The following is a 57671-nucleotide window of genomic DNA, read 5'->3' on the forward strand; positions in this document are numbered from 1 at the left end:
AACGACAGTTTTGAGTACCCTACTCCCATGCTGATGACAGCCGTAACAACAATCAGTACAAAACTGGCTAGCAGAATCAAGCGTTGTTTGCGAATGAGAGCTGACAATGTCATGAGAATGCTTTCCCTCCTCTACGCACGACAAATAAGAAGAAAGGCAAACCCAGCATAGCAACTATAGCTGCTACAGGCGTCTCATAAGGTGCGTTAATCGTCCGGCTCAGCATATCAGCAAGCAGCATGAAGATTGCTCCTGCAAAAGCAGAGAAGGTCATGACATGCCGATAATCGGTACCTACGAACCTACGCACGATATGCGGAATCATCAAACCTACAAAGGCCATATTGCCAACAAGCGCAACCGAAGCGCCAGTAAGTACAATAACTAGAACGAACAAAATCGCTTTGATCATCATCAGCTTTTGTCCAAGCCCCATCGCTACCTCATCACTCAGACTCAGTATGCCTACTTGGTTCGAGAGAATCAAAGCTGCCGCAATGCCAATAAGAATGACCGGCGCAATGGCTTGAAGCTGCCACCAGGTTGTTCCGATCAATCCTCCAGCAGTCCACATCGTTACATCCTTGGAAATTTTGAAAAAGATGCTGACGCCATCTGAGATCGCGTACAAAAAAGCTGAAACGGCTGCTCCAGCAAGTATAATTCGCATCGGAGACAATTTTCCTCGCCGAGTCGCGCCAAGAGCCATGACCAGCGCTGCTCCAAGAGCAGCTCCGAGGAAACAAGCAAGCATGATGCCGAAATAGTTCAGCCCCGGTATGAATACAAAAGCCAGCGCGAGCGCCATGTTAGCGCCGGAAGTGAGACCTAGCAAGCCTGGATCTGCAAGTGGATTGCGCGTGACCCCTTGCATAATAGCGCCGGATACAGCGAAAGCAGCACCGATCAATATCGCTGCTATCGCACGAGGCAGCCGGATCTCGCGAAGGACGAGAATATTATCGTCCTTCACGTTGGTCGTGATAGCCAGCCACAGCTCTCGAAATGTCGTATCCGCTGCTCCGAATTTCATGGATAGAAAGAAGCTCAGAACAAGCATGAGTAAGCAGCCTATGAGCTTATATGAAATTAAAACAGATTGTCGTTTACTTTTCATTGGACTCTCTTCTTTATTTTATTTTCCTAGAAAATTTTGAATGAAAAATTCTAATTGATATTCCATGCTAAGCGGGTCATTAAAGTAGAACGCTTTGGCATCCGCTTCAAAAACGTGTTGGTTTTTGACAGCAGCAATATTTTTGTACGTCTCAGTGTCTTGGAACGTATTGTCTTCATCTGCGTTTTTGCTGAAAATGACATAATCCCCACTGTAGTCCTTCAGAACTTCCGTTGAAACTGCGAAAAATCCTTCTGCTTTCGTCGCTTCTTTAACTTTCTCAGGCATGCCTAGCCCGAATTGTTGATAGAGGATTTCAGTTCCGCGGCCGAAATTGTCACCATAAACATAAAGCTGCTTATTGAATGTCTCGATAACCGAAACCGTCGCATCCGCACCGATTTTTGCTTTGATTTCTTCGCCAACTTTTTTCGTACGCGCGTTAAAATCATCGACCCAGTTTTTAGCTTCCTGCTCTTTATTCAACAGCTTGCCAATTTCAATCTGTTGCGTTAAGAAATCTACTTTGCCGTAAGTATAAGTAACTGTAGGAGCGATTTGCTTGAGCTTGTCAATGTTTTTAATATCGGATAGTCCAATAATAAGATCTGGATTCAGCTCGATGATTTTCTCAAGACTTTCATCTGTAACTGCTTCTGTATTCGCTAGCTTTTCTTTAAAGTTTGGGTTATCCTTGGACATTTCATCCACGCCGACAAGCGGCACACCTAACGCCATAACGTTACCTGTTAAGAACCTTGTAATTACAATGACGCGTTGTGGATTGGTCGGAACTTCCACAGGGCCATTTTCTGATTGATAAGTAAAGGTGCCCGAATCTGAGGTTGTTGATGGTGACGCCTCATCTTTCGGTGCATCCGTGGATGATACTTCAGGCGTGCTGCTTGCATTATTGTTTTGATTGCCGCCGCAAGCGCTCAGAATAAGAACTAAAGATAGAACGAACGGAACAAAAAGCTTTTTCATAAGATGACTCTCTCCCTTTTCTTTTGCTATCATGTTTGGGCATTGAAAATAATTATCATTTTCATTACCATAACGTTATTATAGGGATGCATTATGCTCTGATCCATGCCTTTTTGTTGGGAAATTAACTTGGACTATTAGTTGCTTGTGAATAAAGATACAGCGCGTTGAAGCTGCAAACGAATTGAAACGGGATTGTATGGAATCCATTCATCATGGCTGAGCAGATGTACGTTACCTTGCTGTACGGCAGGAAGCTGACTCCAATAATTAGATTTGAATATTACATCAGAATGAGCAGTTGATCCTTTCGCATCAGGAAAAACGATAACTAATATTCGATCCCCAGCATATTGTACAAGCTCCGATATCTTAATCGGAATGGAATGAAATTTATCGCCAAGCTTGTCCATATCCTCCTTGATCCGTGCAGGAGGCTGTAATCCGAGCGATTGATAAACCACACATCCGACATTGCGCGCTCCATAAACGAGCAAATGTTCAGGCTTAATGACGAGAATCGTTACAATTTCTTGCGCGGCTCTGCTTTGCTGCACCAAGGAACGCGCGTGCTGTTCCTCTCTCTGATACTCTGTTAGCCACTGCTCTGCTTTATCTCTTCTCTGTATAACTTGAGCGATAAGACGAAGATGCTCTTTCCAGCCTAATTCCATCCACGATATTTCCACAATAGGCGCGACTGCCCGTAATTGTTCTACATTGAGTCCATACTCATCCAAATGCTGATTTGCCGCAATAATCAGCTCAATGTTGTTTTCGAGCAATAACGATTTCACTTGTTCTGCCGAACAGTCAGCGTTTATAAACATCATGGTTTGAGGCGATTGAAGTCCGGACGTATTCACATATTCACTGCTGTCCGAGATGATTACCGCCGGCTCCAAACCAAGTAAAAGCAGATGACTCGCATAGGGTGTCAGCAATACAGCCACTCTCTGGAAAGTGCCTCGGTTGTACGCCGAAGGTGCTGCCCCTGTTTCCTGTTTAAAACGCCGGCTGAGATAAAATTCATCCTTGTAGCCGACCTTCAGGGCAATTTCCCTGAGCGTGCCCGAACCGCTAATCAATAGCTCCTTGGCACGATGCACACGAAGGCGCGATAAGTAGTCACTAGGCGAGAACCCGGTTAACTGCTTAAAGAGAATGGAGTAGTGGGACCGACTTACACCTGCAATTTCTGCTAATTGCTCACGCGTTATCTTTTCACTAAAGTGGCTCTCTAAGTAAGCAATGCTGCGTTCCATAGATGGTTTTTCGCTTGAAGCAAACTTAGCCTCTTGCCCCTCCAGCAATTGGAGAATAATTTGATGAAACACAATTTGATTTTGTACATGGCGGATTTCATTTCCTGGCAATCGGTGAATATATAGCTCCTCCACAGATGCTGTAATCGCAGGTTCATTAGGAAAAAAATGTACACTAGAATTTGATGCTGCCTCACTCTTTCTCATCATTGTGCCTGATGACTGAGAATTCACCTGCTCTCGGGTATTTATAGCAAGCTTGTACATATGAAGAGGATGCATCATATTTGCACTCAGTACTGCCTCTGTGTTCGCTGGAACGAGGATAACGCTGCCTTCCATCAACTCGTAGAGCTGATCCTTGATCCGAAGGCTGCCTTTGCCGCTAACAATTGCAATCAGCACCGTTAAGCTCTCGTTTATTTCATACATTGGGCGATTCGTTGTACTATAAATCGAATCAATACTCTCAGCCGTATATAATGGAAAGTGGGATTCTGCCCACTCCGAGTCAACATTTTTTTTCACAAATAAAGCCTCCAATAGTAAAAGTGAACACTTGCAGCGTATTCAGACCATACAAATGAGATGATAATGAAAGTCCTGATTATATTGTACAACCATAAGGATAATATCATCTACACTGCGGTTTGGAAACTAGATGCACTTAATTATAAACGCAAAATAACCTCCATTCGTATGGAGGATTTTGGCTGCAAAAGCGCACACTTCAATGATCGCTTTCTAATCACACTTTATGATGCTAATATGAATAATGAAATCAATCATAGTAAGTACATGCTTACATGTACTATATAATACAAAAAATACTGTAAGGTGGAACGAATCGAAATGGACAAGCAGCCCGAGTTATGTAATGTAGATGATGCCCTCAGTATTTTAGTAGGCAAATGGAAGCCCCTCATTTTGTTGCATCTTATGCATTCGGGCACCAACAGATTCAGTGAGTTGAAACGAAATCTACCAGGAATAACGCAGAAAATGTTAACCCAACAGCTGCGTGAGCTCGAAGAAGAGGACATCATCTCTCGAAAAGTATATGCTCAAGTACCGCCAAAAGTAGAATATTCCATAACGGAATACGGCAAGAGCATAGAACCTGTTCTCGATATTATGCACGAATGGGGCACCAAGCACACCTTGTATAAAATGCAAAAAAAGAATCAAACTAGCCTTTAAGTAAAAAAAGATGAACTCTGCAGTTCATCTTTTTACTCTATGGCACAGCGGGACTGCAACGTTTTCAAGCAGCTGTCTTAAAAATCGTACTTTTCTTCTTTCTGTTCACGAATCTTGGTAAATGTGTCGGTCAATACAACGGTATCCTCCACCAAACGCTCAATTCGAAAAATAACATCGTCATTCACAATTTCTTTCCTCTGAAAGTCCTTCTCTTCAATAAACACATAGGTTTGCACGATCTGAGCTTTCATATAAGCTAAAATAGGCTTCAATTGTTGTTCTGCAATTAAATAGTGCTTGGATGACCCAGCTGTAACAAGCATACTCACAATTTTATCGCGAAAAGCATTAACGGGCAGCAAATCAAAAATATTTTTTAAAGTAGCTGGAATGGAAGCTTGAAAGACGGGTGTCCCAATAATAATGGCATCTGCATCCATAATGGTTTTCGTAACGTAGCCCGTATCACCTTCATATTCCAAATAATTGCGACCATCGCTGAATTGAATCGTATAATCGGCCAAATCAATTAACGTCACTTCCGCATCAGGGTATTGCTTTTTGACCGATTCCAAGGTGTAATTTATTGCTGTTCTTGTTTTTGAGCCCACGATTGATCCCGACAAGCCAACGATTTTCATAATGAATCCCTCCTATTATTTCGCTGCTGTATATTTTTTTATTGCGGGTAAAATAACAGTGCCAATGGTTTCAATCATCTCCATGATTTTTTCAAATGATACGCCGCCAAATTCAATTTGAGCGAGAAAACGCTGGTGACCAAACAGCTCATATTGATATAGTATTTTTTCAATAATTTCTTGAGGACTTCCAACCATCAAAGCATTGCGGGTATCGGCACCTTGAGCAAAATGCTGCTTCGGAAAACCGCGTCCGTTAGAAAATTCCATACCTTTGTTAACATGAGGGTAAGCTTCCTTCATCGCTTGCTGTGAGGTTTCCGCTACATAAAACAAGCTAGTGGTTGCAACTGGCAGCGCTGCTGGGTCAAAACCACTTTGTTCAGCAGCTCTTCGGTAGGCGTCAACAGATAATTTGAAGCTTGATGACGGACCCGCTAATGTCGCCAGCATCATTGGCACCCCTGCCATTCCAGCTTTTATCGCACTAGCTGGCGATCCGCCTACTGCACGCCATATCGGTAAAGAGCCGTTTAACGGCCGTGGCAATATTTTTGCATCGTTTAGAGGAGCACGAAATTGTCCATTCCATGTAACCGTCTCCTGATTATTGATTACATTTAGCAGCTCGAATTTCTCTTCATACAGCTCTTCATAATCACGAAGATCATACCCAAGCAATTGAAACAATCCGATTCGTGATGCCCTGCCAGCCACGATTTCTGCTCTTCCACTCGATATCAAATCGATCGTCGCAAAGTCTTCATAAACACGAACGGGATCGGAAGTGCTTATAATCGATGCTGAGCTTGATATTTTAATTTTATCTGTTGCCTGAGCGATAGCGCTAAGAATAACGGCATGGGCTTGGGATACAAAGTATTCCTGATGACTTTCACCAACGCTGAACACATCAAGACCTGCTTGTTCAGATAATTTGGCCGCTTCAATGATTTCTTTAATGCGCTGCTGTGCTGAGATCCGCTCACCCGTATGCGGGTTGGGCAAATGATCCCCTAGAGAGTAAAGCCCAAACTCTATTCCTTTGCTTTGATCAATACGATATTTTTCCACTATATATCAACCTCTCTCTTATCTAATTTAAGTTAATTACTTTTTGTTATGACCCTATTATTACTCTTTTAAATAGGTAATGGAAGTACGTACTTTCGAGGAACAGGGTATCTAAAAGTATACTATTGTGATATTTACACCTTTTTTAGATTTGAAATGATAGCTCTATCGAGTCATCCGATGTTATCCTTCATGACGTTATAATAAATGAGATTTTATTATTACAGGAACGGGGTAACGTTTTATGAGCAATATGCCAGTAGAAAAATTAAACACATCTGAACCCGGGATGAAAAAACGCGCATCAACAGGAATACGCCAAGCCATTTATCAGTCTGTTTGGAGATGGCATTTTTACGCAGGCATTATTTTTGCACCCTTCTTGATCGTTTTAGCATTCAGCGGCTCCGTCTATTTATTCAAACCGCAAATCGAGGGATATTTGTACAAAGATATGCTTACTGTTCGTGAAGTTGGAACAACCAAGATGCCGCCTGAGGGAATTATTGAAAAAACAACAAAAGCTTATCCAGGCACTATAGTATCGTCTATTACGCTCGACGATGATCCTAAATCAAGCTACAAAATGGCGGTAAGCCGGAATGGAACCTCCACAACGATGTACGTGGATCCTTACACTGGCAATGTACTTGGCATGATGAACAGCGACAAAACATTTTCCGCTTTTTTCAAAAAAATGCACAGCGAGCTCGTTATAGGCGGTACCTTTGCCAACTGGCTTGTAGAACTTGCAGCATGCTGGGCGATCATCATGTTATTGACCGGTTTATTCCTTTGGTGGCCACGCAATAAAGCTGCCATATGGGGAACTATTCTTCCAAGGCTCAGTAAACCCGGAAGCCGTATTTTCTGGAGAGATTTGCATGCGGTTCCTGCCTTCTGGATATCCCTCGTTTTGTTAGTCATTATAGCTGGAGGACTGCCATGGTCTGGGATTATGGGGGGACAAATCGATAAGCTGGCTAATTCAACGAACACGAATACGCCTCCCTTCGCGTCCATCTTTGGCGCAAAACCTGAATCCGTTACTGTCGCCAAAGATATTGCCGAGGATTTGCCTTGGGCAGCAGAAAGTTTACCCGTTCCTGCTTCTGTACTAGGGGGTTATGTACCTTTAAGCATAAATGAAATGGAAGCTATTGCTGATCAGCGTCATGTTCTGAAACCCTACACGATTACAATCCCTATAGGAGAAAGCGGTGTTTTTACTGTATCCACATCGCATCCCACACCGGGTAAGGATGCAACGCTTCACATCGATCAATATAGCGGAGCAGTACTGACAGATGTACGCTTTGCAGATTATGGTATTATGGCCAAAGCGATTTCATATGGCATCGCTTTTCATGAAGGCACCCTATTTGGCTTAGCCAATCAGCTGCTTGGATTAATTGCCTGCATGGGACTTATCCTGGTAGCCATAAGCTCTTATGTAATGTGGCGCAAGCGTAAGCCTGAAGGCAAACTTGGCGCTCCAGCCAAACCAAAGAGCAGAAAAATAACGATTGGCGTACTGATCATCATGTTGGCATGCGGCGCTTTAATGCCCTTAGTTGGCTTATCGATTCTTGTAGTTCTTATCCTCGATTTATTCATCCTCCGCAGAATAAAGTCGCTACGGCACTGGTTCTCGGTCTAAGCTTAAGGAGAATGTACTTATGAATGTAACCATCCGCCGTTTGTATAAGTCGGCATTGCCGCTTCTTCTTGTCGTATTGTTATGTAGCTGCACTGCCAAATCTGCTGAAGTTGACGAGAGCGGTCTACCGCCTCATCTAACTGTTAATCTTCTTTTGCCTGAGAACCTCGAAATTGAAAAACCAAACCATTTCTCCGTAGAAGTCCTTAAGAGCGGTAAGCCGATGATAAACGCAGATCAAGCACAATTCATCATCTGGCAGGAAGACGACCAGTCTTCCGCCGTGACCATACAAGCAGAACAATTGTCGCCTGGCGTATATAGTGTCACGCATCCAATTGCCAAGGAAGGCCTTTATGTTGTCCAATCTCGCATTCATTTTGCAAACGATCAGGTTATGCCGGCCAAGCGCTTTGCGATTGGCAAGGATGCGATTGAAAAGCTAGCAATGCTGGAGAGCGCACAACATTCTGGTGAACCTGCACCTGTGGAGAGCGGACATCATCATTAAAGAAGAAATGCAACAAATCCCCCGCCTAAACAGGTCGGGGGATTTGTTTTGTGTATTAGGGAATAATTAAAATCCGTTAAGGCTGCCCGTTAATCCAAACCACTCTGCGAATGCATCCTGAAGTCCTCTCGCGCCTAATTGCTCCCGAATCTGTACAGAAGAACCTTCAAGCTCAATATGACCGCCTCTTAACAGAGCAATTCGGTTAGCAAGCGCCTCTGCCACATGAAGTTGATGTGTTGAAAAAATAACAGTCTGGCCATTCGCTGCGATTTCTTTCACCATACGTACGAAGGTTTCAATCCAGTATGGATCGAGACCATTAGTAGGCTCATCCATCAATACAATGGGCGGCTTGGCCAATAAAGCCTGTGCAAACAATACACGTTGTCGCATTCCTTTCGAGAAGGAGGATACTGATTTTTTCCCAGTATCCGCAAGGCCTACCTCCTCCAGTACTTCCTGTACTCTTAGTTTTGGTACCCCTCGCAGCGATGCCCAAAACGCAAGTGTTTCATAAGCTGTTAATCCAGTACCAAACCGAAAATCATCCGGCATGTAACCTATAAGCTCAGCGTAACGCTTGCGATCATCTTTCCAGCGCAAACCTTGAACAGCAATAATACCGCTGTCAGGCTGTGAAATACCTGCGATCATTCTTAAAATCGTACTTTTGCCTGCGCCATTTCCTCCGCACAAAGCCAAAATTTGACCTCGTTCCACGTTCAAATCAAGCGCATTAATGACGACTTGTTTCTTTATTGATTTCTTGACGCCTTCAAGCTTCACAATAGGATCAGGCACGTGATCGCCTCCTCTCCCAAATGAACTGTGCAGCTGTGATCACGCATCCTATCCATAGAACAGCTGTAAAAGCGAAACCTATACTCCCCGCAGGCTGCTTGATCCATTTGATCCATTCATAATATTCCGGACCTAATATGGCTCCCCCGCCAAGCTTCACTACTGTAAAAAGCCTGGAAAGCTCTGCAGGATTAACAAAAGTGAGTACAGTAACTGCTGGCTTGATAACGGGATATGGCATGAAGCCAAGGACGGAAATAAGCAATGGCGGCCAGCCGATAATAGCAAAAAACCAAATGGCTACACCAATCGTTAAAGCTTGCCAGCGATTTTTCGCGAGTGTACCTATGAGCAGAGCAATGGCAAGAAAAAACAAAGCAATGCTGGCGGAAAAGGATAGCAGCTGCACATATGTCTGCAATCCAAAGCCTGATCCAGCGGCTAAACCAAGAAGACCCGCAGCGCCAAAACCTACAAACACGATAACTAGCAGCACAACTGCAAGCCCTAAGTATTTTCCGAGCATAAATGACCAGGTGCTGATAGGATAAGTCGATAATAACTCCCAGCTTCCGTCCTCCTTCTCTGCGGTCAAAGAAAACGAGCCGAGCAGCAAGGACATCAATGGCAATAAATATAAGACTAGATTAAGCGTTGTTCCGGTAATGCCAGAATAGCCCTGAACATAACCTTGCGCGTTAATTAAGAGCAGGCAGAGCATAAATAATGCAAAAAGACCCATAAAAGAATAGGCCCACGGATTGCGAAACCCTAACTTCAATTCCCTTATTGAAATATAAAGCGTCTGAATCACGACGGGTTACCTTCCGTCTCATGGCCCATGTCCATCTCATCTTTGCTTCCATCGGAATGCATGCTTTCATTGTGCTTCTCCATCTCTTCCATATCCATCATTTCTCGGTTAACTTCCCATTTATGATGAGCAAGCTCATCCGAGCTCAGCAGCTGTCCCTTACCTTGCTCATCGATGTAAGCTTGCGCAGACGCTTTATCCTCAAAGGCAATAACTCCATAAGCCATCGGGGTAATATACTCAGCATCGTAAGCATAATAAGCTTTCTCATATTTAACCCAATCTCCGCTATTATGATCTCTAACAAACTCTGCACCTAATGTTTCGGTTCCGTTCTCAACTTTCCACTTATTCATGCATCCGATGTCATCAAATTTTAAAGACTGACCATCCGTCGTGATGATTTGGGTTGCGTAAGGATCATCCTTTACCGCCATATTGCAGATGACGCATTTATCCGTTTCTTCGTTAATTGCTTGCGGCTTGTATTCCGTGGCTCCACAAGCGCTTGCCAGCATCAAAATAACAAGTAAAAAAATTGTTGCACCTAATCGTCCCGTTTTCATCTTTTTCTTACCCCCATATAAATGATAAAAAACGCCAAAATCAAAAGTCCAGCGCCAACTACCGCAGAATGCAGAAGCGTTTGTGTCGGTAATATAGATTTCAGTTCCCCAGTTGGCCGCATCAACGGAGAAAAGTCTGTTGACCAGAGCTGTCTATCCGACTGATAGAGATCTTCGAGAAAGATCATTCCTGGCGACTGAAAAAACAATTGAAAACCGGGCTTCGCTTTAACAAGACTTTGAAAAAAAGGATTTAATGCATAGGCTATTTCGCTTCTGCCATCGCCATCCGTATCAATGCCTTGGAAGGAATCCCAGTAGTTACCGTCTAGCGCATTGCCAATACTATTTTTTGCTTCTGCGCTTGCCACATTACCTACAAACTGGTTTTTAGTAATCACATTATCTTTAGCATCAAGCAGCTGTATCCCAATAAAATTACCGATTACAGCATTGTCTTCTATTTTGTTTTGCGTGGATTGTTCTACATAAAGCCCGACGCGGTTTCCCTCGACATGATTGCCTATGATTGATGTATCATGTGCGTCAAACAATAAAATGCCTTGGGAATTAACACTTTCACTTTGTTTATTGAATCGGTTTCCAGAAACCTCGACATCGCGAACAGCCATAATCATTGCTCCAGTAATGTTCAGATTGCCGTAATTATTGCGAATGACCGTCCCTTTTGTATACATGCAATGCACACCATAGCGCAGCAGCTCAAAATGATTATTTTCGATTACATTATCATCGCTGTTCTCCATATAAATACCATCGTGCATAGAAGAAATCGTATTCCCATTGAAGTTATTCCCATTCGACTCATACAGATCTATTCCATTTCCTTTGTCAGATAGTTTCAATGGACGATTCTGAGCTACGCCAACCCAATCAATTCTTGTGTTTCGAACTTCACCGTTATTTGCTTTCCTCATCTTGATACCAAAGGAGCCAGTGTGTATTTGCAAACCATCCAGTAAAACGCCATTCGCTTGCACTAAAATAGTAGGGTCTGTCTTAATCGTCTCATCCAAAATGTTAATTCCAGTGATCGAAACGTTATTAGCCTTTATTTGTATGGCTGATTTTTCTGATGTATTTTTAATCGTAACCTCTGCGCCAGACTCTGCTGCCAGTTGTAACGGTTTATCAATAATTATGGGCCCTTCATATGTTCCTGAAGAAAGAAGCAGAGTATCGCCTGCCTGGGCCTCATTAATCAACATCTGCAACGATTTCACCGTTGCTTCAGCCTTTACACTGCTTGCCCCAATCAAAATAGGCAGCATTGCCACAATTAAACCAAACATTAATTTCTGTACAGCTGCTCTCATTGCACCTCTACCTGCTTCTTTTTCGTCACATGGATATCGTCGGTATACAGATGCATGTAGACCTCGTATGTACCCGGCTCTGGAAATGTGTACGTGCCGCTAAATACATTTTGTCCTTCCTTTTTTGCCTCAAAAAACACAGGCTCCTCTTTCACGCGGACTTCAAATGTCATCCCTGAGGATTCGGTAAGCTCAGCTCCCGTGAAATCTGCCATAAGTTCTATCGGCGAGCCTGATACTGGCTTGTCAGGATCTGTCCTCAAGTCCACCTCAATGGCTGCAGGGTCGTTTGTCACTGGAGCCGAAGCAGAGCAAGCTGCTAAGCAAACTAGAATGAAACACAATAACCCCGCTGCTATAATTATTTTTCGCAATGGTTCACCTACTCTCCTAAAAGTACTTCTCTTATTCTAACAACGTATACTTTTAACCAAATGACTCGAAAGAGTCATCTATAGTGCATAAACATCTGTTCACAAAACAAAAAAAGCTGCTACAAAAGTAATTAGTTCTACTTTTGAAACAGCCTCTACATAAGGTTACGGGCATCATTTGTTAAGCAAACAATTCTTTTAATCCTTTTGCGATTTCGTTCATACAATCTTCCGCTTGCGGATATAGCCCTATTTTGTCCATAAAAGCATGGTCTACACCGTTGTATCTGATCATCTTCGTCTTGACACCTGATCTGATTAATTTTCTGGCATAAGCCTCGCCTTCCAATCTCAGATAATCATATTCCGCTTCAATAATAAGGGTTGCTGGCAAACCGCACAAATCGTCTGCTAACAACGGTGATACATAAGGATCGGTTACTTTAGTATTTCCATCCAAATAAATGTTCTCAAGCCCCGTAGAACTGCCTAATGCTCGTATGATTCCCTGAATAAGTTCGTGGTTGTGGTTAACGGTATACTCTTCCAAATTCCATTCAAAATCATCGGTAGCAACGCCGCTCATGCTAACCGTAGGGTAGAGCAACGCCTGATATTTAATCATACCGGTTCCTAAATCCCTATCCATTAGAGAGCACACGGCTGACAAATTCCCGCCTGCACTGTCGCCTGCCACTCCAATTTGTTCCGGGTTGACATTGATTTCAGCTGCATGCTCATATACCCATTTGACCGCATCAAAACAATCGGTAAGTCCGGCAGGATAAGGATTCTCCGGCGCTAAGCGGTAGTCAACGTTCACCACAACAGCCCCTGCTTTTTCTGCCAAACACTTGCACGGGTTTTCAACACTATCTACAGAACCTCCAATAAACCCTCCACCATGGAAAAACACAATTGCAGGCATAGGCCCGCTCTTTTGCGGCGAATAGATACGGATCGGAATCGGACCGTGTTTGCCATCAATCGTTTTATGTTCGGTTTCAATTTCGGTAACGGTAACATCTACGTTTGGCCATCCCATCATAGCTCTGAGTTGACCGATGTTATCCGCAGCGAGTGAACCAAAATCCATCTGGGGTCCGGAAGCCATCGCCTTCAGCATATCCAAAGTAACATTCATCACCCTTGGGTCCAGATCCCCTTCTACATCGGAATCCGGAATTTTTTTAATGACAATATCAAGCCCTTTATGCTTATTGACCTCAACTCGTTGTTCCATCAAAGAAACTAATTTTTTGTACTCTTCATCCATAACCATGATTTTTTCAGCTCCCTTTTCTTGTTTACACATACGAAAACATTTAAATATATAGCGCTTTCATATTCCATTTTACTGCTCAGCTTTGTTCATTCCCTCATAGTGCAGACTCACGCTATGGTCTGTTTAATTTTATCAAGCAGTTCATTCAAACGTTCGTTCCACACGCAAATTTGTAAGCGTTATCAAATCATGATTGAGTCTGATTTCAAAATCAAAATTGTTCCACTCGTCAACTACTCCTCCTTCAAAAAACGTGATTGGATAAGAGCTCTTATGTATGTATAATAATAAGCAAAGTCGACGCAAACAATGCAATTGTTCCTGTATACGGAATTATAAAATTAAAATATAAATCGGAGAATGGGGTTTCAACTCGTGCCGAATACAAATCCGCAGACGCTCTCTTCTGTTAAAAACGCACTACGTTTATTAAAATTGTTTACTGTGCAAACGCCTGATAAAAGACTAACGGAGCTGGCCAAAGAATTAGGTCTAGGTAAAAGCACAACCAGCCGCCTGCTGTCTACCTTGCTGAGCGAAGGTTTTGTTTTTCAAGATCCAGTTTCTCATAAATACAGACTTGGCCAACGCATCGTATCGTTATATCATGTTATGGTTATGTCCTTTGAGGACTTAGCTGAAGCAGCAAGCCCCTTCATTGAGCGTCTCGCGCAAGAAACCTCCGAAGCACTCCGAATAGCTGTATTGGAGGAAAATGAAGTAGCTTATATTTATCAAAGAGAGGGTTTAAGTAAAAAAGACATTGGTTCTTTTGTGGGAGGGAGAAATCCGCTTCATTGCACGAGTTCCGGAAAAATGCTTTTAGCCTTTCAAAATGAGCTTGAAATGAACAAAATGTTGAACCAACCTCTTAGCAAGTTTACTTCAAAAACAATTACTGACCCCTCCCTGTTGAAAGAGGAACTGAAACGAATTCGGAAACAGGATTATTGCGTCGTAATTGGGGAATTCAACGAAAACTTAGTTTCCATTTCATCTCCAATTCGAGACTCGAACGGTCAGGTTATTTCCGCACTTACTTTAATTAGCTCCATACATCGTATGGATGAAAATCGAATTATCTCCTATACGAATAAAGTCTTAAAAACGGCTAAAGAAATTTCACGGCAGTTTGGTTATTTGAAATGAACACAGCATCGCTTTGTATTATTTCGAAGGGTCTTTATGGTTTGAAACGGAATATTTTTCAGAACTCGAATGTACAATATTCAAGTCAATTTTGACTTCATTAATTGGATTTTCTTTTAACAGCAGTTCCCCAGCCGGAGAGCTAGCTTTCCACTGACGGTAATGGTGTCGATATAAATCATGTTCAAGATTTAAGACATCTGTCTTCGTCTCTTTTCCTGTACGGTATAACTCAACAATTTCTTGATCGATTGTTTTTTTCGTCTCGTCAGTTAATTGCTTCATCCCAAGAAAGCTGTTCTTGGTCTGGCTTACGATATAAGCTTTCGCTTTTATCTCAATATTATATTTAGGTTTTCCTTCCGCACTTACAAGCTTCAACTTGGTTTTAGGATTTTCTACAACAATTTGAACGGTTTCCTGCGTATTTTTAGGTACAGATACACCTGCACGAATTGTCCCCTGTTGCATCCAGCGCAGTCCAGACAGTTTTTTTAATGGGATGTAGCTTTGATAAGCTTCGTTTTTGAGAAATATAGCCCCATCAATCATCAGTTTGGGCTCGTTTTTGTTTTTTTCCTTCCATTGCTTGTTGTTTACAGCTAGTACTGGAATACAAGAAGTATAGCCAGGTTCATATATCTCTCCGATTAATCGGTGGAGCTTAATCGGTTTTATAGTAGAGCTTTGAGCATAAATTCCTTCCGGTTCATGGAGAATGGTGCTCAGCGGAGACTGTCCTAGAAAACCACCTGTGCTGAGAATATCCTTTACCGATTCTCTTGTCCCGAATACCCAAGGCGTTAAACGAAATTCATAATATCGAACAATACTATCGTAGATTTCTCCAAATCCTCTTTTGAAAGCCGCTTCACTCACGATAACAGAAGTCAAATGCCCCCAATAAATTCGTTCTTGTGCGGTTTGATATAGAGCAAAGAAGGACTCTTCAAAAGAGCTTCCTACCCCCTCGCCCACCCAAATTTTCGCTGTTTGCTTCTTTCCTTCAGTCGATTTAGCGATCGATTGAAAATCAACAAACTGGATATAACCGTGATATTTTCCATCCTTGTAGTCCACGCCAATTGCCGATGCATAATTCAATTTCTCAATATCCTTAACATCTGAAGCACAGCCTGAGATACATAACGAGAGGACTATCAGAACAAAAGTCAATCGTAAATTACGCATCATTTCTCTCACCTTTTCCTTTTGTTTAACATCGCCGAAGAGAAACGTGACCTTCTGAACGGATCAGCAAGCAACGCAGATAACCAGTCTTTCATTCGCAATGAGGATATCGGCTCTAGATAGGAAAGCCCAAACGAATCGAGCCTGCATAAATAGATCAGAATCAGAAACATGCACAGGAAGAAACCGTAAATGCCAAGCATAGAGGAAATTAACAAAATAAAAAGTCTGAGCAGGCTCACTGTTCCTGACAGCGACTGATTGACCAAACTAAATGTAGCTACCACCGAAATTGCAATAACAACAAGCAATGTGGGTGAAGCAAGCCCAGCCTTTATTAACGAGTCTCCAATAATTAAACCGCCGACAATACCGATGGTTTGTCCAACAGCTTTAGGCAGCCGAACGCCTGCTTCTCTAAGCAATTCAAATTGAAATAACAGCAGCAATGCTTCAAGGAAAGATGGCATAGGAACACCTTCACGAGATATGACTACTGTTGATAATAAGGAGAAAGGGATTTGATCCAGATTTACGGTCGCAATGGCAATCCAGAAGCCAGGTAAAAAAATACTTAGTATGAGCCCTATAATGCGAAGGGCTCTTTGAAACATGACATAAAAATAGGGGAAGTGGACATCCTCAGGTGATTTTAATAACTCAAAAAAGTTGCTCGGTCCGATCAGTACCATTGGTGATCCGTCTACAACAATGATAAATCTCCCCCGCAGAAGTGTTTCGATAACAAAATCAGGACGACCAATATAATCAATTAATGGAAACAGCGAGAAGGTTCGATCCGATAACCATTGCTCCAACTGCCCACTGCTTACCACACTTTCCAAATCAATGTTACTCAATCGTTTACGTGCTTCGGCTATCATTACCGGGTTCGCTTTATGACTAAGATAAAGCAAAGATACTTCGGTTTTGCTAATGTTTCCAATGACGAACTGCTCACTGAACAGCAAACCCGTTTGCATCCGTTTCCGAATGAGTGAGATATTCGTAAACAAATCTTCCGTGAATGCGTCTTTTGGCCCCTTAATTGAAATTTCTGTATTCGATTCCTGCAACGACCGCTGTGGAATCTTAGAAATGTGAACAACCCAAAAGTCCACTGCTCCTTCACAATATATAATCAAGCTGCCGCAAAATAAATGAGACACCATATCTTCAGCTGTCGTTTTTATTGCGAATAAGGGTAATTCGTCCACTTGAGCCTGTACTTCATCCGTACCGCATAACATGGCGTTTATATACTGGCACATGCGGGTGAAATAGATGTTCAACTCCGTTTTATCAACCATTCCTTCACAATAAAATGCCGTCAGCTTATCCTGCATCTCCAGTTGCGGCAATGGGGGAAATTGTACATCTGAGTAATTGGAGAATACATCTATCAATTGGCTCTTCCTTAGGCTTCCACTATGCAGGCTAGTTTCCAGATCAACAAAAAGCTTTGATTCTTCAAGCAGCTGATTCATTGGGCTTCCTCTCTTCGATGTGGCATATAGGTGATCATAAAGAGTATCGCCGTTATGGCTACTCCAAACCACAGTGAATAGGTATAGAAGTAGCGCTGAATGAACGCCTGCATGCTAATATCACTAATCATTAATAACGAAGGTATAGAAATGACAACTGTTATGCAAATCATAATCGTTTTTGAATATTTCTCAGAACCACGTCCCATAAGTTGAGCTAAAAAATAGATGATAAGGGCCGTTCTCACGATACTTCCGGCCATTAATTGAAAAGCTGCAAAAAAGTCTACATGCGAAATATGTCTTCCGATCATCACCAGCCTCCACTGCTCAAAAGCGGGAAACCGAAAATTTTCAGCCTGGATCGGCCCAAAGGAAGCTAAAGATCCTATAGTAGGTCCCATGATCAATCCCACTAATAAGGTAAGCAGCACAAAAACGGTGCTATAATTTAAAGGTTTCTTCAATTTATGCTGTAATAGAAGCAGCACCATGAGGTCTATGCTCCCGCCAAAAACGACCACTATTCCTCTCAGATCTGGACCTATTCCTTCTGTCAAAATGGGTTGCAGCATGCCGTAATCTTTGCTGTTCTTTGTCATAATAGCTACGCCGATTCCCAATATCCAAACGACAGGCAATAATACGGTAGACATATATACGATGGTTTTGAGTCCCCCTCTAGCAGCGCAGTAAGCCAAGAAAATAAAGCTGAGGATAACGATAGCACTCGGTGTTCTCGGGAGGAAATAAATATTGACGTTTTTTGTTGTATCAAAAACAATCATCATGCCGGCTACCAGTAAATATAGAGCGAATCCACCGCCAATGACATTAAAACCGATTTTTCCGATTCGGCCTTCAATCCAGCTTTGAAATGATAAAGTACTCATCGATTTTAAAATCCAATATAAGATCAGGCTCCAAACAATCAATCCAACATAAGCAAGCAGAATACTAATCCAGGCATCGCGTCCCGCTGCTTTTAACAGATGTGGAATGATTAGTACATGATTCGATATTCCGAGCGATAACAACAATAAAAAAATGATTTGAAGTCTAGAAAAGGATACTTCCACTGTTATTCACCTCCATTTTCCGGACAATATTTCATTTGGTATAATTACCCTCGAAGCGCCCAATTATGCATGGAGATGGAGCTTTATCCCATTTCACATCAATAGACCAATAATATGTATGCATGATTTAAATGAAATGTAAAAAAGCATGCTGCATTACGCAGCATGCTTACTCACCTATTATTTCCACCTGAAATAGCGATTAATATCCTGACTTAATTTAGTGTTTTTAATGCCTCTGAAGTAAATGGAATCAGCTCGTCTGTCCGGCCATCCCGGATTTTGGCTGCCCAAGCCGGATCAACCAATAGCGCTCGGCCGATGGCTACCATGTCGAACTCTTCACGCTCGAGCCTTTGAATCAATCCTTCAAGCCCGACGTTAGTGGCACCCTTTCCTTCTTGGAAAAGGCTAATGAAGTCGCCATCAAGGCCAACAGATCCAACGGTAATCGTTGGTTTGCCTGTAAGCTTTTTGACCCATCCGGCAAAATTAAGATCAGAGCCTTCGAATTCAGGCTCCCAGAAACGGCGAGTGGAGCAATGGAATATATCTACGCCTGCCTCAACGAGCGGGGCAAGGAACTGTTCCAGCAGTTCCGGGGTTTCTGCTAATTTTGCTGTGTATTCATTCGATTTCCATTGGGATAATCGCAGTACGATGGGGAATTCTGCTCCGACTGCCAGGCGGCAAGCTTTGACAACCTCTACCGCAAAGGTAGTACGTGCCAGCATGTCCCCGCCATAACGATCCGTGCGCGGATTAGTCTTCTCCCAAAGGAATTGATCAATTAAATATCCATGCGCGCCGTGCAGCTCAATGCCATCGAATCCAATCCGCTTGGCTTCCAGCGCTGAATGTGCGAATGATTGGACGATATCTGCAATTTCTGCTTCCGTATAATCGCCAACATGTCCGCGTGCTCCCATATGCCAAATTTGCGGAATAATCTTACCGCCTGCTTCATGTACTTCAGACACCACGTTTGCCCAGCCATTTAAGGCTGCTTCGCCGTAAAAATGGGGAATGTTCTGCTGATTGGATGCATCCGGGTGATTGATAATGGTTCCTTCAGTCACAATCAGTCCTACACCGTTCTCTGCTCTGTGACGATAGTAGGAAGCTACATTTGCACCTGGCACGCCATTAGGTGAAAATTGACGGGTCATCGGTGCCATGACGATCCGATTAGCTAATTCCAAATTTCCTAATTTGAAAGGTTTAAACAGCGGTTCTACGGTTTGAGTATAGTTCATAATAGCCTCCAAAATTAATTTTATAATGTTGCGTAATATAACAGGCAGTCGCCTGCAGCAATCTGCGCGATTTTAATGTGAATGTTCATCCAAAGGGAATTACCTGCCCACCACCTCCTTAAGGTTGTAGTGTTTGTTTATCATCTGAATTTATTTCATATTCTTGACTCATCGGTCAAAATCTTGGCAAAAAAAATCAAGGCAAAATCATTGCAAAAGATGTATGCAAGACCGCCTCGATTTGTTCACGAGCTGCGCCTGACTTCTCTAAAATTCTAGCGCCAGAAATAGCGTTGTTCAAATAAGCTGCAAGCTCTTTGCTGGAAAAACTGGAGGTGATCAATTGCTGCTGCTGACCGCTGCTCATGATTTTCTCTAGAACCTGTTCGGCTTCGAGGAACATGAGCTCGATTTCGCGAGTGACCTGCTCGTCCTCTTTTCCGAACTCCAGAGACGAATTGACCATTAAGCATCCTCGGCACATGGCTTCATCGTTTAGAAGAGATCTGCGTAATGAGTCGAGCTTCTCCAGTGGAGAAATGTTCTGCTCCTCCAGCTCTTTCAGTAACGAAATGCTCTGTTCGCGATAATGTGCTAAAGCCTTCAGGAACAAGGCTCTCTTGTCATGAAATACACAGTATAAGCTTTGCTTCTTAACTCCCGTCATACGGGTTAGATCCTCATAAGAGGTGGACTTAAACCCTTTGGACCAGAACACTTCCATGGACTGGTGCAAAACACGATCGACATCAAATTCTCTTGGTCTGCTCATGTGATAACCTTACCACGTTCTTGACTGTTCAGTCAAGAACGTGGAAGGATACTTAAAGTCATGCGGTTTTAGGCTGTTGCTCTTTTTGCTTTTTTCATAATGACAAGTCTCCAGCCAGTCAGCATTGCACATACTAAGCAAATGGCCGACGATGTCATGAATACAAGATGCATGCCTGAAAGGAAAATAGCGGGTTGGCCTGGAATCAAATCGGTTACCCGGTATCCGGATTTGCTGCTCATTTCGTGAAACAAGATGGTAGTGGCAAGCGTAATGCCGACAACCATACCCACGTTGCGAACCAGTGAGTTGACACTGCCGGCAGAGCCGAGCTGTGTGCGTGGAACCTTGGACATGATTAAAGAATTGTTTGGCGGTTGAAATAAACCGCTGCCGATGCCGAGCATAGCGATCCAAACGCCCACGAGCACAACAGAGCTGCCGTCATGCAGGCGGGCTAGCCCAAATTGTGCGATGACCATCACGATTAGCCCAGCGAAGGTGAGTGCTTCAGAGCCGATCTTATCCGATAATGCACCACTTATCGGAGAGATGACGACCATGCAGATCGGGAATAACATAAGCAGGAACCCTGCATAGAAGGGGGACAGCTCCAGCATATTCTGCGCATAGAAAGGTGCAATAATGTTAAAGCAGAAGTTAGCAGCAAACACAAGAAAGCCGCAAAGAATACTGAGTGAAAACAAAGAATTTCTAAATAGCGAAAGCTGCAACAGCGGATGAGGACTGCGAAGCTCCACTCCTATAAAAGCGATGAAAGCAGCGCCTGCTACGATCAGTGATAAAATAATCAGGCTGTCTCCATACCCTAATTGCTGACCAAGCAGCAGTCCAGCAAACAGCGCGATAATGAACACGGCGAACAAAAGACTGCCGGGAATATCGATTTTAGATTTTACCTTGATAAAGTCCGAAGGCAATACCTTCCATCCGAGGATAATGGCAATCAGTCCGATCGGAACGTTCACCCAGAAAATATATTCCCAGCCTAAGGTCGAGACAATAATGCCGCCCAAGCTAGGTCCCGCAATACTGCCTAACGAAACGAAGGTACCGATCAACCCAATCGCTTTGCCCCTCTCTGTGGACGGGAAAATATCGGTGACAATGCCCTGACTGTTGGCCATGGTCATCGAAGCCCCAATCGCCTGTATAACCCGTGAAGCGATGAGGAAGGGTAGGGATGAGCTTAGTCCGCAAAGCAGTGATCCAAAAATGAAAACGACCATGCCAATTTTGAAGATTTTTATTTTTCCAGCAATATCCCCCAGCTTTCCAAAGAAAAGTATGGCCGTGCAAATCGACATTAAATAGATGGTCGTCACCCACTCTACCTGCGCTAGAGGCAGATGCAGCTGCTTGACCAGCACAGGCAAAGCAATATTGACAATGCTGCCATCAAGCGTCGCCATAAACGTGAATAAATTTAATACGATCAGGATCATCCAACGTTTTTTCTGGATCGCCTCATCCTCTTGATAAGTTGCACCAATTGTACTCATACCTAGCACCTCATGCCTCTTTATTGATATATAGTTGCGAACGCAACCAAATAATACACCCAGTGTACTACAATGTAGTTGCGCGCGCAACCAATTTCATGTAGTGTTTGAGGAAAGGCTAATCGACGATTTGAAATTTATTTAAAGAGGTGCGCATGATGAAATCGAACCAGGAACCGATCGGCAAGCTGATCTCTCAGCTTCATCGCCAAAATCAAAAAAAGCTCGCTGGTGAGCTTTTGCCCTATGGTATCGGCAGTGGCGGGCAGCCAAGCTTCCTTAAGCTGATTCTGAAACAACCTGGCATAACACAGGATCAAATGACCAATGAGTTGAAATTTGATAAGGCTACAACGGCTCGTTCAGTAAAGCAGCTGGAGGAGTCCGGATATATCGAGCGGAGAGTTGATCCTAAGGACCGCCGCTCTTCCCTGCTCTACCCGACATCGAAGGCACTTAAGTTTGCTCCGGTGCTCCAAGCGATTCTTGCGGAAATAAATAACACGCTTGCCGAAGGATTATCAGCAGAAGAGATAGAACTATTGGTTACTTTGCTCCAAAAGATCAATAAGAATTCTGCGCACTTATAAGCGATTTTGTCAAATATAGAGCGAGAAAATCAGAGATAAGATCTGGAATACAAATGGAATGCAAAAAAAAAGAGCGGGTTATCTTTTCGATAACCTGCTCTTTTCCTTGTTCTTTGGCCCTGTGTCTTAACTTTAAGCATAACCATTATTTTTCTTAATCAATTACAAAAATGCTATTCTGTGCGCCACTCGTCGAGGATCATTTGGGCAACTGCTGCTAAAGTACGAATATCAATTGCTTTTATGCCTAGCACATCCGCTTTCTCAATTTCAGACCAGTTCGGATCTGCTGAGGTTACACCGTAGAATTTCGCAATAATCGATAGATCTCGTATCGTAACCTTCGTTTGTCCCTCGATTAATGTCACGATCTTCGCTGTGAATACTTGAACAGCTTTGTTTAGCAACGTTACAGCTTCATCCACCTGCCACTGGCTGCTGCCAGCATTTTTGGCCGTATTAATAGCTGCTTGAAGCGCCGCTTTTGATCCTGCAGCATACTTTCCAACCTTAGTCCCTTCAATCGCCCTGTCATGTTTCGTCTGTGCTGCTGCAATCGCAGCGTTCAATACGGTTCTGTCCACAGGAATCGATGGAATGACCGAGTCGGCAAACCGTTTCATAGCCGCATTCAAAGCATTAAGCGCACCAGCAACTTCCTCACCTGTCGCATTCGCATCATTCTTGACGGCTGTCGCGCTGTTGATTGCTGCTTGCAATACTGCTTTAGCTCCAATTGGATACTGACCAGGTAAAGTTCCTTCCACCGCAGCTTCATGAGCGGACTCCGCTTGCTGGATTGCTGTATTCAGCGCCGTTTTATCAGCAAGATTCACTTCGATTAATAGCGAAGCTTCGGACACATTCATTATCGTTCCTTTGCCATTCATCGATACTTCGAAATCAGACAACGATGCGGTCGTGTTGCCTGCCTTCGCTTCTGCCTTCACCTTACCGTGAAGGCTGAACAAAGGACCACCGTCGATGCCGCCTTGCTGCTCACCCGTGGTTGCCATAATGATTCGAATCTGGCCAAGCTCTGGTTTAACCGCACTCCCGAATACAGCGAAATTCGGCTTCAACGATTGAATGGCTGACGGATCTAACGCTTGAGATATGCCTTCTTTCACTGTCTGGAATTCAAACTTCTGCGGATCATAATGAAAAATAACATCAAGAGCCGTGAAATTCGAACTTATATTGTCCGTTCCAATTGTCCACTCTGCCAACTGCCCTGCTAAAACCATTGCAGGACCTGACAGTGTGGCCATATCTTTTTCTAAAGCAACTGCGCTTACTTTGACATTCAGTGCAGCTGTTTTTGCTCCATCTTCCGTCTTCGCCGTTATGAGACCTGTTAATGCTTCCGCTCCCTTATTGGTTGCGGTAACGGTTGCTTTGGTTACTGCACTAGCCTCATCATAATGAACATTCGTGACAACGATGTTCTCATGATTAGATACAAAATGCACATTTTTGTTTGTTGCATTCGCCGGAAAGACGGTAGCAGAAATTTCAATGCTTTCACCATCCTTCAATTCGATGGAAGAACGATCGAGCTTTAGTTCAGTAACAGGAATAGTTGCGCTTACTTCGAAACGCTTGATTGCTTGCGTCATACCATTGCCTGCAACCACTGTGTAAGTTCCCGAAGACGCATCTTTTTCTATTAAATAGGATTCACTAAATACACCGCCAGGCAATTCTTTATTGAACAACATTGCTTGATCCGGCCCTAGTACCTTTACCTCCACTTTATCGAGTGTCGTATACCCCGCTATCGTTACGGAGTCCCCAGCTACTCTAGCAGGAATATCCTGTAATGAGACATATTCTGCGTTCAGCGGCATCGTCCAAACGTCGGCAATCGAAGGATCATAATTGCGTCCTTCCTCATCTTCTTGGAACCGAACAGTCACCTTGCCATTCTTTGTTAAAGAGATATCGTCTACAACAAATTGATAGGTTACAATACCTCGGCTATCTTTTTCATTCACGCGGCTGAGCACTTTCGTTCCGTTTACCAATACATAATAATCTTTCATTTGTGCCCGATCATACGTTTCGATTGCCCTAATGATGAAAGGTTTGCCTGGCTCAACGGCCATATCAAATTGGAAATAACCATTTGCGTCTCCATGATTAACATATCTTCTCGTTAATCCCTCCTCAACATTTGCACCGGACTGAGCGGAAAACTTTACATTATGTTTTTGTTCAGAGCCTTGTTCGCCAACGTCTACATGATCGTAAAAGTCTATCGGCGGGTTTTTATATCGCACTTGAATGGCCGTACTGCTCTTGGCTGCTTCAGCTCCATTAAACGAAGCAATCGCATGCAGCTCAGCAGCCGTTTCAACGGCAAGAAGCGGTGATTTCACCTCAAAACTAATATTCTTTTCTTCACCGGCTTCAAGGCTATAGGCTTGGCGTGCAGGGGAAACCGTCCAGTTTAAAGGAGCACTGAGCTCAATAGTTTCTTCAATGGAAAAGCTTCCTTTGTTTTGAATGGTTGTATTAACCGTTGCTGTACCGCTAGGCTCGATTGTTGCTGGTTCAGCCTTTAATGCTTTGATAATAATTGGCGAATCGATCTTTATTGTCGTCTTCAAAGGCACTTCCACTGTTGCATCATTTATTTTGTAGCTTCCGCTGCCAACTATACTCAATAGGCTAGTGGGTTTCTGTTGCTCCGACACTTTCACTAGGAATGCAGCAGCAAACGTTTCACCTGGTTTAATGACAGCTATTTGGTTATCTCCTATCGAAGTGACTTCCCATCCTTCGGGCTTCTGGAGAGTATAACGCACATCATTAATGCTCGCATCGCCATCGTTAGTTGCTTTCACTTCAACTGTAAATGTATTTCCGGGCAGTACGGATAGCTCGGAAGGGCTAATTAACCACTTTATTCCTAGCTTTTCATTACTAATGGCTGACAAAAACGTTGTTGCGTTTGAAACAAGATTTACTAATTTTTTAGCAATAGCGTCGTTTATTGACCCAGCATCTCTTTGTTCTTGCAACCATAGCTGTAAACCGTCTGTTTCAAATAAAGCATGATGAACTTGCTCGATAAAGAGTGCATCATCACCGGCTTTGTACGCCTCAATACTTGCTTCAATTCGGCTTGCAAGCGCCTCGCCTTTACCTGAAAGTGCCTGAGTTTGTTCGCTGCTGAGCTCTCCATTATTGGAATAGCTTATTACTTCATTTTGAAATTTCTCCGCCTCATCAAGTGCACTGCCTAAATCTCCAATAATAGGATCAACTACAAACTGATAATCACCCGAGCCTACAGTGAATACCGCATTGCCTTCCTCCATACCAACAAATTGTACACCTTCCACCGACAATGCAAATTGGCCGCTCTCTGTTACTGCCCACTTGCTGTCAGCAGGGATATAGACCGTAGCCGTTGTGTTTGCTGGAATCGTGACATGCTGGCTAAAAATATCCCCTTCTTTTTTCCAATCGCTTACAATCATGCCGTAAACAGAATTGTACGATCCTTTGGCACTAGTCAAATCTCCGCCAGGTCGAGGTTTAATCAAAATATGCTTATAACCCGGGCTTGCAGGGTCCTGTTGAATGCCGGCAATATTTTGATACATCCAGTCTCCGACTGCTCCATAAGCATAATGGTTAAAGGAGTTCATGCCAATGTCTTGGAAACTGCCATCCGGCTTAATAGAATCCCAGCGCTCCCACATCGTAGTCGCACCATTTTTGATCTGATATCCCCATGAAGGATAAGTGTCATTGTTGAGCAATCGGTAAGCAACATCCAAATGTCCCGTTTCGCTCAATACCGGCAATAAATCTCTCGTCCCAAGAAAACCGGTTGATAAATGCCAGTCGCGCGCTTTAATCAGCTCTACCAAATGATCCGCCGCAGCTTGACGTTTCGATTCGGGAACCAAATCCATGTACAAAGCCAACACGTATCCCGTTTGGCTATTTCCTTTAACTTTTCCATCTTCGCTAACATAGGCTTTAATAAACGCTGCTTTCACTTGCTCATAAAGCTGCTCGTACTTGTCGGCATCCTTTTGACGGCCGATGGCATGCCCCATTTCGGATACCAGTTTTGTACTGTACGCAAAATAAGCGGTAGAAATTAAATCTCCTGGCGTTGGATCATTCACATCCAGCCAATCACCATACATGGACGACGGACGAATTAGCCCAGAGCTATTTTTTCTCATATATTCGATCCAGTGAACCATTTCATCATAATTTTCTTCAATAACACGGATATCTCCGTAACGCTGCCAAATGGTATACGGAACGGTAACGCCAGCATCCCCCCAGCCGGCATTGCCTCTTTCTCCGAGAACATTAGGCGCTACATCGGGAAAAGCACCGTTAATCGATTGTCCATCTCTCAAATCTCTCATCCATTTGCTTCCTATAAACTTTGCCACGTCCATATTAAAAGCAGCAGCTCCAATAAAGACATTGATGTCACCGGTCCAACCCAAACGCTCGTCACGCGCAGGCGTATCGGTAGGAACCTCCAAGAAATTGCCTCGCTGCCCCCAAGTAATATTGCTTTGCAGTTGATTCAACATCGCACTAGAAGTTTCTAACTTGCCGCTAAACGGTGCTGCTGTATGCATGACCATCCCTGTAACGGCATCCATACTCGGCACACCGGGATAACCCGTTACCTCCACATAACGGAAACCATGAAACGTAAACTTCGGCTCATATACTTCATCTCCGCCGCCCTTCAAGGTATAACGGTCCGTTGCTTTTGCCGCACGCAAGTTTGCTGTATAGAAGGTCCCGTCCGGGTTCAACACCTCTGCATGTCGCAGAGTAACCGTTTGACCTGCTTCACCGCTTACTTTTAGCCTTACGGTTCCGACCATGTTCTGCCCTAAATCAAACACATATTTGCCAGGTTCCGGCTCCGTCATCTTAATCGGCTTCATTTCTTCAATTAATTGTACCGTTGGGCCATCCTGGGCGACTAGCTTCCCAGTCACTTCTTCCTCTAATTTCTGAACCGAATCCCAGCTCGATGCATCGAAGGCAGGAGTATCCCATCCGTCTAATTCTTTCGTTGCATCATAGGTCTCTCCCATCAAAATACTAGAAGATACAATTGGTCCTGCTGCCCATTTCCATGATTGATCCGTTCCAATTGTTTCTGTTGAACCGTCTGTGTACTCCAGATTTAATTGCATGAACAAATAATTGCTATCGCCATAAATGTTCGGACCAATAAAACCTACATGTCCTGAATACCATCCCTCAGCCAATATAGCGCCAATGACGTTGTCACCGTTTTGAAGCAAATCAGTTACATCATAAGTCTGGTATTGAATATGCTTCGTGTAATCTGTCCATCCTGGCGTAAATAAATCTCGGCCTATACGTTTGCCGTTAATGCTAGGTTCATATATTCCGAGAGCGCTGGAGTAAAGTCTTGCTTTTGCAATGGACTTCTCTAAAGAGAAACCTTTGCGAATGTAAGGAGGCGAAGCTGTAATTTTTACATTTTTCCCCCATGGCGACTCCCCATAGGACGCGACGATCATCGCAGCTGACCAGCTGCTGTCATCAAAATCCGATTTCTCCCATCCCTCCATCTTTACCTTGGCCGCTTTCAAACCTTGATCCATATTCAATTGAAGAGGTGTTCCTTCCTCGAATACCACTTTCAAGCTGCCAAGAAGACCAGCAGGTCCGCCATCGTTTGACGTTTGGATTGCAATCGTATTAGATCCAGGAATGAGTGCACTTGAGACATCTACAATTTTGCCTTCTTTCCATGAATCGACCGCTTTGATAGAACTGCCCATTCGCTTTCCATTCACATATAACACGAACCCATCATCCGCAGTTAATAAAAATTTCCCTTGTGTTATTGTCCGGTCTAACGGTAATTGAATGGTTTTGCGAAAATAGCGATCTCCTGCAGGAGCATTTGAAGCCGGATTCCCTTCCGGAAACCAAACCCATTTAAGACCTTCTGTTGTCATATTGTTCGCGTCGCTCATGCCGATCCATTCCGCTTGCCAATCCGAATCATGGAGAAGACCCATTTCCCACCAAGCAGGATCACTCCATTCTGAAGCCCTCTCATTGTTCAAGTCCCATACTTTTACTCTCCAAAAGTAACGTTTGCCGGACTCCAAAGGTTTGCCGTCATAAACGACATTTACCGATTGATTCGAATCAACTTTATCGGTATTCCACACATCCGGTTGGTTATCCAGCAATTTCTGTTTGGTGCTAGCTACCTGAATGGCATATGCTGTTTGAAGCTGTCCACGTTTATCGGACTGAAGCTTCCAACTCAACCTCGGCTTCATCACATCAATACCGATCGGATTGTTCGTGTACTCCGTCGTTAAATCGGTTACCGCCATCGTTGCTCCCGTTCCACCCGCTTCGCCATACGCCATACTAGTCATAGGCAAGCATAATGTGAAGCCGATCACCAAAGCTAATAGAAGACTCATGGTTTTCCTCATACTTTTTTCCCTCGACTTTCCTTTGTTATTGTTTATCGTTCTATTTTTGCTTCAGCATTGCAAGGATGACGACTACCGACTCAGCCCGAGTAGCATGCTCATGAGGTGCAAACCGGTTACCATCTCGCCCTTTGATAATTCCTGTCTCCACAGCTGCAGCTACGTAACCAGTCGCCCAAACAGGAATTTCTAACGCATCCGCAAACTGCAGCTTCGTTTTTTGGTCTGCTTTTAGATCAAGAGCCCTCATGACGACAGCAACCATTTCTGTCCGATTAATTAACTGGTCTGCGCGGAAGCTTCCGTCATCATAACCTTTTAATAGACCTGCCTTAACCGCTGTTGCGATATACGGTTTCGCCCACGCAGCAATTCTATCGCTATCGTTGAAGGCAAGTTTACTGTCTGCTCCAAGTTCTAGATGAAGCGCCCGAACCATCATAGCAGAGAACTCCGCACGCGTTACTGCGCGGTTAGGAAGGAATGTTCCATCGGCATACCCCGTAACAAAACCGAGCTCTGCCGCTTCCCTAATCGCACTCTCAGCCCAATGTCCTTTAATATCTTTCCAATCCACAGTAATAGATTTTCCAGCTACAGTTACCTGCAGCACAGGTTTCAGTTCATTCATCTCCAATTTCGAATTAACAAGCTGCACAGCTTGAAGGCTGACCTCAGCATTCCCCTCAGCAATTCGCTCAAATTTCAGCAATACCAGCTCTTTGTCCCCTGTCTCGCCAGCTGAATTGCCTGTCTTCGTATGGGCAAACCGAATGGTCCCCTTCTTTACGATCGGATCGACAGAAAAACCTGTCAATGCCGTATGTGCTCCAACAAACTTCAATCGAGTGGAATCGTATTTCATCGAAATATCATAGGCAAATACATCGGTTAAGTTTTTTCCTACTACTGATATTTCAGTTTTGGCTTCTTGACTAGTAATCTTTAGTTCAAAAGAAGCAGCTGCCTTATCCGCCATTGCCGAAATGGGCATTAAACTGAACATACTGATTAAAATTGTGAATACTATCACCATTCTCTTTGCATTCGACATATCGCATGAATCCTTTCATCGCAGAGTTTATGAGGCAGGTTAGTGTGCCTGCCTCCTATTCGAAATTCGTATGTCTATTCCAAGCTCCACTCTTCAAGAATCATTTGCGCAATGGAAGCTAATACACGAATGTCGATTACATTTGCGCCGATCACATCTGCTTTCTCAATTTCAGACCAGTTTGGATCTTTGTAGGTGACACCATAGAAATTCGCTATAATCGACAGATCTCGAATTGTAACCTTCGTTTGTCCCTCGATCAGTGTCACAATCTTCGCTTTGAAAACTTGAAGAGCTTTGTTTAGCATCGTTACAGCCTCATCTATTTGCCACTGGCTGCTTCCTGTATTCTTGGCTGTGTTAATGGCTGCCAGCAGCAGCGCTTTTGATCCCGCAGCGTACTTGCCGACCTTTGTGCCTTCGATTGCCCTGTCATGTTTTAATTGTGCTTCTGCAATCAATCGGTTTAACTCCGTCCTGTCACCAGGAGCTGATGGAATCACCGAATCATTAAACACTTTTACTGCTCCATTCAAGCCGTTAAGCGCTATGGTGACTTGCTCCACAGTCGCATTCGGATCATTCTTCACTGCAATCGCACTGTTGATTACTGCTTGCAATGCCGCCTTAGAACCTGTTGGATACTGACCCGGCTGCGTGCCTTCCATTGCGACATCATGTAACGCCTGCGCTTGTTCGATTGCCGTATTCAGCGCTGTTTTGTCAGCGAGGAGCACTTCCATCGAGAGTACAGCTCGCGATACATTCATCATTGTTCCCTTGCCACTATCCGACACTTGGAAATCAGACAGCGATACCGTTGTATTGCCTGCTTGTGCACTCGGTTTCACCTTCCCGTGGAGGCGGAACAGATTGCCACCGTCAATACCTGCTTGCTGCTGGCCTGAGGTGACCATGATGATCCGAATCTGGCCAAGCTCGGGTTTAACCGCCGTTCCAAACACTTCGAAATTCGGCTTCAACGACTGAATGACCGATGGGTCCAGCGAGAGGTAAGTACTTTCCCCAACCGTCTGGAATTCGAATTTCTGCGGGTCATAATGAACAATAACATCAAGAGCCGTGAAGTTTGAGCCTACATTTTCAGCACCGATCGTCCACTCCGTTCCCTGTCCTGCTATGACAGTGTCACTTCCTGACAAAGCAGCCATATCTCGTTCTGCGGAAGCTGCGGTTACCGTAACATTTAGCGCAGCCGTCTTGCTGCCGTCTTCTGTCGTCGCAGTTATGACGCCATTTACTTGATCTGCTCCCTTATTGGTTGCTGTTACAGTTGCTTTCGTTGTATCGCTAGCCTCATCATAATGAACATTCGTGACGATAATATTCTCGTGATTGGACTCAAAGTGCACCAGCTTATTTGCAGCATTTGCCGGAAGCACTGTCGCAGCAATTTCGATGCTTTCTCCATCCTTCATTTCGAGCGAAGTACGATCCAAGCTTATGCCAGTAACGGGCAAGCCAGCTTGATTGTTATATACCTCCAGCTCAGCTAATTGGAGCCTATAGTAAATATCGTCTGATGCCATATCCCCAAGCTTATTGACCGACAGCCTCACATATCTAGCGGTTTGGTTTTCAAACGTATACAGCTGTGGCAGCATCAACGGGTTCGGCTCACCAGTCATTCTCTTTACTTCTAAATAATCTCCGCCATCAGGCTTAACCTGAATAAGGAAATCAATAGGGTAGGAGGCGGTTCGTGAATCCTTTGTACTGGAATCCGTTCTTGGATACAGCACCACACTATTCAGATCTTGATTCGCACCCAGATCAATCTCTACCCAAAGCGGATTGTTTTCTTGCGACTGCGAAGGAGAGCCTGTTGATGAATATTTTCGCGCCAAATTGCCGTTCGTGAGCCCTGCTGCCCCCCACTCTGGCGAAATCTCCAACGTTTCGCGTGCGGTTGCCTTTTTGCCTAACGCCAGATTCGCCCCGGTAACTACGATCAACCGAATAGAGGAGGTAAGCACAACTTCTCCTGATTTTACCGTTGCAGTAATTTCTGCGGAGCCGGGTCCAACTGCAGCTGCGATTCCGTTATCAGCAACCTTGATCACATTAGTGTTGCTGCTCTCATACTTAATCTCAGCATTAGTGAAATCGGCTTCCATTCCATTATCCATACTTCCGCTTAATGTGAGCTGAGTTTGTTCACCATGCTGCAGCTTCGTTGCTTTGCTGCTCAAGTTGATGCTTTCCAGCTTTAAGTTGGAATCAGCCATTGTACTAGCGAACGAGTATGCTCCAGATCCGACCGAATAGACCGCTTTGTCCCCTTCCATTCGCAAAAACTTGACACCAACAGCTTCTTCAGCAAGCTGTCCGCCTTCGCTCACGGATGCTTGATCTACCGCTGGAATGTATACGGTCGCTGTTGTATTAGCTGGAATCGTCACATTCAGCTTGAAGGCTGAGCCTTCCTGCTCCCAGCGGCTCTTGATCAAACCGTAAATAGACTTGTATTCTCCATTCACATGGCTAAACTCTCCACCAGGTGTAGGCTGAATGATAATATGTTTGAATCCAGGCTGCTCTGGATCTGCCTCGATTCCTGCCGCATAGCGGAACATCCATTCTCCAACGGAGCCAAGCGAATAATGGTTAAAAGAGTTCATTCCTGCGTCACCGAATCCATTCTCCTGTGTATAGGAATTCCATCTCTCCCAAATGGTCGTTGCGCCATTTTTGATGCTGTATCCCCATGATGGGTACGTATCGTTCGTCAACAAGCGGTAAGCAACCTCTGTATAGCCCGCTTCTGTTAGTACCGGCAGCAAATAACCTACACCAAGAAACCCGGTCGACAGATGCCAGTTTTTACTTTTAATATTGTTAACTAAATGCTCGGCAGCTTTCTTCTTGATATCTCCATCCAATAAATCCATGTGCAGTGCAAACACATAACCTGCTTGTGTATTGCCTTTGATCTGTCCGTCCAAACCAACAAATGCGGTGTTAAAAGCAGCTTTAATATCTTTAAATAATTGACTATATTTCTCCGCATCGTCTGTTTTCCCAATGATCGCTGCCATCTTGGACAATAAATTCGTGCTGTATGCAAAATAGGCCGTATTCACCACATCCGTTGGTGTAGTTTCATTCACGCTCAACCAGTCTCCGTAACCACCAGCCGGACGAATGAGCTTGTTGCTGTTCGTTTTGAGAAACTCGATCCATTTCACCATCGCATCATAATGCTCTTTGATTACGGAAGTGTCGTTATAAGCTAAGTACAGTGTCCATGGGATAATAACGCCTGCATCTCCCCAGCCGTTGCTTCCATTGCCCATTCCGCTAACATTTGGCGCAACGTCTGGGAATGCTCCATTTGCCCCCTGCGCATCAACAACATCCCGCATATATTTCTCGTAAAACCCAGGAACTTCCATGTTATAGGTAGCAGTGCGAACGAACACCTGAGCATCTCCTGTCCAGCCCATTCGTTCATTACGCTGAGGACAGTCTGTTGGAACGCTTAAAAAATTTCCTCGTTGTCCCCATGTGATGTTGCTATAAAGCTGATTGACCATCGGATTGGAGGTTTCAAATGTCCCGGTCTTCGGTGTATCGGTGTGAACAACAATCCCCGTTATGCTATCTAAAGCAGGTTCACCCGGATAACCAGTCACTTCTACGTAACGGAAACCGTGGAATGTGAAATGCGGTTCATATTGCTCAAGCCCACTTCCTTTTAGGACATATTCATCTGTTTGTTTAGCTGTACGCAAGTTCTCCGTGTAAAGCGTCCCATCATCATTCAGCATCTCGGCAAACCGCAGCTTCACTTTCGTTCCGGCAGTGCCTTCGACTTTTAACCTTGCCCAGCCAACCATGTTCTGTCCCATATCAAAAATATAAGTACCGGCACTAGGTTGCTTCACTGAGTTCGGCTTCAATTCTTCCGTCGCCTTGACGGTAGGGCCTACCTGTGCAACCAGCTTCCCGCGGAAATGGCTGACCTCTTTTACATCGTTCCATGATGAAACGTCATAATTCGAACGGTTCCACTTATCCATTTCTTTGCGCGCGTCATATGTCTCTCCCATTAGAATGTCGGAGTAGCGAACGGGACCCGAAGTCGTTGAATGCCAAGAAGAATCGGTCATTACCGTTTCACTTGTGCCATCCTCATATTCAATTTTTAATTGGAATAAAAACGACAGCTCTGTTCCGTACTGATTTGGACCAACATGTGCCACATTTCCCGCGTACCAACCGTCACCCAGCATTGCCCCAACCGCATTTCCTCCTTCAAGGAGCATGTCGGTTACATCATAGGTCTGATACTGCAAACGCTTATTGTAATCCGTCCATCCCGGATTAAAGAAATCGCTGCCTACCCGTGTCCCATTTAGGCTGAGCTCATAAAGTCCAAGCGCCGTCGAGTAGACAGTCGCTTTGCGTACTGGCTTCGCAATTTCAAAATCTTTCCTCAGCATAGGTGAGCTTCTGCTCTCGACTTTCTGATAAAAGGTGCCGTTCTCTACGAGTAGTTTTCCATCTTCCGTTAATTGTCCCCCTTCAAAGCTTGCTGCTTCCTTATCATCAAAATTTGCTTGAAACAACTCCTTGCCGTGTTCATCCTTAATGACGATATTGTCGAACAAGGCGCGCTCATTCGTCCTTGCGTCTTTATGCTGGCGGAATCCAATAGGACCGAATGATATATTGTCATTTTTCATCGTGTCGATTAACTCATTGTTGATGTAGGTTTTGATTTCTTTGCCGTTCACTTCAATTTTCAGATGATAAGCAACATTCAATTGCTTGTCATTCGGAATGACACGTGAAATATCTACTTCCTTCATAAGCTTCGTACCGCCGACATTCGTGTGTGGCCGAAACTGGGCATACGCTTTTTCTTTTACGTTAAACTGCCAGAAAAAATTATTGGAAGCATTAGGTCCGCCAAACAAAATGGCTGCCCCATCATTTAATATTATAAAATCCAGCTCGATAGAATAGCTTGACGGTACAGTCGCAGGTGTTGAGGCGGCAATCCACTTGGCTTGCCAATCAGCAGGCGCGAGCAATCCCATTTCCCACGAGCCCAGCTCACTCCATGCTGAAGCGTGATCATGGTTATCCCAAACCTTCACTTTCCAGAAATAACGTTTTCCGGATTGTAAAGCTTCTCCTTTGTATTCCACATTGTTGGAATCGCTGGACATGATTTTGCCAGAATCCCAAATGTCTCCTTCATTGCCAGCCAAACGGCTCTCTTCTGAAGCGACAATGATTTGATAGGCAGTTTGCATCTGTGCTCTCTCTGTTGATTCAAGCAACCAGCTGAGTCTCGGCATGGTGTTATCGATTCCGATTGGGTTATGGCTATACTCTGTATGTAAGTCATATGCAGTCATTTGGCCCGTTCCTTCTGCTCCGAATGCGGCTACTGGCTGTAATAAAGCAATTACAAGAACAGTTGCTAAAAATAAACCAAGCAGCTTCTTCCTGAACAAACTATTCATTTGCCAAAACACTCCCTTTTTCATTACATTGGTATCGCTCTCAATTTGGAAGACTAAACATAAATCCATAAAAAAATAGCCGGGAGTACAAGAAAGGATATCCTGCTTGCTGCAGGTCCTTCAACGACTACCCGGCCAATCTTCTCATTCTTCGATTATGTGTAATGATGAAAGGATTGTTTTAATAAACATCCTTCCATTCAGCGATGTTAGAGGAATCGAATTTGAAGGGATCGCCAAGCATAATTTGCGTGCCTTCACCGTCTTTCACGACTTCTTTCTCACCTAGTTTGCCAGCTGTCAGCTTATCCCCAACCGCACCTGTAATCTTGCCGTTCACCAATGCGTCAGCTGCATAACCGGACAAGTACCCAACATCAATCGGATTCCACAAATACATCCACTGACATACGCCGCTCACGATGTATTCCGCCATTTCACTTGGCAGGCCAAGACCGGTCAATTGCACTTTCCCAGTGAGACCCTTATCCGTTAAAACCTTGCCCGCTGCCGCGATTCCTACTGTCGTTGGCGCAATAATACCTTTCAGATCAGGATACGATTTCAAGAGCGCCTCAGTCTCGGACACGCTTTTATCACGCAAATCATCACCATAAGCTACTTTAACGAGCTTGATTTTACTGTATTTCGAATCCTCCAGCTCTTTCTTCATCCATTCGATCCATGTGTTTTGGTTTGTCGCTTGAGAGGTCGCGCTCAGGATCGCAATTTCGCCTTCGCCGCCAATCATTTCCGATACGCCTTGAATTAGTGTGCGGCCGATACGCTCAGGATCTGCTTGATTTACATGAACCATGCGACTGGCTGCGTTAACCGCTGAATCTAAAGAAAGCACTTTAATTCCTTGTTTCATCGCTTTCTTCAGCGCCGGCTGGAGCGCGTCCGGATCATTTGCCGCAATTGCGATCACGTCCACCTTTTGCGAGATAAGCTCTTCAATCATTTGAATTTGCGCTTCTGCTGTCGGCTGATCAGGCGCCTTCAAAATCGCTTCATATCCGAGCTCTTCAACAGCATTTTTGTAGCCTTCCATTTGCTTCTCACCGTATGGATTACCCGTGTTTTTAAAGATAATGGCATATTTCTTCTTTTTCGTGCTGTCCGATGTGTCATTTCCCTTGTTTTTCTCTGTAGCTTCGCTCTTGTTGCCGCCCGTATTTTTGGAGTTATTGACGCTGTTGCCTCCTCCGCATGCGGTTAACATCGAGATCGTAAGCAAAACAGTTAAACAAACGGATAACACCTTGTTTCTTTTCATTGTTTTTCCTCCCTTTTTTTGTCCAATCCTTTATATACAAAACAGCCGATCGACTGTATTGCACCAACTTAAGTTTTCTTCGTACGACTCCGGCCTACTTTAAGCCTCGGAACAGCGACGGCGAATATAAGCAGCAAGCCTATAATAATGAGCAGGATTTGCGCTTGTACGTTAACTAATCCTAAACCATAACGCAGGAAACCTATGAGGAAGACCGCTAGTATGGCTCCTACCATTCTTCCTTTTCCTCCAGCCGTGCTAATGCCGCCGAGAACAACCATGGCAATGACATCGAGTTCATACCCCATCGCAATATTAGGACGCGTGCTTCCCATACGGGAAGTTAGAAACAAAGCAGTCACAGCGGACATCAGTCCTGCAAGCGTAAAGACGATTACTTTTACACGATCGACATTCACACCTGAGAAGCGGGCCGCGTTGATGTTATTCCCCATCGCGTACAATTGTCGGCCGAACACGGTTTTGTGCAGCAGTAAGCTAAACACAATGGCAAATACCGCAAAAACGATCAAGATAAACGGAATCGGTCCCACGTACCCCCAGCCCAAATAGCTAAACCACTCTGGAAAAGATCCTGCTGCTTGATCTTCCAAAATAATGTAGGCGATTCCCCGATAAATGATCATCGTTGCCAAAGTAATGATAACTGCGGACAATTCCTTGTACTTCACAATAAGGATGCCGTTAATCCATCCGCAAATGGTGCCCACTGCCAAACAAATGACCATAGCCAGCACAATAGGGACTCCTTTATTGAATAAGTCCGCCATAATAACAGACGATAATGCTACAATCGATGCGACGGATATATCGATATCCGCGAGGATGATGATGAACACCATAGGGAGCACGATAAATGCTTTATCCAGAAATCCCATCGTTGCATCTCGCAAATTATCGTAATCCCAATAAAACTCAGATAGATTCATATTCATGACGGTTATGGCAAGAAACAATACCACCAACATCCATTCCCACTGAAGGAAAAACCTTTTGAAGGAAAAATCCTGCTTATTCGTAACAATTCTCGGCTCCATAGCGTTAGATTTTCCTCCTCATAAGATTGTTGCGATCAACGCCGCGCTTGACGATTGCATTAATAAGGACCGCGATCAAAATAATTGCGCCTTGAATGCCGTTCTGCCAAAATGGCGATACGTTAATCAAAGGAAGTGCATTATTCAAAATACCTAGTAAAATAGAGCCAAGGATGATGCCCGATATTTTGCCAGAACCGCCTGCAATGCTCACACCGCCTAGTACACACGCAGCAATTACGCTGAGCTCATAACCCGATGCGGTATCACCTTGCGCTGATGCAAATTTGGATACCCATAGCACACCTGCTAAGCCGGAGAGACCGCCCATAATGGAATATACGAGCCATAAAATTTTGTCTACCTTAATGCCGCTTATTACTGCCGAATCTGGATTGCTTCCAACAGCATAGATTTGTCTGCCCGTTCGGGTATGATTAACAAAATAATAAGCGACGAAATAAATGAGGATTGCAATAAAGATCAGATTATTGATTCCGAGCGTTGTTCCCGTTGCCATCGCTTTGAAACTTGTAGGCATTTGATGTGCACTAACCCATTTGCCCCCACTAGTTAGATAAGTAAACCCGCGGAACACGTTCATCATCCCGAGTGTGGCTATGATGGGCAGGATACCGATTTTGGAAACCAGGAAACCAATGATCACACCGCTGACAAGTCCCGTTAAAGTGCCGATCAGAAGGGCGACGACAGCTGGTATTTCCGGAAATGCACTGACCGTCTGTGCCGCGATCATGCCTGAAAGAGCCAATGTTGCACCGATGGAAAGATCAATTCCGCGGGTAACGATTACGAGCATCATCCCCACAGCCAAAATGCTCAAAATCGCGGTGTTCGTTACCATATCGTTTATATTTTCCAAGGTCAAAAAGCTGGGATTGCGAAGCTGAACGCCAATTGAAAGCAAAACAATAAATCCGAGTAGTCCAAGCTCTCTGAATTTGGCGATCTTAGCGCTGAGCGTGCGCGTTGGCCTTGTAGCTCTAAGCGAAGCTGCGGTTATACCTCTCGTACTGAGTTCTCTCTCCTGCATGTGTCATGCCCACCTTTAATGTTGTTGTATAAGAGGGCGATCGTCAGCCATTGATGCTTGAAGTATCGCTTCCTGCGAGATCGAATCGCGGTCTAGAAAAGCTGTTATCCGGCCCTCGCGCATGACGGCTACCCGATCGCACATCCCAATCATTTCAGGCATCTCTGACGATACCATCAGTATCCCATACCCTTGACATGCCAAATCGCTGATCATTTCATATATGGCAGATTTGGCGCCAACATCCACACCTTTGGTTGGTTCATCCAAAATGATGACATCCACATCAGCAGTCAGAAGCTTTGCAAATACAACCTTCTGCTGGTTGCCGCCTGAGAGCGAGCTAGCCAAATCAAATATGCTTTTTGCTTTAACATTTACCTTCTCAGCTAATTGCTTAGCGATACTCGCTTCCTTATCGGTGTTAAGAACACCTTTGCTTGAAATCTTCTCAAGCGATGATAATGTTATATTTCTACCGATGCTCCACTGTAGAACGAGCCCCTGCTTCTGCCTGTCCTCCGGCAAGTAGCCAATCCCCATACGCATCGCATCGATCGGTTTTCGGATGTTCACTTCCTGCCCCTTGAAGAATACCTTTCCTTTGTCGCTTCGCTCAATGCCGAAGATGCTTTGGCAAACCTCTGTCCGTCCTGCCCCAACGAGACCAGTCAATCCTAATATTTCCCCTCTTCGCAGCGCAAAAGAAATATCAGCAAAGTAGCCGGTTCTGCCAAGACCTTCAACCCGAAGCAATTCTTCCCCAATCTGCGCTTCCTTCTTCGGAAACAATTGCGTAATTTCACGACCTACCATCGCAATAATTAGATCTTGGTTCGATATTTCATCCACTTTCCAAGTCCCGATGTATCTGGAATCCCGGAATACGGTCACCTTGCTGGCCAGTCGATACATGTCCTCGAAGCGATGAGAGATAAAAATAATAGCTGTTCCCTTGTCACGCAAACGCTCTGTAATGCGATACAAGTCTTCGCTTTCCCTATTGGTAAGAGCGGCTGTTGGTTCATCCATAATAATGATCTTCGCATCAACAGAAAGCGCTTTCGCAATTTCGACGATTTGCTGCTCAGCTACACTTAATGCTCCCATTTGCGTTTTGGGGCTGAATGCTGCGCCAAGCTCCTTCAGAAGCTTATCGGCCTCCTTATGCATTTCGTTCCAAAGAATCCGCTTAGTCCCTTTTTGAATTTTCTCATGCCCCATAAATATATTTTCTGTGACGCTTAAATCAGGATAACAAGTAACATGCTGATAAATGGCTGCAATGCCCCTCCGCTTCGCATCCGTAGGATTTTTAAAATCCACGCGTTGTCCATCAAAGAGGATCTCGCCGACATCTGCTGGGTGGACACCGGTAATCACCTTAATAAAGGTTGATTTCCCCGCTCCATTTTCGCCCATCAACGCATGAATCTCACCGGGCTTTAACTTAAAATAGACATTATCAAGCGCCTTGACGCCTGGAAAAGTTTTTGTAATTCCCTCTAGCTCCAAAATGTACTCGGCCATTGCCGGATCACCCTCCATCCTTCGCTGTTCTCTACATGCTGCTGCTTCTTGCTTCCTTCTAGGTCTACCTTACCGAAATTGCAGATCGTGAAGAAGGAGACATTCGTTACTTATGGGGGAGTGTATTCGCTTTGTATATGGAATCCACATTGTATGGCTGTTTGTGAACAAAATAAAAAGGCAGGCGCTAGGCCTACCCTTTAGTTTCTCTACTATACTGACTATCATTTCGAAAACTTCTGTTCTCGATATTTAGATGGCGTCTCCCCAGACCATTGCTTGAACAGCTTACTGAAATACTTTACGTCTTGATAACCAACAAGAACGCTTATATCGTAGAGCTTTAATTGCGAATCAATAAGCAGCTCCTTTGCTTTCTCCATTCTAAGACGCGTGATGTAATCGAGAATTGTTTCACCTGTTTGCGTCTTGAAATGCCGGCAGAAATACGAGGGATTCATATAGACTTGCTCAGCTATACGCTTAATCGTTAAGTCGTCTTGTAGATTGGCTATGATCCAAGCTTTGGCCTGCTCTATCGGTTTCATGCTGCCGCTTTGACGCATTCGTTTCATTTCCAGAACAAGCTGAGCGACCTGCTGATCGAGTTCCACTTTGAGCTCATTAAGATTTATCGCCCGTTTAATCGTTTGAAGTCGGCTCTCGAGCGGATCTAACATTGGCGTATTCACTTTCATTTCAACGCCGACCGAATGGATAAGAATAAATGCGTTCATTATTGCTCGTTGAATTGCAGCAGGCGAATCCATTTTTTCAAGCCGGGCAAAAAACTCCTTCGTAAACTGAACTGCTGCTTGCTCATTTACTTGTTCGACTGCCTGCTTCATTCGCTGCGCAATATGGACAAGCTCATTATCCATTTGGTCTGAAGAGCTCTCCGTCTTGAATTGAATGCCATCTCGGCCAAACAACTGATTGCCGCCATATAATAAACGATAATACATTAATGATAATGCTTGATCCTTTGCTTCTGGCAGCAAATATAAATCCTCAATCGAGCTGCCGCATGAAACAGAAACTGTAAATGGCGTGTAGGACTGAATCGCTGAACGAATTTGACCAGACAGCTCGAACGATGTTTTTTCTAATAAACCGTTGTTTTCGCCATAAGCCTCGGAAAGATGCAGCAATATCCAAAAATTCGAATCGTCCCCTCTCCAGCACCAGCCTATGATTTCTGATTCATTCGAACATTTCTCTACCACTTCTTTGATGATATTCTCAAGCACATAAACATAAGCTTCCCAGTCTTTTGGGGTATAACTTCTTGTTTTTACCGGAAGAGCATCGAGGCCTACATATTGAAGGACGTATCGGCCTTTCGGAAACTCATCCACCCAATATCCTAGCCGCGAAATATCGAGCCCTGCCGAAGTAACATAGCTTAATAGTTGCACTTGTTGCGATGTTTTTAACTCCTCGGATTTTCTTTCCATCTCATTCCATTTCATATGCTGAAACCGTCCGCTTTCAATTTTCACCTTGATTTCTGTCATTCGATTCTTAAACTGCTCCCGGTCTATCGGCTTTAAAAAATAGTCAACAGCTCCTTCTCGAAGCGCTGTCTGAATATATTGAAACTCATCATAACCACTGATCACAAGCGGAAAGAAGGAATAATGGCGTTTTCCCTCGCTTATTAACGTTAGACCATCCATCACGGGCATCTTCACATCCGTAATAAGCAAATCTACTGCTCCTTGTGACTGATGCAAATAATCCATTGCTTCTTTGCCATCAGACAGCGTCGCAACGATTTCCCACCCCTCACCGCAAGAGCGTATGAGTCTAGCAATGCCGTTTCGAATCATTTCTTCATCATCTACAATCAATGTTCTGATCGCCTTGTGCATGCTTACTCCTCCTTGCTTTTCGATTTTTCTGCCACATCGTTCAGGGTGATGACAGGAATACGGATAATAACCTCTGTTCCCTTACCAAAAATGCTATGAAGCTGCACCCCATACTGCTGGCCTAACATAATCATAATTCTAGCGTTTACATTACTTAGCCCAAAACCAGAATCCTTGTGGGCTAGTGTCTCCGATCTGAGTGACCTCTCGAGCTTCTCCAATCGATCATGATCGATACCCGGACCATTGTCCCATATGCGAAAAACGATATCTTCTTCTCCAGAACGCGCACCAAATTCACGACTGATGCTTAGACGAATATCGAGTGCTTTACGGGTTTCAAGTCCATATTTAATGGCATTCTCAATAACCGGCTGCAAAATAAATTTGGGTGTATAAAAGGATTCGATGTCCGTTTTTTTATCGATCTCAAACAACAGCCGATCATTGAATCGATATTTCTGAATGGTCAAATAATTGCTAATATGCTGGACTTCATCCGCAATCGCTACAAATTTGTTTTTGTTGCTAACCGAAAAACGAAGCATACGACCAAGCAGTGTAACCATCTCGACAACCATATCCGATCTGCCGTCCTCTACCGCCATGTTAATGGTCTCCAGCGTATTGTACATAAAGTGCGGATTGATCTGAGACTGAAGGGCGTACAGCTCAGCTTCCTTCTGTCTAATTTTGATATCAAAATTCGTTTCGATCAGCTCATGAATCGTAGCTACCATCGAATTAAAGCTGCGCGCGAGTGCTCCAATCTCATCATTGCTTTCAACCTTAAGATCCACCTGAAACCTGCCCATTTCCACATCCTTCATTAGACGGGAAAGCTTCTTGATCGGCCGCGTTACATTCATAGCGAAGAAAATCGAAATAATCGAAGTAATGAGGACAAAGCAAATAAATACAAAAATGGTCACATTCATAACCAAATCTGTACGCTCTGTTAAATATTTTAGCGGTATGCTATGAGCTAGTATCCAATCAAAATCATTTGATTCGCTAAGACTTACGATCACCGCTTTTTTCCCTGACCCTTTTCGAAAGCTGCCGTTAAAAATGGGATATCGATTTATTTCTTCATCAAAGCCTCCTATTTTCTCCTCATCTGTATGAAAGATGATTTCGCCCTCACGGTTCATCAGCCATAAATCCGCTGTATTGTTCTGTTCAAACTCCCGCAATATGTTGTCAATAAAAGAGAGCTTTACCGCAACCAGCATAGTCGCCAGGCTTTTGCGGTTATCCACATCATTCATCTGTTTCATGATCAGTACATAGGGTTCGTTATTCTCGAATGTCAGATTGATTTGGCTAGGAAGAATAATTTTCGCTTTTCCGCGTAAATCAAGATCCTGCCCATAAGGGATAAAAGCATTATCCGCATTAAGACCTGTAAACTTTGATCTCGCACTGTAAAAAAACCTGTTTTTCGAAAATATGAAAACACCCATAACATCGGGGTTCCCCGTATTTAAATAAGTACGTGCCAAATAATTGTTTACCTCGAATTGGTCCTGATTCAGCTGTGAACGGCTCTGATAGGAGTCGCGACGCAAAATAGCGATCATATTGTCAGAGTTGAACATTAATGTATGCAGCTCTGCAAAATCCTCCATATGCTTCGTTATATTCGCATTTGCTTGATACAGAAAACGGGGCATATATTCACCAATTTGTTCTTCAATTGATTTTGTGTACTGCAAATAAGAAAAAGTACCGAGCAGCGACATGGGGATAACGCTTAGCAGTAAATAAACTAATATAAGCTTAGAGCTGAGCCGATAGTTTCTGAAGCGCAGTTGCTCTGGAAATTTAAAAATCATATTGATCCACATTCTCTGCTGTAAAATCGATCGGTTCTCCCATAATGACCGTATCCCTGTTCACCCTAATAGTTCCGACATTATAAATGTCTTGACCATCATATGGCAGCTTGCCTTCGAGCAGATTTTTTGCAAGCACAACAGTTAAATATCCAAGTTTTTTGGGACTCCAAAGTGTCGCCATTTGTGCCGAGCCGTCCTTTAAATAATCGCGCATCAAATTCGGCGTGGAGAGACCGACAACTTTGACCTGACCTGTTTTGCCAGCTTCTCTTACAGCTTGTGCGGCAGCTGGAGGTCCTACAGAAGAATTGCCGATAATGCCTGCAAGATTTGGGTATTTAGCTAACAGTTGTTTTGCTTTCTCATAAGCCTTTTGCGGATCATCTTCCGTCTCTACAATATCAATCAGCTTCATTTTCGGGTAAAACTCACTCTGCTGATGTTTGATCCATTTGAGCCACTCATTATGATTAGAAGCAGAGAAAGCCCCTGTCATAATTGCGTATTCGCCAGTTTCTTCGGTGTTCCATGCAAGCGTATCCAACAAATGGCGGCCTAATGTCTCTGTATCGACCATGTTGACAAAAAAATCTCTGCCTTCTGGATTCGTATCTGCATCCCATGTAATGACCTTGATCCCCTTGCTTTTGGCTTCTAAAATGATGGGCAGCAGCTTTTCTGGATCGTTTGCAGAAACTGCAATCGCATCTACCGACAAATTGATAAGATGTCTAATCACATTAATCTGCTTTGATGCATCAGCGATTGGAGGCCCTTCATAAATGACGTTAACGTCTAAATCATTAGCTGCTTCCATCGCACCTTCTTCAGCAACATTAAAATAAGAAATCCCCATCACTTTTGGTACGATGCCGATGGTGTACTTTCGATGATCTTCCTGTTTCTCTGAGGTTGAATTCGATTTAATGGAATGGATCACGTCATAATCACTTTTTGAGTAACGCCCCTGACATGCGGTTGCAGTAAAAATTAATAACAGGATAACAATCATTTTCCTGAACATGCCTTCACCCTTTTCCATTAACCGTTTGCAATAGTTTCATTAAATGATGACAAAAAATTCGTTGTTGCTTAACAACTGCCTTACCATTGAAAGCGTTTACTTAAATCATTTGAATTCTTCTTTATATTGACGCCACCCCTCGCTGGAATTCATAGCTACTCTATTCTACATTCAGCTTAGCTATCCTCCCATTATGTAAAATTGATAAAAGTTAAATGCAATGTTGACTCCTACACTGAAATTGATTTGTACATTGCTCACATGAACGAAACATATCGGACACATTTAGCAAGGAAATGACTACTTCGAGCTATTATTTTCAGGCACCATTTCCTTTTATAATGATAGGACTAACGAAATAGATTCAGAAAGGAGAAATGAAACATGCTTTATTGGATTATTTTAGGAGGCTTATTTCTGTCAGGCGGCTTATATCTCATGCTGAATGGAGCAAAACTTGTTCAAGAAGACAACGTAATTCAGGATAAGATGGCGAAATCATATGTATCAACACCTCATGAGGATGTCATTTCGTAAGCATACATCACATTTGAAGCTGCAACAAAAAACTTAATAAAAAACAATTGGATCATACGGTGACCGCTCCTCTGCTGGTTGGTGCGAAGCAGCCCATTAAAAATCTTTATCGTTTGGGCGAGAAAATGGTCATCCAATTATCTTGAAGAATATAACTAAACACTCGAAAGAAAAAATGTGTTCAGAAAAGCTACGTTAAGAGATGGAAAAAGGTCTACTCTATAAGTCACTTTGACTTGTAGAGTAGACCCTTGTTTTCTATGTTATAGGCTGAGTCTATAGATTAACGGTTCTTTGGCATTTATTTATGTTCAGCCAGCCATGCAGCCAAACTTTGAATCTGTTCCGTCGTTAAGCTGCTCTCGAACTTTGGCATACCCTTACGACCATTGGAAACAACATCCACTATTTCCTCTTCTGTCAGCTTGACCCCGACCTGCTGCAAATTAGGGCCGGCTCTTCCCTGCAGCTCCGTGCCGTGACAAGAAATACACCTTTTCTTATAAAGTGCCACCGCCTCGCTGCTCTCTGTACCTTCACCGCTGTTGTCCTTATTTGGCACTTCTACTGTTGTTCCTCCGCCGCAAGCAGACAATAACAAAACCAACACAACCGCAACACCTACTGAATACTTTTTTAAACTACCCATTTTAGGTTTAGCTCCTCTCATTTTTGTCGTGGTAACATTACATTTTGATAAAATCCCCTTCACAGGTTTATCTGCCGAGTTGGGCTCGGTGATTCACATGAAGGTGGTACTAGTGAGCTTTGATAGCTTTTAAAAATCTACAAAAGCTTCAAATCATTTAAAAACTTCAAAACCACCTAAAGCTCCTAGAACTCCTAGAGTTCCTAAAGCTCCTAGAGCTCCTAGAGCTTCAAATGCTTCAAATGCTTCAAAAGCATCAAAAAGCATCGATTGCCTTAATATCATTTTCTTTTATACTTGCTTGCTTACGCATGACTCGATAGAGCTATTGGTGGATAAAGTCATATCTTTGTAATAAAGTTTACGATAAATAGCCACATTGAAGCATTTTCCTTGTCCTCTTTCTACTCCTAAAAGCAATAACTACTTTATACCGACTTGCCCTTGGTCTACTTCGTTTATGAATAGATACAATCTCAACTAAGAAAATAACATTACCGATACTTATTCAGAAAAATACGAAGAAAAGAAGCGTTAGTCGAAAAAGAAAATCCATTCTTAATCCCTAAACATTGGCTTAAAAAGGTCAGATGTACGCTGAAGATGCGCTTATTATCTCTCGTAAGACAATAATTAGCTCATTACGCTTTCACTTTTCTCGTTTTATACAGTAAAAGGCTGTCTCAAAAGTAGATTTATCTACGTTTGAGGCAGCCCCTATTTAACGTTGCCTTGTATTGAAGCAATATTTTTACTTTTTAAACTCATTATGTATCGTAGTTTATCCAAATTCACGTAAACTGCTTACAATTTAGACCTTCAAAACCTTTGTTCGCAGCAAACATCATTTTAGATAAATCGCTTACGAACCTAGCAGCTCTTATTTAGACCTTTTTTAATGAATAAAAATTTTTACGAACCCCACAAACCTTATTTCATGTAAAATAACGCATTACACCCTATACAGCATGAAATAACGACGTTACGGTTCGTTAAAACTTTAGAAGAGTAATTTTCTGCATAATAAGGTTGATACAGTTCGTTAGCGAATTGGGCATCGGATGATATGCGCTGACGGTGAGGCAAATGATTAAACACAAAGCTTTTTCAGGCAAATGAATGATAACTTGAGATTTCAATTTTTCATGCATCTTGGCTTTCTAAGTAGTAAACTACGACAAGTAGATTCCTCTTTCCCTATACGCAACAGGTCAAGTTCGCTTGCACACAGAACCTCCAGCGAAGGATTCATCCGTCATATGAACCAACACATATCTTTCCTCAAAAGTTTTAGCATATGTCGATAACGTCCATATATGATGCGGTGAGTAATTCAATCATACCTAGCCTCACTGAAACATCGTAATGGGATCGCAGTTTCTTGAATCAAGCACTAGTAGCGTCAAGTGCTCCTCTCGTATTTCAGCTTGTACATCTTCTCTAACAGCTAAGCCGATCCGAAACACTAGACGATGAAATAAGATAAAGTTACACCAATAACTAAAACGAGAAGTGTAACTATATATTCTTTTGAACCTTCGAGAAACTTCCAATCTACAAATGATTGAAAGCCCGCAACGATAAAAATTAACACCATACAAAACTATTTCATAGCATTTCCTTCTAAATCAATAAAAATAATAATAGCTGTTGCTATGAGTGCTGCGATAATCATTCCCCACATACTCACTTTTTTACCCTTATCTGAAGTTTCTTTTTTTGTGGTTCCAACTATCCATTTTCTTAAAAATAAACTAGCAAAAACGAGTAGTATGCCTACTAACCCAATTTGACCACCCATTAAATCACTCCCTTGCACTCAATCCCATACTTCCGACCACTTGAGCCTGCAAAATGACCTTCGCTACTGATTTATCCTAAAATATTCTCATCGTAAACATTCAACATATAAATTCTTAGACGAAATATCTTTCCCATTATCTTATTATCAAATTTCATATATTTAGCTTCAACAATCATGGTGCTGAATAAATAAAATAATTTCCCTGACACGGTTCGGCTGATTACAGTTGATCCTTTTATCAAAGCTGTATAACAGCCTAATTTTTCATAAAGCTTATTGAATAGTTCTTCATCAATCCTCTTCTTCGGCCACAGATCAAAAATAATTTGTTTTATTATCAAATCCATTTCTTTTTCCAATTCGAGTAAGCGATCATCAATCATTATGTATCCCCCTCAAAATACAAAATGTAAATGTTAGCGATATCCCCCCCTTGTTCACATCAAATGAAATCAAATCCCATTTCATTTGTTTTTGATCCATTGCGGAGAATAAAATTGGCCAACTCATCATTATTTAAACCAAGAACAAATTCCGTGTAATTGTAAGTACCATACTATGTTTATGAAGCTCAAAAGGGAAGGAATGATTATGCGATTGTTAAGTCGCTCCAGTTTTATTTCATAAAGTTTATTTATTTTATTTGCAGGGTAATATACACACAATAAATTAAGCGAGGTGAGGCTAACGAATGTTCTCTTCATTAAAAAGGTTTTTAATCGGACGACCATTAAAATCAACGGAATTAGGCGAGCAAAAACTGAATAAAACAAAAGCTCTTGCCATTCTTTCTTCAGATGCCTTATCTTCTGTGGCATATGGTCCTGAGCAAATATTGTTAGTCTTAATCACCGTTAGTGCCGCCGCTTTTTGGTATTCCATACCGATTGCCATTGGTGTATTGATTTTATTATTAGCACTTATTTTATCCTATAGGCAGATTATTTTTGCATATCCTCACGGCGGAGGCGCTTATGTCGTATCCAAAAAAAATCTAGGTGTATACTCTGGGTTAGTAGCCGGAGGCTCACTGTTAGTTGACTATATCTTAACGGTAGCGGTAAGTGTATCTGCCGGAACAGATGCCATTACATCTGCTTTCCCAAGCTTGCATCCTTATAATGTGATCATTGCGATTATTTTTGTATTATTTATAACCATCTTGAATTTAAGGGGAGTAACGGAGTCCGCTTCAATATTAGCCTTTCCGGTTTATTTATTTGTTTTGGCTTTATTCATTTTAATCATTGTAGGCATTTACAACATTCTATTAGGCAATGTCTCGCCAGAATTACATACACCTATTGGAACGCCAGTGGCAGGAATTAGTTTGTTTCTGCTGCTGAAAGCTTTTTCCTCCGGAAGTTCTGCTTTAACAGGGGTTGAAGCTATTTCGAACGCAATACCCAACTTTAAAAGCCCGTCTCCAAGTAATGCTTCCAAAACGTTAATTGCGATGGGGTCGCTGCTTGCCATATTATTTTCCGGAATCGTATTTTTAGCTTATTACTATGGTATTAGTCCCCGGGAAGAAGTCACCGTTGTTTCAGACATTGCTGAACATACGTTTGGTCGGAACTTTATGTATTATTTTATTCAAGGAACAACTGCATTAATTCTGATCCTTGCTGCTAATACAGGATATTCTGCTTTCCCCTTGCTGGCAGTCAACTTAGCCAAAGATAAATTTATCCCTCGAATGTTTACCATTAGAGGAGACAGATTAGGTTATTCCAACGGCATTATTATTCTAGGCGTTTTCTCAATCCTGTTGATTATAGCATTTGAAGGCCGAACTGAGCATCTCATCCCACTTTATGCCGTAGGTGTATTCATCCCCTTTACACTCTCGCAGACGGGTATGATGGTAAAATGGATTCGTGAAAAACCGCAAGGCTGGATATCTAAGCTAATCATTAACTCAACAGGTGCGGTTATAAGCTTTATCGTCACCATGATGTTCTTTTTAACCAAATTCGCACAGGTGTGGTCCGTATTAATTTTTCTTCCTCTTATCATTTTGCTCTTTCACCGAATTAGAAAACATTATGAATCTGTAGCCGATCAACTGCGAATTACGACCTCTGAGGCCGCTATTCCAATTGAGGGGAATGTGATCATACTTCCTGTGGCTGGTATTACCCATGTGGTCGAGAACTCATTGAATTACGCCAAATCGCTGTCACCTCACCAGATCATTGCGGTTCATATTCCATTTGAAAGAGAGGATGAATTCACTTTCGAAGAAAAATGGAAAACGTGGCAGCCTGATGTGCGACTCGTTACTTTACATTCGCCTTATCGAAGCATCATTCAACCATTAACTAAATTTATTGATACCGTTCAGCGCAAGGCGAGTGAATCAAATTACAAAGTTACTGTCATCATCCCACAGTTTATTCCAAAGAAAGGTTGGCACAATATGCTGCATAACCAATCCAGTTTATTGATTCGTGCTCACTTGTTATATAGAAGAAATGTGATCGTCACTACAGTACCTTATCACTTAAAAAAATAATGACTTGAACGATTATGATGCAATTGTTCCGTGAATAAAAGGCTGCCAATGGCAGCCTTTTATTGCTATCTAGTTGCTGCGATCAAATGACCATTGTTATCCATGCCTCGAAAAACAAATCCCCTATTGTCCTTAGGATTAATTTCTAGATATGATACTGCATACCCATTTCGTACAGGTAATTCAATATATACCGTTGAGTCGCTCTTAATAAATTCCAAATTGTCCTCTTCAACATTGCTAAAATTATCATTGCTAATAATGACTCGCTTTATCTCAGGGTTAATCGTAGAAAATGCAAAAATAATGTCGTACATTTTGTTAGCATTTAATTGAGCTGACCATGTTCGTTGAATGGTATTCGGTTCGTTAGCGCTTGGAGCTAATGGAGAGGTCTCGGATACGCGATATAGAAATCCCCATCTCTTCGTAACGAGCTTAACAAAATCCATATCCTCCATTTTCCATATAACTAGTTTATCCTTTCCGAATGCTTGCTGATATACCGCTTCTCCGTCTGCACGAGCATATGCCTCTTTCAGTGCTTTACTTTCACTAAAAACATACCCGCTTCTATTTCCAAAATAAAATAGGAGCAGACATACACATACAGAGTAAATAAGTATTCTCGACCGTTTTGGCTTCATCTTGTCTCCTATTCGTGAATAATTCTATTGCAAAGTCTTTATCTCATTCTAATTTCACTTAATTCAAAATAATCCCATAATTTACAGACGTGTAATAGGATTGAAAGTTGCGCATAACAGATCGTTCCTTTTACAAAGAAAATAGAAACTGTACGCTTGTATCCTCCCATGAACACAAAAAAGTTGAGCAGAAGTTTTCCTTCTACTCAACTTTTTTTGGGCTGCGCATGGGTTACTCCACGCCGTCCTTGAAGTTTTTAGTATAGTTTTTATCACCTTTGTGCTCCAGGTCCTTCACCGTTTTCTCAAGCGTAGAGACAATCTCTTCTTTAACCTGTGTCAGCGTTTCGTAAAACAACGCCTCTTCCGTACCTATGATTTTGACGCCGCTAATGGCCTGCATGGATTGAAAGCGTCTGTGCTGATCAGCAAGATCGTCAATCGCTTTCAGCGTGTGCATCGTTTGCAGAAATAAATCCTTATGTTGCTGGTTGGAAAGTCGATCCTCAAGTTGTTTCATTCGTGTGTTCATCGGCACTCTTCCCTTCATTTACAATATGAGGATGGCTACTTCAAGCAGTTCCTTACTTCCATTGTATAATTTTCCTTCTGTCAAAAACAACTTTTATCCTTCGCGCTCCAAAATCACTGTCTCCATTCGCCATCTGAAACAAAAAAAACTCCTACACAGATAACATGAAAAATGAATTCATGATTATCTGCTAGGAGTTTGTGTTGGTTTTAATCGTTATTCGTTATTTTCCATCCATTGAAAGTGGAAGCTTCCCTCTTTATCAAGGCGCTGGAAAGTATGTGCTCCAAAATAATCCCGTTGCGCTTGCAGCAAATTAGCAGGAAGTCTTTCTGTACGATAGCTGTCATAATACGCTAATGCGGAAGCGAATGCTGGAACCGGAATGCCTCTAGTTACAGCGATGGAAATGACTTTTCTCCAAGCCTCTTGATAGTTCTCAACAATATTGCTGAAGTATTCATCCATCAATAGGTTATTCAAAGCTGGATTGCGGTCATAGGCATCCTTAATATTTTGCAAAAATCTTGCACGGATAATACATCCTCCGCGGAAGATCATCGCAATGCTGCCATATTTCAAATCCCAGTTATAAGCGTCAGAAGCAGCTCTCATTTGGGCAAAGCCTTGCGCGTAGGAAGCGATTTTGCTTGTGTACAGCGCTTTGCGAACAGCTTCGATAAATTCCTGCGGATCACCGTCGTAGCTGGATACCGCTGGGCCGTTTAATTTTTTGCTCGCAGCCACACGTTCTTCTTTCATAGCGGAAATAAAGCGAGCGAACACGGATTCCGTAATGATCGACAATGGCACACCCAAATCCAATGCACTTTGGCTAGTCCACTTGCCAGTACCTTTTTGTCCTGCTGAATCGAGAATGACATCAACCATTGGTTTGCCTGTTTCCGGATCAATTTTCTTGAAAATATCTGCCGTTATCTCGATCAAATAACTATCCAGCTCGCCATTGTTCCATTCCGTAAAAATGTCATGAAGCTGGCTAGTGTTCAGGTTCAACACATCTTTGAGCAGGTGGTACGCTTCGCCGATGAGCTGCATATCGCCGTATTCGATGCCGTTGTGTACCATTTTGACATAGTGGCCAGCGCCGTCAGCACCGATATAAGTGCTGCATGGATCACCATTCACTTTTGCTGAAATAGCTGTCAAGATTGGCTCTACAAGCTCGTATGCGTCTCTTTGACCGCCTGGCATGATAGCTGGACCGTTAAGCGCACCCTCTTCGCCGCCAGAAACGCCGGCTCCGATAAAGCGGAAGCCTAATGCTTGAAGTTCTTTGTTTCTGCGCTGTGTATCTGGAAAATAGGCGTTACCGCCATCAATAAGAATATCTCCTTGGTCCAGATACGGCACCAACTGATTTATCGTATCATCTGTCGGTTGACCCGCTTTCACCATGATAAGAATTTTACGCGGCGATTCCAGTGATTGTACGAATTCTTCCACACTGAATGCGCCGACAAAATCTTTTCCTTGTGCCTCCGCCAATAGTTCATTTGTTTTCTCTGCTGAACGATTATACACGGCAACCGAGAAACCTTTGCTTTCTATATTCAAGGCTAGATTTTTACCCATTACGGCCAAACCAACCACGCCAATTTGTTGTTTTTTCATGATAACTGCCTCCCTGTCATTACTGTCCTGTTGTAGATAAACATTTATGGATTAACGTTTGGAAACCGCAGATTACTGCTGCGCCGTTTTCTTCCAATCAGCTGCGAACTTCTCCATGCCTTGATCCGTTAGAGGATGTTTGGAGATTTGTTCGATTACAGAGAACGGAATCGTTGCTATATGTGCCCCAGCCATCGCTACACGAGTAACATGATCCGGGTGGCGAACAGATGCAGCGATGATTTGAGCATCCAGATTGTGCGTACGGAACAATTCAGCAATCTTCGTGACGAGCAGAACACCATCTTCCGAAATATCATCCAAACGACCGAGGAATGGAGAAACATAAGTCGCTCCAGCGCGAGCAGCCAAAAGCGCTTGGTTCACAGTGAAAATCAATGTTACGTTTGTTTTCACGCCTTTTTTGGTCAAGTAGCGGCAAGCTTCTAGACCAGCTAGCGTCATCGGAAGCTTAATTGTAATGTTTTTATCATTGTTGTTGATTTTGATCAGTTCATTTGCCTGCGCGATCATTTCTTCAGCTGTTTCTGCGTCAGGCGTCACTTCTGCTGATACCGATTCTACCTCAGGCACTTCGCGAAGAATTTCTGCTATGCGGTCTTCGAATTTCACGCCTTCTTTGGCAACCAAAGATGGATTCGTCGTAACACCAGACAATACACCGATTTTATAAGCTTTTTTGATATCTACCAAATTCGCAGTGTCGATGAAAAATTTCATAATTAAAACCTCCGTTTTTTATTATTAAATTTTTATTGTCTTCATGCATTGCTTAGCGTAATTCTTTCGCCATTCGAACCACGTTATCTACCGAAAATCCGAAAAACTCTAAAACTTCACTACCGGGTCCAGAAGCGCCAAACGTATCGATGGACAATACGCTGCCGCTTGGTCCTGTATAACTATCCCAGCCTAACGAAATGCCAGCTTCAATAGCTAAGCGTTTCGTAACAGATGCAGGCAGCACTGATTGCTTATATTCTGCCGATTGACGGTTGAACAATTCACGGCTTGGCATAGCTACTACACGAACTGAAATATTTTCCTTCTCAAGTTCAGTTTTTGCGCCAACTGCCAGAGAAACCTCAGAACCGGTACCGATTAGAATAATGTCAGGCTTGTCGTTTGTCTCCGTTAGAACATAACCACCGCTGGCAACCGCAGCGACATTGCCTTTAGTTTCTTCATATATAGGCAAGTTTTGTCTGCTTAGTACTAAAGCTACTGGTCCTTCATTTTGCTGCAAAGCATAAGCCCAAGCATTAGCCGTTTCATTGGCATCAGTTGGACGGATAACTGTAAGCCCAGGAATCGTGCGCAATGCTGTCAAATGCTCAACGGGCTCATGAGTAGGTCCATCTTCGCCAACAGCGATCGAATCATGTGTAAATACGTAAATGACAGGAAGCTTCTGCAGTGCAGCCAACCGAATGGACGGACGCAGATAGTCGCTGAATACGAAGAATGTACTTACAAACGGTTTTACGCCGCCGTGCAATGCCATACCATTTCCAGCAGCCCCCATAGCATGCTCACGAACGCCGAAGTAAATATTTCGTCCTGCATAAGATTCAACAGCAAAGGTTTTTTCGCCGTTAATATCAGTCATCGTTGAATGGGACAAGTCTGCGCTACCGCCAAAAATTGAAGGCACCGTTTTAAGGTAATGATTGATCGCTTGACCGCTCGCTACACGTGTAGATACCGTTTTGGAAGCATCGAAAGTAAGAAGATCTGCAGCATCGATAACAACAGAACCTTCAATGACTTGCTCAAGTTCCGTACCAAGCGCCGGATGCTGTTCTTTATAAGCAGCCATTAGCTGATTCCACGCTGCTTCTTTTGCTTCGCCTTTTTGTTTCAACTGTGCAAAGTGAGCTTGAACTTCTGCTGGAACGGTAAATTCTTCCTCATGATCCCAACCGTAAACCGCTTTTGTCGCTTTTGCCTCTTCTTTGCCTAGTGGATTGCCGTGCACTTTATTCGTTCCCGCTGCCTTGCTTCCGTATCCGATAACCGTACGAACTTCGATAATGGTCGGCTGCTCTTCATTGCTCTTTGCTGCCTCGATCGCATTTGATATTTGTTCGATATCATTGCCATCTTCAACACGCATGTAGTGCCAATTAGCAGATTCCGCTCTCTTCTGCATGTTTTCCCCGAAAGAAAGATTGAGGTCGCCGTCTAAGGAAATATCGTTGGAATCGTACAATACAACGAGTTTATCGAGTTTCATATGTCCAGCCATAGACATCGCCTCGTAAGAAATTCCTTCCATTAAGCAGCCGTCTCCGACAAGTGCATACGTGTAATGATCAACAACCGGGTATCCGTTTTGATTAAATTTTGATGCTAGGTGAGCTTCGGCCATTGCCATACCTACAGCCATCGCAAGTCCTTGTCCTAGTGGCCCTGTTGTTGCATCAACACCATCTGTATGGCCATACTCAGGATGTCCAGGCGTTTTGCTGTTCAGCTTACGGAACTGCTTCAAGTCCTCGAGCGATACGTTATAGCCGGATAAATGCAGCAGGCTGTAAAGCAAAGCTGAGCCATGACCCGCGGACAAGACAAAACGGTCACGGTTGAACCATTTTGAATGGCTCGGATTGTGATTAAGGTGGTTGCCCCAAAGTGAGTACGCCATAGGCGCAGCTCCCATTGGAAGCCCCGGATGTCCGGAATTTGCAGCGTTTATAGCATCGATAGACAGTGTACGGATAGTATCAATAGATAGTTGTTCAATTGTTTTTGTATTAAGCATATTGTTCTCCTTTTATGGTTTCGATTTCTTGTTCGGTCTTCTCATCGAACCACCAATGGAAGCCGTCTTGTGCAAGCAGCATATCAGACTCAACCGGACCGTATGTGCCAGCTGCATAACGATGCAGCGGAACTAAGTTTTCTTCATAAGCTTCCAAAATGGGTTGAACCCATTTCCATGACAATTCGACTTCGTCCCAATGCGCGAAAAATGTAGAGTCGCCGTGCAAAGCATCGTGAATCAAATTCTCATAAGCTTCTGGCACATTGTCTCTCGTCGCATGAAAATCGATATTCATGGGCTTGAATTCACCCTTGTGCTCAGGGTCTCTCGTATTTAATTGCAATCTAATGCTCTCGTCAGGACTGATCTCAAATACAAGCAGATTAGGCATTTTGCTATCATCGTTTGTTGCAGCTTGCTTTATTGGTTCTTTGAACTCGATCACAATTCTTGTTGATTTGTCCTTCATTCTTTTGCCTGTACGGATATAGAAAGGAACGCCCCGCCAGAAGTAATCGTCAATTTGCAGTTTAGCTGCAATAAAAGTGTCGTTCATGGAGTTTGCAGCAATGTTTGGTTCGGAGGTATAACCGACCACCGATTCCCCTTGAATCTCTCCTTCTCCATATTGTCCTCTTATCACTTGGGTGTTGACATCTGCTTTTTGCAGCAGCTCCAGTGATTCCATGACCAGTTTCTTTTTGAAACGGACATTTTCTGAGGTGCTGTTGTTCGGAAGGTGAATGGTCAACATCATGAGCAATTGAAGCATATGGTTCTGGAACATGTCTCTGATTGCACCAACATGATCATAATAGCCAGCTCTTTCTTCCACGCCTACAATTTCGTTTGCCGTAATTTGAACGTTGGCAATGTAGCGTTTGTCCCAAAGTGCTTGAAGGACTGGATTGCTTTGCTGCAGAACCTCAAGCTTTTGAACCATCGGCTTGCCAAGATAATGATCAATACGGAAAACTTCTTCTTCCGCAAACGATTTGCTCAGGTTTTCATTCAATTCTCGAGCAGACTGCAAATCATGACCAAATGGCTTCTCGATTACAAGCCGCTTCCAGCCATTAGCGGAACCAAGCCCGCTTTCATGAATGTTAGCTGCAATCGGTTCAAAAAATTCAGGTCCAACCGACAAGTAAAACAAGCGATTGGGTGCAACGCGCA

General features: G+C 43.3%; 45 protein-coding genes (2 of these 45 running past the window's edge). 7 read left to right on the forward strand and 38 right to left on the reverse strand.

Features of this window, described 5'->3' with window-relative positions:
• The 4 genes from AC1DPK_RS06175 to AC1DPK_RS06190 all read right to left on the reverse strand — a co-directional run.
• Positions 1-113: the beginning of a FecCD family ABC transporter permease gene (locus AC1DPK_RS06175; protein WP_477509668.1), read on the reverse strand. 895 nt of this gene lie to the left of the window's left edge; only the first 113 of its 1008 coding nucleotides appear in the window; its start codon is at positions 111-113; its stop codon lies off the left edge, out of view.
• Positions 110-1117 (reverse strand): FecCD family ABC transporter permease, encoded by a 1008-nt coding sequence (locus AC1DPK_RS06180; RefSeq protein WP_477509669.1) that lies wholly within the window; start codon positions 1115-1117, stop codon positions 110-112. Before AC1DPK_RS06180 ends, AC1DPK_RS06175 begins: the two co-directional genes overlap by 4 nt.
• Before the next feature lie 18 nt (positions 1118-1135).
• Positions 1136-2104, reverse strand: a complete 969-nt coding sequence (locus AC1DPK_RS06185; RefSeq protein ID WP_477509670.1) for an ABC transporter substrate-binding protein — start codon at positions 2102-2104, stop codon at positions 1136-1138.
• Positions 2105-2241: 137 nt separating this feature from the next.
• Positions 2242-3897 (reverse strand): helix-turn-helix domain-containing protein, encoded by a 1656-nt coding sequence (locus AC1DPK_RS06190; RefSeq protein WP_477509671.1) that lies wholly within the window; start codon positions 3895-3897, stop codon positions 2242-2244.
• A gap of 324 nt (positions 3898-4221) precedes the next feature.
• On the opposite strand from AC1DPK_RS06190, the gene AC1DPK_RS06195 reads away from it, so the two are divergent.
• Entirely contained in the window at positions 4222-4569 is a 348-nt protein-coding gene (locus AC1DPK_RS06195) for a winged helix-turn-helix transcriptional regulator (protein WP_076265647.1), read from the forward strand.
• 77 nt (positions 4570-4646) lie between these two features.
• On the opposite strand, the gene AC1DPK_RS06200 is transcribed toward AC1DPK_RS06195, so the two are convergent.
• A complete protein-coding gene (locus AC1DPK_RS06200) occupies positions 4647-5213 on the reverse strand; it encodes an NADPH-dependent FMN reductase (RefSeq protein ID WP_477509672.1) in 567 nt (188 codons plus the stop codon).
• A gap of 15 nt (positions 5214-5228) precedes the next feature.
• The gene (locus AC1DPK_RS06205; RefSeq protein ID WP_441875148.1) at positions 5229-6287 is read right to left on the reverse strand and encodes an LLM class flavin-dependent oxidoreductase; all 1059 of its coding nucleotides are present in this window, start codon (positions 6285-6287) and stop codon (positions 5229-5231) included.
• 244 nt (positions 6288-6531) lie between these two features.
• Between AC1DPK_RS06205 and AC1DPK_RS06210 the strand changes: the two genes are divergently transcribed.
• Together AC1DPK_RS06210 and AC1DPK_RS06215 are read left to right on the forward strand one after the other, a co-directional pair.
• Positions 6532-7947 (forward strand): PepSY-associated TM helix domain-containing protein, encoded by a 1416-nt coding sequence (locus AC1DPK_RS06210; protein ID WP_477509673.1) that lies wholly within the window; start codon positions 6532-6534, stop codon positions 7945-7947.
• 19 nt (positions 7948-7966) lie between these two features.
• Positions 7967-8458, forward strand: a complete 492-nt coding sequence (locus tag AC1DPK_RS06215; protein WP_475442597.1) for a FixH family protein — start codon at positions 7967-7969, stop codon at positions 8456-8458.
• Positions 8459-8524: 66 nt separating this feature from the next.
• On the opposite strand, the gene AC1DPK_RS06220 is transcribed toward AC1DPK_RS06215, so the two are convergent.
• The 6 genes from AC1DPK_RS06220 to AC1DPK_RS06245 all read right to left on the reverse strand — a co-directional run bounded on the left by AC1DPK_RS06220 (position 8525) and on the right by AC1DPK_RS06245 (position 13629).
• Complete coding sequence (locus AC1DPK_RS06220) at positions 8525-9262, reverse strand: ABC transporter ATP-binding protein (RefSeq protein WP_477509674.1); 738 nt, start codon at positions 9260-9262, stop codon at positions 8525-8527.
• A complete protein-coding gene (locus tag AC1DPK_RS06225) occupies positions 9255-10076 on the reverse strand; it encodes an ABC transporter permease (protein ID WP_477509675.1) in 822 nt (273 codons plus the stop codon). Before AC1DPK_RS06225 ends, AC1DPK_RS06220 begins: the two co-directional genes overlap by 8 nt.
• Entirely contained in the window at positions 10073-10642 is a 570-nt protein-coding gene (locus AC1DPK_RS06230; protein WP_477509676.1) for a nitrous oxide reductase accessory protein NosL, read from the reverse strand. The genes AC1DPK_RS06225 and AC1DPK_RS06230 overlap by 4 nt, the downstream gene beginning before the upstream one ends.
• Positions 10639-11979, reverse strand: coding sequence for a right-handed parallel beta-helix repeat-containing protein (locus AC1DPK_RS06235; protein WP_477509677.1), 1341 nt, complete (start codon positions 11977-11979; stop codon positions 10639-10641). Before AC1DPK_RS06235 ends, AC1DPK_RS06230 begins: the two co-directional genes overlap by 4 nt.
• Positions 11976-12353 carry a hypothetical protein gene (locus AC1DPK_RS06240; protein ID WP_477509678.1) on the reverse strand — a complete coding sequence of 126 codons (378 nt, stop codon included), beginning with the start codon at positions 12351-12353 and terminating at the stop codon, positions 11976-11978. Before AC1DPK_RS06240 ends, AC1DPK_RS06235 begins: the two co-directional genes overlap by 4 nt.
• Positions 12354-12534: 181 nt before the next feature.
• Positions 12535-13629, reverse strand: coding sequence for an alpha/beta hydrolase (locus AC1DPK_RS06245; protein ID WP_477509823.1), 1095 nt, complete (start codon positions 13627-13629; stop codon positions 12535-12537).
• 384 nt (positions 13630-14013) lie between these two features.
• On the opposite strand from AC1DPK_RS06245, the gene AC1DPK_RS06250 reads away from it, so the two are divergent.
• Entirely contained in the window at positions 14014-14787 is a 774-nt protein-coding gene (locus AC1DPK_RS06250) for an IclR family transcriptional regulator (protein WP_477509679.1), read from the forward strand.
• 18 nt (positions 14788-14805) lie between these two features.
• Here AC1DPK_RS06250 and AC1DPK_RS06255 read toward each other — a convergent pair whose 3' ends face one another.
• From AC1DPK_RS06255 to AC1DPK_RS06280, 6 genes are all read right to left on the reverse strand, one after another.
• On the reverse strand, positions 14806-15981 hold the full coding sequence (locus AC1DPK_RS06255; RefSeq protein WP_477509824.1) for a Ger(x)C family spore germination protein: 1176 nt from the start codon (positions 15979-15981) through the stop codon (positions 14806-14808).
• Positions 15982-15986: 5 nt separating this feature from the next.
• Positions 15987-17465: a spore germination protein gene (locus AC1DPK_RS06260; protein WP_477509680.1), complete on the reverse strand. Its 1479-nt coding sequence runs from the start codon at positions 17463-17465 to the stop codon at positions 15987-15989.
• Entirely contained in the window at positions 17462-18544 is a 1083-nt protein-coding gene (locus AC1DPK_RS06265; protein ID WP_441875118.1) for an endospore germination permease, read from the reverse strand. Before AC1DPK_RS06265 ends, AC1DPK_RS06260 begins: the two co-directional genes overlap by 4 nt.
• A 215-nt stretch (positions 18545-18759) precedes the next feature.
• A complete protein-coding gene (locus AC1DPK_RS06270) occupies positions 18760-19800 on the reverse strand; it encodes an NADH:flavin oxidoreductase (protein WP_477509681.1) in 1041 nt (346 codons plus the stop codon).
• 196 nt (positions 19801-19996) lie between these two features.
• On the reverse strand, positions 19997-20572 hold the full coding sequence (locus AC1DPK_RS06275; RefSeq protein ID WP_477509682.1) for a TetR/AcrR family transcriptional regulator: 576 nt from the start codon (positions 20570-20572) through the stop codon (positions 19997-19999).
• A gap of 68 nt (positions 20573-20640) precedes the next feature.
• Entirely contained in the window at positions 20641-22095 is a 1455-nt protein-coding gene (locus AC1DPK_RS06280; protein ID WP_477509683.1) for an MFS transporter, read from the reverse strand.
• A 158-nt stretch (positions 22096-22253) separates the two neighbouring features.
• Between AC1DPK_RS06280 and AC1DPK_RS06285 the strand changes: the two genes are divergently transcribed.
• Positions 22254-22685, forward strand: coding sequence for a MarR family winged helix-turn-helix transcriptional regulator (locus AC1DPK_RS06285; RefSeq protein ID WP_477509825.1), 432 nt, complete (start codon positions 22254-22256; stop codon positions 22683-22685).
• 173 nt (positions 22686-22858) lie between these two features.
• Here the strand turns inward: AC1DPK_RS06285 and AC1DPK_RS06290 are convergent, their stop codons facing one another.
• From AC1DPK_RS06290 to AC1DPK_RS06335, 10 genes are all read right to left on the reverse strand, one after another.
• On the reverse strand, positions 22859-29161 hold the full coding sequence (locus tag AC1DPK_RS06290) for a family 78 glycoside hydrolase catalytic domain (protein WP_477509684.1): 6303 nt from the start codon (positions 29159-29161) through the stop codon (positions 22859-22861).
• A 52-nt stretch (positions 29162-29213) separates the two neighbouring features.
• Positions 29214-30227: an S-layer homology domain-containing protein gene (locus AC1DPK_RS06295; RefSeq protein WP_477509685.1), complete on the reverse strand. Its 1014-nt coding sequence runs from the start codon at positions 30225-30227 to the stop codon at positions 29214-29216.
• Between the two features lie 74 nt (positions 30228-30301).
• Positions 30302-35725: a family 78 glycoside hydrolase catalytic domain gene (locus AC1DPK_RS06300; protein ID WP_477509686.1), complete on the reverse strand. Its 5424-nt coding sequence runs from the start codon at positions 35723-35725 to the stop codon at positions 30302-30304.
• A 181-nt stretch (positions 35726-35906) separates the two neighbouring features.
• A complete protein-coding gene (rhaS, locus tag AC1DPK_RS06305; protein WP_441875095.1) occupies positions 35907-37004 on the reverse strand; it encodes a rhamnose ABC transporter substrate-binding protein in 1098 nt (365 codons plus the stop codon).
• A gap of 68 nt (positions 37005-37072) precedes the next feature.
• A complete protein-coding gene (locus AC1DPK_RS06310) occupies positions 37073-38062 on the reverse strand; it encodes an ABC transporter permease (protein ID WP_339202968.1) in 990 nt (329 codons plus the stop codon).
• Between the two features lie 4 nt (positions 38063-38066).
• Positions 38067-39116: an ABC transporter permease gene (locus AC1DPK_RS06315; protein ID WP_441875092.1), complete on the reverse strand. Its 1050-nt coding sequence runs from the start codon at positions 39114-39116 to the stop codon at positions 38067-38069.
• A gap of 15 nt (positions 39117-39131) precedes the next feature.
• Complete coding sequence (locus tag AC1DPK_RS06320) at positions 39132-40646, reverse strand: sugar ABC transporter ATP-binding protein (protein WP_477509687.1); 1515 nt, start codon at positions 40644-40646, stop codon at positions 39132-39134.
• 224 nt (positions 40647-40870) lie between these two features.
• Entirely contained in the window at positions 40871-42520 is a 1650-nt protein-coding gene (locus AC1DPK_RS06325; RefSeq protein ID WP_477509688.1) for a response regulator transcription factor, read from the reverse strand.
• 2 nt (positions 42521-42522) lie between these two features.
• Complete coding sequence (locus AC1DPK_RS06330) at positions 42523-44358, reverse strand: cache domain-containing sensor histidine kinase (RefSeq protein WP_441875083.1); 1836 nt, start codon at positions 44356-44358, stop codon at positions 42523-42525.
• On the reverse strand, positions 44348-45385 hold the full coding sequence (locus tag AC1DPK_RS06335; RefSeq protein WP_477509689.1) for an autoinducer 2 ABC transporter substrate-binding protein: 1038 nt from the start codon (positions 45383-45385) through the stop codon (positions 44348-44350). The genes AC1DPK_RS06330 and AC1DPK_RS06335 overlap by 11 nt, the downstream gene beginning before the upstream one ends.
• 384 nt (positions 45386-45769) lie before the next feature.
• Here AC1DPK_RS06335 and AC1DPK_RS06340 point away from each other — a divergent pair, with 384 nt between their 5' ends.
• Positions 45770-45922 carry a hypothetical protein gene (locus AC1DPK_RS06340; protein ID WP_441875077.1) on the forward strand — a complete coding sequence of 51 codons (153 nt, stop codon included), beginning with the start codon at positions 45770-45772 and terminating at the stop codon, positions 45920-45922.
• Positions 45923-46223: 301 nt separating this feature from the next.
• Here AC1DPK_RS06340 and AC1DPK_RS06345 read toward each other — a convergent pair whose 3' ends face one another.
• From AC1DPK_RS06345 to AC1DPK_RS06360, 4 genes are all read right to left on the reverse strand, one after another.
• Complete coding sequence (locus AC1DPK_RS06345) at positions 46224-46571, reverse strand: c-type cytochrome (protein WP_477509690.1); 348 nt, start codon at positions 46569-46571, stop codon at positions 46224-46226.
• Positions 46572-46724: 153 nt separating this feature from the next.
• The gene (locus AC1DPK_RS06350; RefSeq protein ID WP_477509691.1) at positions 46725-46856 is read right to left on the reverse strand and encodes a hypothetical protein; all 132 of its coding nucleotides are present in this window, start codon (positions 46854-46856) and stop codon (positions 46725-46727) included.
• Positions 46857-48174: 1318 nt separating this feature from the next.
• On the reverse strand, positions 48175-48372 hold the full coding sequence (locus AC1DPK_RS06355) for a hypothetical protein (protein WP_477509692.1): 198 nt from the start codon (positions 48370-48372) through the stop codon (positions 48175-48177).
• 71 nt (positions 48373-48443) lie between these two features.
• Entirely contained in the window at positions 48444-48758 is a 315-nt protein-coding gene (locus AC1DPK_RS06360) for a hypothetical protein (RefSeq protein WP_477509693.1), read from the reverse strand.
• Between the two features lie 308 nt (positions 48759-49066).
• Between AC1DPK_RS06360 and AC1DPK_RS06365 the strand changes: the two genes are divergently transcribed.
• Entirely contained in the window at positions 49067-50893 is a 1827-nt protein-coding gene (locus AC1DPK_RS06365) for an APC family permease (RefSeq protein ID WP_477509694.1), read from the forward strand.
• A 65-nt stretch (positions 50894-50958) separates the two neighbouring features.
• Here AC1DPK_RS06365 and AC1DPK_RS06370 read toward each other — a convergent pair whose 3' ends face one another.
• From AC1DPK_RS06370 to zwf, 6 genes are all read right to left on the reverse strand, one after another.
• The gene (locus AC1DPK_RS06370) at positions 50959-51540 is read right to left on the reverse strand and encodes a hypothetical protein (RefSeq protein ID WP_477509695.1); all 582 of its coding nucleotides are present in this window, start codon (positions 51538-51540) and stop codon (positions 50959-50961) included.
• A 232-nt stretch (positions 51541-51772) separates the two neighbouring features.
• Entirely contained in the window at positions 51773-52072 is a 300-nt protein-coding gene (locus tag AC1DPK_RS06375) for a hypothetical protein (RefSeq protein WP_076265619.1), read from the reverse strand.
• Positions 52073-52288: 216 nt separating this feature from the next.
• Positions 52289-53707 (reverse strand): NADP-dependent phosphogluconate dehydrogenase, encoded by a 1419-nt coding sequence (gene gndA, locus AC1DPK_RS06380; protein WP_339202987.1) that lies wholly within the window; start codon positions 53705-53707, stop codon positions 52289-52291.
• Between the two features lie 72 nt (positions 53708-53779).
• Positions 53780-54448, reverse strand: a complete 669-nt coding sequence (gene fsa / locus AC1DPK_RS06385; protein ID WP_076265617.1) for a fructose-6-phosphate aldolase — start codon at positions 54446-54448, stop codon at positions 53780-53782.
• A 52-nt stretch (positions 54449-54500) separates the two neighbouring features.
• On the reverse strand, positions 54501-56492 hold the full coding sequence (gene tkt, locus AC1DPK_RS06390) for a transketolase (RefSeq protein WP_477509696.1): 1992 nt from the start codon (positions 56490-56492) through the stop codon (positions 54501-54503).
• Positions 56485-57671 carry the 3' portion of a glucose-6-phosphate dehydrogenase gene (zwf, locus tag AC1DPK_RS06395; protein WP_477509697.1) on the reverse strand. It continues 322 nt past the right edge of the window, so only the last 1187 of its 1509 coding nucleotides appear in the window; its start codon lies beyond the right edge, outside the window; the stop codon is at positions 56485-56487. The genes tkt and zwf overlap by 8 nt, the downstream gene beginning before the upstream one ends.

This window comes from Paenibacillus sp. 01T424, from assembly GCF_056398745.1.

What these genes read in the sequence shown, in the direction of transcription:
- gndA (WP_339202987.1), bottom strand. Translation starts at nt 53,707, where the DNA reads ATGAAAAAACAACAAATTGGCGTGGTTGGTTTGGCCGTAATGGGTAAA.
- AC1DPK_RS06180 (WP_477509669.1), bottom strand. Translation starts at nt 1,117, where the DNA reads ATGAAAAGTAAACGACAATCTGTTTTAATTTCATATAAGCTCATAGGC.
- AC1DPK_RS06210 (WP_477509673.1), top strand. Translation starts at nt 6,532, where the DNA reads ATGAGCAATATGCCAGTAGAAAAATTAAACACATCTGAACCCGGGATG.
- AC1DPK_RS06215 (WP_475442597.1), top strand. Translation starts at nt 7,967, where the DNA reads ATGAATGTAACCATCCGCCGTTTGTATAAGTCGGCATTGCCGCTTCTT.
- AC1DPK_RS06290 (WP_477509684.1), bottom strand. Translation starts at nt 29,161, where the DNA reads ATGAGTCTTCTATTAGCTTTGGTGATCGGCTTCACATTATGCTTGCCT.
- AC1DPK_RS06370 (WP_477509695.1), bottom strand. Translation starts at nt 51,540, where the DNA reads ATGAAGCCAAAACGGTCGAGAATACTTATTTACTCTGTATGTGTATGT.
- AC1DPK_RS06325 (WP_477509688.1), bottom strand. Translation starts at nt 42,520, where the DNA reads ATGCACAAGGCGATCAGAACATTGATTGTAGATGATGAAGAAATGATT.
- AC1DPK_RS06375 (WP_076265619.1), bottom strand. Translation starts at nt 52,072, where the DNA reads ATGAACACACGAATGAAACAACTTGAGGATCGACTTTCCAACCAGCAA.
- AC1DPK_RS06295 (WP_477509685.1), bottom strand. Translation starts at nt 30,227, where the DNA reads ATGTCGAATGCAAAGAGAATGGTGATAGTATTCACAATTTTAATCAGT.
- AC1DPK_RS06255 (WP_477509824.1), bottom strand. Translation starts at nt 15,981, where the DNA reads ATGATGCGTAATTTACGATTGACTTTTGTTCTGATAGTCCTCTCGTTA.
- AC1DPK_RS06310 (WP_339202968.1), bottom strand. Translation starts at nt 38,062, where the DNA reads ATGGAGCCGAGAATTGTTACGAATAAGCAGGATTTTTCCTTCAAAAGG.
- AC1DPK_RS06235 (WP_477509677.1), bottom strand. Translation starts at nt 11,979, where the DNA reads ATGAGAGCAGCTGTACAGAAATTAATGTTTGGTTTAATTGTGGCAATG.
- rhaS (WP_441875095.1), bottom strand. Translation starts at nt 37,004, where the DNA reads ATGAAAAGAAACAAGGTGTTATCCGTTTGTTTAACTGTTTTGCTTACG.
- tkt (WP_477509696.1), bottom strand. Translation starts at nt 56,492, where the DNA reads ATGCTTAATACAAAAACAATTGAACAACTATCTATTGATACTATCCGT.
- AC1DPK_RS06320 (WP_477509687.1), bottom strand. Translation starts at nt 40,646, where the DNA reads ATGGCCGAGTACATTTTGGAGCTAGAGGGAATTACAAAAACTTTTCCA.
- AC1DPK_RS06350 (WP_477509691.1), bottom strand. Translation starts at nt 46,856, where the DNA reads ATGATATTAAGGCAATCGATGCTTTTTGATGCTTTTGAAGCATTTGAA.
- AC1DPK_RS06315 (WP_441875092.1), bottom strand. Translation starts at nt 39,116, where the DNA reads ATGCAGGAGAGAGAACTCAGTACGAGAGGTATAACCGCAGCTTCGCTT.
- AC1DPK_RS06345 (WP_477509690.1), bottom strand. Translation starts at nt 46,571, where the DNA reads ATGGGTAGTTTAAAAAAGTATTCAGTAGGTGTTGCGGTTGTGTTGGTT.
- AC1DPK_RS06365 (WP_477509694.1), top strand. Translation starts at nt 49,067, where the DNA reads ATGTTCTCTTCATTAAAAAGGTTTTTAATCGGACGACCATTAAAATCA.
- AC1DPK_RS06340 (WP_441875077.1), top strand. Translation starts at nt 45,770, where the DNA reads ATGCTTTATTGGATTATTTTAGGAGGCTTATTTCTGTCAGGCGGCTTA.
- fsa (WP_076265617.1), bottom strand. Translation starts at nt 54,448, where the DNA reads ATGAAATTTTTCATCGACACTGCGAATTTGGTAGATATCAAAAAAGCT.
- AC1DPK_RS06270 (WP_477509681.1), bottom strand. Translation starts at nt 19,800, where the DNA reads ATGAACTATACTCAAACCGTAGAACCGCTGTTTAAACCTTTCAAATTA.
- AC1DPK_RS06360 (WP_477509693.1), bottom strand. Translation starts at nt 48,758, where the DNA reads ATGATTGATGATCGCTTACTCGAATTGGAAAAAGAAATGGATTTGATA.
- AC1DPK_RS06200 (WP_477509672.1), bottom strand. Translation starts at nt 5,213, where the DNA reads ATGAAAATCGTTGGCTTGTCGGGATCAATCGTGGGCTCAAAAACAAGA.
- AC1DPK_RS06245 (WP_477509823.1), bottom strand. Translation starts at nt 13,629, where the DNA reads ATGGATGAAGAGTACAAAAAATTAGTTTCTTTGATGGAACAACGAGTT.
- AC1DPK_RS06330 (WP_441875083.1), bottom strand. Translation starts at nt 44,358, where the DNA reads ATGATTTTTAAATTTCCAGAGCAACTGCGCTTCAGAAACTATCGGCTC.
- AC1DPK_RS06300 (WP_477509686.1), bottom strand. Translation starts at nt 35,725, where the DNA reads ATGAATAGTTTGTTCAGGAAGAAGCTGCTTGGTTTATTTTTAGCAACT.
- AC1DPK_RS06260 (WP_477509680.1), bottom strand. Translation starts at nt 17,465, where the DNA reads ATGAATCAGCTGCTTGAAGAATCAAAGCTTTTTGTTGATCTGGAAACT.
- AC1DPK_RS06185 (WP_477509670.1), bottom strand. Translation starts at nt 2,104, where the DNA reads ATGAAAAAGCTTTTTGTTCCGTTCGTTCTATCTTTAGTTCTTATTCTG.
- AC1DPK_RS06355 (WP_477509692.1), bottom strand. Translation starts at nt 48,372, where the DNA reads ATGGGTGGTCAAATTGGGTTAGTAGGCATACTACTCGTTTTTGCTAGT.
- AC1DPK_RS06275 (WP_477509682.1), bottom strand. Translation starts at nt 20,572, where the DNA reads ATGAGCAGACCAAGAGAATTTGATGTCGATCGTGTTTTGCACCAGTCC.
- AC1DPK_RS06335 (WP_477509689.1), bottom strand. Translation starts at nt 45,385, where the DNA reads ATGTTCAGGAAAATGATTGTTATCCTGTTATTAATTTTTACTGCAACC.
- AC1DPK_RS06195 (WP_076265647.1), top strand. Translation starts at nt 4,222, where the DNA reads ATGGACAAGCAGCCCGAGTTATGTAATGTAGATGATGCCCTCAGTATT.
- AC1DPK_RS06230 (WP_477509676.1), bottom strand. Translation starts at nt 10,642, where the DNA reads ATGAAAACGGGACGATTAGGTGCAACAATTTTTTTACTTGTTATTTTG.
- AC1DPK_RS06280 (WP_477509683.1), bottom strand. Translation starts at nt 22,095, where the DNA reads ATGAGTACAATTGGTGCAACTTATCAAGAGGATGAGGCGATCCAGAAA.
- AC1DPK_RS06285 (WP_477509825.1), top strand. Translation starts at nt 22,254, where the DNA reads ATGAAATCGAACCAGGAACCGATCGGCAAGCTGATCTCTCAGCTTCAT.